The 55079-nt window shown below is 71.9% G+C and carries 51 protein-coding genes and 1 pseudogene (1 of these 52 running past the window's edge); 30 read left to right on the forward strand and 22 right to left on the reverse strand.

Annotated features, from left to right (window positions below):
• Positions 1-1350: hypothetical protein (locus ACHBTE_RS27370; RefSeq protein WP_394726781.1), on the forward strand; the 1350-nt coding region annotated here is incomplete at its 5' end.
• 72 nt (positions 1351-1422) lie between these two features.
• Here ACHBTE_RS27370 and ACHBTE_RS27375 read toward each other — a convergent pair.
• Positions 1423-2733 carry an ABC transporter substrate-binding protein gene (locus tag ACHBTE_RS27375; protein ID WP_394726782.1) on the reverse strand — a complete coding sequence of 437 codons (1311 nt, stop codon included), beginning with the start codon at positions 2731-2733 and terminating at the stop codon, positions 1423-1425.
• Between the two features lie 117 nt (positions 2734-2850).
• Between ACHBTE_RS27375 and ACHBTE_RS27380 the strand changes: the two genes are divergently transcribed.
• Both ACHBTE_RS27380 and purU read left to right on the forward strand, forming a co-directional pair.
• Positions 2851-3351: a hypothetical protein gene (locus ACHBTE_RS27380; protein WP_394726783.1), complete on the forward strand. Its 501-nt coding sequence runs from the start codon at positions 2851-2853 to the stop codon at positions 3349-3351.
• Between the two features lie 47 nt (positions 3352-3398).
• Complete coding sequence (gene purU, locus ACHBTE_RS27385; protein ID WP_394726784.1) at positions 3399-4280, forward strand: formyltetrahydrofolate deformylase; 882 nt, start codon at positions 3399-3401, stop codon at positions 4278-4280.
• Between the two features lie 118 nt (positions 4281-4398).
• On the opposite strand, the gene ACHBTE_RS27390 is transcribed toward purU, so the two are convergent.
• On the reverse strand, positions 4399-5856 hold the full coding sequence (locus tag ACHBTE_RS27390; RefSeq protein ID WP_394726785.1) for a maleylpyruvate isomerase N-terminal domain-containing protein: 1458 nt from the start codon (positions 5854-5856) through the stop codon (positions 4399-4401).
• On the reverse strand, positions 5853-6437 hold the full coding sequence (locus ACHBTE_RS27395; protein WP_394726786.1) for a sigma-70 family RNA polymerase sigma factor: 585 nt from the start codon (positions 6435-6437) through the stop codon (positions 5853-5855). Before ACHBTE_RS27395 ends, ACHBTE_RS27390 begins: the two co-directional genes overlap by 4 nt.
• A gap of 391 nt (positions 6438-6828) precedes the next feature.
• On the opposite strand from ACHBTE_RS27395, the gene ACHBTE_RS27400 reads away from it, so the two are divergent.
• Positions 6829-7209, forward strand: coding sequence for an STAS domain-containing protein (locus ACHBTE_RS27400; protein ID WP_394726787.1), 381 nt, complete (start codon positions 6829-6831; stop codon positions 7207-7209).
• Positions 7210-7360: 151 nt separating this feature from the next.
• Positions 7361-7873, forward strand: coding sequence for an EF-hand domain-containing protein (locus ACHBTE_RS27405; protein ID WP_394726788.1), 513 nt, complete (start codon positions 7361-7363; stop codon positions 7871-7873).
• On the opposite strand, the gene ACHBTE_RS27410 is transcribed toward ACHBTE_RS27405, so the two are convergent.
• The gene (locus ACHBTE_RS27410) at positions 7852-9363 is read right to left on the reverse strand and encodes a class I adenylate-forming enzyme family protein (RefSeq protein WP_394726790.1); all 1512 of its coding nucleotides are present in this window, start codon (positions 9361-9363) and stop codon (positions 7852-7854) included. The genes ACHBTE_RS27405 and ACHBTE_RS27410 overlap by 22 nt on opposite strands.
• Positions 9364-9519: 156 nt before the next feature.
• On the opposite strand from ACHBTE_RS27410, the gene ACHBTE_RS27415 reads away from it, so the two are divergent.
• The 3 genes from ACHBTE_RS27415 (at position 9520) to ACHBTE_RS27425 (ending at position 12529) form a co-directional block, all read left to right on the forward strand.
• A complete protein-coding gene (locus ACHBTE_RS27415) occupies positions 9520-10653 on the forward strand; it encodes an acyl-CoA dehydrogenase (RefSeq protein ID WP_394726792.1) in 1134 nt (377 codons plus the stop codon).
• A 3-nt stretch (positions 10654-10656) separates the two neighbouring features.
• Positions 10657-11559 (forward strand): acyl-CoA dehydrogenase family protein, encoded by a 903-nt coding sequence (locus ACHBTE_RS27420; protein ID WP_394726794.1) that lies wholly within the window; start codon positions 10657-10659, stop codon positions 11557-11559.
• 508 nt (positions 11560-12067) lie between these two features.
• Positions 12068-12529, forward strand: coding sequence for an ATP-binding protein (locus ACHBTE_RS27425; RefSeq protein ID WP_394726954.1), 462 nt, complete (start codon positions 12068-12070; stop codon positions 12527-12529).
• A 475-nt stretch (positions 12530-13004) separates the two neighbouring features.
• On the opposite strand, the gene ACHBTE_RS27430 is transcribed toward ACHBTE_RS27425, so the two are convergent.
• Positions 13005-13931: a cyclase family protein gene (locus ACHBTE_RS27430; RefSeq protein WP_394726796.1), complete on the reverse strand. Its 927-nt coding sequence runs from the start codon at positions 13929-13931 to the stop codon at positions 13005-13007.
• A gap of 95 nt (positions 13932-14026) precedes the next feature.
• Between ACHBTE_RS27430 and ACHBTE_RS27435 the strand changes: the two genes are divergently transcribed.
• The 3 genes from ACHBTE_RS27435 (at position 14027) to ACHBTE_RS27445 (ending at position 17328) form a co-directional block, all read left to right on the forward strand.
• Complete coding sequence (locus tag ACHBTE_RS27435) at positions 14027-14941, forward strand: SDR family NAD(P)-dependent oxidoreductase (RefSeq protein WP_394726798.1); 915 nt, start codon at positions 14027-14029, stop codon at positions 14939-14941.
• 186 nt (positions 14942-15127) lie between these two features.
• Positions 15128-16279: an acyl-CoA dehydrogenase family protein gene (locus ACHBTE_RS27440; protein ID WP_394726800.1), complete on the forward strand. Its 1152-nt coding sequence runs from the start codon at positions 15128-15130 to the stop codon at positions 16277-16279.
• Positions 16279-17328 carry an alcohol dehydrogenase catalytic domain-containing protein gene (locus ACHBTE_RS27445; RefSeq protein ID WP_394726802.1) on the forward strand — a complete coding sequence of 350 codons (1050 nt, stop codon included), beginning with the start codon at positions 16279-16281 and terminating at the stop codon, positions 17326-17328. Before ACHBTE_RS27440 ends, ACHBTE_RS27445 begins: the two co-directional genes overlap by 1 nt.
• Positions 17329-17419: 91 nt before the next feature.
• Here the strand turns inward: ACHBTE_RS27445 and ACHBTE_RS27450 are convergent, their stop codons facing one another.
• Entirely contained in the window at positions 17420-18439 is a 1020-nt protein-coding gene (locus ACHBTE_RS27450; RefSeq protein WP_394726804.1) for a GlxA family transcriptional regulator, read from the reverse strand.
• Positions 18440-18510: 71 nt separating this feature from the next.
• On the opposite strand from ACHBTE_RS27450, the gene ACHBTE_RS27455 reads away from it, so the two are divergent.
• Positions 18511-19851: an MFS transporter gene (locus tag ACHBTE_RS27455; protein WP_394726806.1), complete on the forward strand. Its 1341-nt coding sequence runs from the start codon at positions 18511-18513 to the stop codon at positions 19849-19851.
• A 96-nt stretch (positions 19852-19947) separates the two neighbouring features.
• The gene (locus ACHBTE_RS27460; RefSeq protein WP_394726809.1) at positions 19948-20172 is read left to right on the forward strand and encodes a hypothetical protein; all 225 of its coding nucleotides are present in this window, start codon (positions 19948-19950) and stop codon (positions 20170-20172) included.
• On the opposite strand, the gene ACHBTE_RS27465 is transcribed toward ACHBTE_RS27460, so the two are convergent.
• The 5 genes from ACHBTE_RS27465 to ACHBTE_RS27485 form a co-directional block, all read right to left on the reverse strand.
• The gene (locus ACHBTE_RS27465; protein WP_394726811.1) at positions 20169-20807 is read right to left on the reverse strand and encodes a flavin reductase family protein; all 639 of its coding nucleotides are present in this window, start codon (positions 20805-20807) and stop codon (positions 20169-20171) included. The genes ACHBTE_RS27460 and ACHBTE_RS27465 overlap by 4 nt on opposite strands.
• 134 nt (positions 20808-20941) lie before the next feature.
• Positions 20942-21769 (reverse strand): enoyl-CoA hydratase/isomerase family protein, encoded by an 828-nt coding sequence (locus tag ACHBTE_RS27470; protein ID WP_394726813.1) that lies wholly within the window; start codon positions 21767-21769, stop codon positions 20942-20944.
• An 85-nt stretch (positions 21770-21854) separates the two neighbouring features.
• Entirely contained in the window at positions 21855-24080 is a 2226-nt protein-coding gene (locus ACHBTE_RS27475) for an acetate--CoA ligase family protein (RefSeq protein ID WP_394726815.1), read from the reverse strand.
• Between the two features lie 176 nt (positions 24081-24256).
• Positions 24257-25447, reverse strand: a complete 1191-nt coding sequence (locus tag ACHBTE_RS27480) for a flavin-containing monooxygenase (RefSeq protein ID WP_394726817.1) — start codon at positions 25445-25447, stop codon at positions 24257-24259.
• 466 nt (positions 25448-25913) lie between these two features.
• On the reverse strand, positions 25914-26234 hold the full coding sequence (locus tag ACHBTE_RS27485) for a GYD domain-containing protein (RefSeq protein ID WP_394726819.1): 321 nt from the start codon (positions 26232-26234) through the stop codon (positions 25914-25916).
• 212 nt (positions 26235-26446) lie between these two features.
• Between ACHBTE_RS27485 and ACHBTE_RS27490 the strand changes: the two genes are divergently transcribed.
• From ACHBTE_RS27490 to ACHBTE_RS27500, 3 genes are all read left to right on the forward strand, one after another.
• A complete protein-coding gene (locus ACHBTE_RS27490; RefSeq protein ID WP_394726821.1) occupies positions 26447-26896 on the forward strand; it encodes a DoxX family protein in 450 nt (149 codons plus the stop codon).
• Complete coding sequence (locus tag ACHBTE_RS27495) at positions 26893-27291, forward strand: Zn-ribbon domain-containing OB-fold protein (protein ID WP_394726823.1); 399 nt, start codon at positions 26893-26895, stop codon at positions 27289-27291. The genes ACHBTE_RS27490 and ACHBTE_RS27495 overlap by 4 nt, the downstream gene beginning before the upstream one ends.
• Positions 27292-27536: 245 nt before the next feature.
• On the forward strand, positions 27537-28409 hold the full coding sequence (locus tag ACHBTE_RS27500) for a GNAT family N-acetyltransferase (protein ID WP_394726825.1): 873 nt from the start codon (positions 27537-27539) through the stop codon (positions 28407-28409).
• A gap of 14 nt (positions 28410-28423) precedes the next feature.
• On the opposite strand, the gene ACHBTE_RS27505 is transcribed toward ACHBTE_RS27500, so the two are convergent.
• From ACHBTE_RS27505 to ACHBTE_RS27515, 3 genes are all read right to left on the reverse strand, one after another.
• Complete coding sequence (locus ACHBTE_RS27505; RefSeq protein ID WP_394726827.1) at positions 28424-29080, reverse strand: pyridoxal 5'-phosphate synthase; 657 nt, start codon at positions 29078-29080, stop codon at positions 28424-28426.
• A gap of 102 nt (positions 29081-29182) precedes the next feature.
• The gene (locus ACHBTE_RS27510) at positions 29183-29608 is read right to left on the reverse strand and encodes a pyridoxamine 5'-phosphate oxidase family protein (protein ID WP_394726829.1); all 426 of its coding nucleotides are present in this window, start codon (positions 29606-29608) and stop codon (positions 29183-29185) included.
• Between the two features lie 21 nt (positions 29609-29629).
• Entirely contained in the window at positions 29630-30802 is a 1173-nt protein-coding gene (locus ACHBTE_RS27515) for a thiolase C-terminal domain-containing protein (RefSeq protein ID WP_394726831.1), read from the reverse strand.
• 76 nt (positions 30803-30878) lie between these two features.
• Here ACHBTE_RS27515 and ACHBTE_RS27520 point away from each other — a divergent pair, with 76 nt between their 5' ends.
• Complete coding sequence (locus ACHBTE_RS27520) at positions 30879-32084, forward strand: acyl-CoA dehydrogenase family protein (RefSeq protein ID WP_394726833.1); 1206 nt, start codon at positions 30879-30881, stop codon at positions 32082-32084.
• Positions 32081-32557: a nitroreductase family deazaflavin-dependent oxidoreductase gene (locus ACHBTE_RS27525; RefSeq protein ID WP_394726835.1), complete on the forward strand. Its 477-nt coding sequence runs from the start codon at positions 32081-32083 to the stop codon at positions 32555-32557. The genes ACHBTE_RS27520 and ACHBTE_RS27525 overlap by 4 nt, the downstream gene beginning before the upstream one ends.
• A 70-nt stretch (positions 32558-32627) precedes the next feature.
• Here the strand turns inward: ACHBTE_RS27525 and ACHBTE_RS27530 are convergent, their stop codons facing one another.
• Positions 32628-33251 carry a LysE family translocator gene (locus tag ACHBTE_RS27530; RefSeq protein ID WP_394726838.1) on the reverse strand — a complete coding sequence of 208 codons (624 nt, stop codon included), beginning with the start codon at positions 33249-33251 and terminating at the stop codon, positions 32628-32630.
• Between the two features lie 82 nt (positions 33252-33333).
• On the opposite strand from ACHBTE_RS27530, the gene ACHBTE_RS27535 reads away from it, so the two are divergent.
• Positions 33334-33786, forward strand: coding sequence for an Lrp/AsnC family transcriptional regulator (locus tag ACHBTE_RS27535; protein WP_394726840.1), 453 nt, complete (start codon positions 33334-33336; stop codon positions 33784-33786).
• A 106-nt stretch (positions 33787-33892) separates the two neighbouring features.
• Here the strand turns inward: ACHBTE_RS27535 and ACHBTE_RS27540 are convergent, their stop codons facing one another.
• Positions 33893-34528 carry a TetR family transcriptional regulator gene (locus tag ACHBTE_RS27540; RefSeq protein ID WP_394726956.1) on the reverse strand — a complete coding sequence of 212 codons (636 nt, stop codon included), beginning with the start codon at positions 34526-34528 and terminating at the stop codon, positions 33893-33895.
• A gap of 134 nt (positions 34529-34662) precedes the next feature.
• Here ACHBTE_RS27540 and ACHBTE_RS27545 point away from each other — a divergent pair, with 134 nt between their 5' ends.
• The 3 genes from ACHBTE_RS27545 to ACHBTE_RS27555 all read left to right on the forward strand — a co-directional run bounded on the left by ACHBTE_RS27545 (position 34663) and on the right by ACHBTE_RS27555 (position 38756).
• Entirely contained in the window at positions 34663-35418 is a 756-nt protein-coding gene (locus ACHBTE_RS27545) for a VOC family protein (RefSeq protein ID WP_394726842.1), read from the forward strand.
• A 246-nt stretch (positions 35419-35664) separates the two neighbouring features.
• Positions 35665-38016 carry a PQQ-binding-like beta-propeller repeat protein gene (locus ACHBTE_RS27550; protein WP_394726844.1) on the forward strand — a complete coding sequence of 784 codons (2352 nt, stop codon included), beginning with the start codon at positions 35665-35667 and terminating at the stop codon, positions 38014-38016.
• A gap of 218 nt (positions 38017-38234) precedes the next feature.
• A complete protein-coding gene (locus ACHBTE_RS27555; RefSeq protein WP_394726846.1) occupies positions 38235-38756 on the forward strand; it encodes a hypothetical protein in 522 nt (173 codons plus the stop codon).
• Between the two features lie 102 nt (positions 38757-38858).
• On the opposite strand, the gene ACHBTE_RS27560 is transcribed toward ACHBTE_RS27555, so the two are convergent.
• Genes ACHBTE_RS27560 through ACHBTE_RS27570 form a run of 3 tightly spaced genes read right to left on the reverse strand, consistent with a single transcriptional unit; the run spans position 38859 to position 41198 of the window.
• Positions 38859-39629 (reverse strand): enoyl-CoA hydratase/isomerase family protein, encoded by a 771-nt coding sequence (locus tag ACHBTE_RS27560; RefSeq protein WP_394726848.1) that lies wholly within the window; start codon positions 39627-39629, stop codon positions 38859-38861.
• On the reverse strand, positions 39626-40042 hold the full coding sequence (locus ACHBTE_RS27565) for a Zn-ribbon domain-containing OB-fold protein (RefSeq protein WP_394726850.1): 417 nt from the start codon (positions 40040-40042) through the stop codon (positions 39626-39628). The genes ACHBTE_RS27560 and ACHBTE_RS27565 overlap by 4 nt, the downstream gene beginning before the upstream one ends.
• Positions 40043-40049: 7 nt before the next feature.
• On the reverse strand, positions 40050-41198 hold the full coding sequence (locus tag ACHBTE_RS27570) for a lipid-transfer protein (protein WP_394726852.1): 1149 nt from the start codon (positions 41196-41198) through the stop codon (positions 40050-40052).
• A gap of 95 nt (positions 41199-41293) precedes the next feature.
• Here ACHBTE_RS27570 and ACHBTE_RS27575 point away from each other — a divergent pair, with 95 nt between their 5' ends.
• Positions 41294-42859, forward strand: a complete 1566-nt coding sequence (locus ACHBTE_RS27575) for a FadD3 family acyl-CoA ligase (protein WP_394726854.1) — start codon at positions 41294-41296, stop codon at positions 42857-42859.
• A 65-nt stretch (positions 42860-42924) separates the two neighbouring features.
• On the opposite strand, the gene ACHBTE_RS27580 is transcribed toward ACHBTE_RS27575, so the two are convergent.
• Both ACHBTE_RS27580 and ACHBTE_RS27585 read right to left on the reverse strand, forming a co-directional pair.
• The gene (locus tag ACHBTE_RS27580) at positions 42925-43104 is read right to left on the reverse strand and encodes a hypothetical protein (RefSeq protein WP_394726856.1); all 180 of its coding nucleotides are present in this window, start codon (positions 43102-43104) and stop codon (positions 42925-42927) included.
• A gap of 208 nt (positions 43105-43312) precedes the next feature.
• Entirely contained in the window at positions 43313-46276 is a 2964-nt protein-coding gene (locus ACHBTE_RS27585; RefSeq protein WP_394726858.1) for a BTAD domain-containing putative transcriptional regulator, read from the reverse strand.
• A 186-nt stretch (positions 46277-46462) separates the two neighbouring features.
• Here ACHBTE_RS27585 and ACHBTE_RS27590 point away from each other — a divergent pair, with 186 nt between their 5' ends.
• The 6 genes and pseudogenes from ACHBTE_RS27590 to ACHBTE_RS27615 all read left to right on the forward strand — a co-directional run bounded on the left by ACHBTE_RS27590 (position 46463) and on the right by ACHBTE_RS27615 (position 53942).
• A complete protein-coding gene (locus ACHBTE_RS27590; RefSeq protein ID WP_394726860.1) occupies positions 46463-47695 on the forward strand; it encodes an amidohydrolase family protein in 1233 nt (410 codons plus the stop codon).
• Complete coding sequence (locus tag ACHBTE_RS27595) at positions 47692-48615, forward strand: LLM class F420-dependent oxidoreductase (RefSeq protein ID WP_394726862.1); 924 nt, start codon at positions 47692-47694, stop codon at positions 48613-48615. The genes ACHBTE_RS27590 and ACHBTE_RS27595 overlap by 4 nt, the downstream gene beginning before the upstream one ends.
• A gap of 8 nt (positions 48616-48623) precedes the next feature.
• The gene (locus tag ACHBTE_RS27600) at positions 48624-49394 is read left to right on the forward strand and encodes an SDR family NAD(P)-dependent oxidoreductase (protein ID WP_394726864.1); all 771 of its coding nucleotides are present in this window, start codon (positions 48624-48626) and stop codon (positions 49392-49394) included.
• Positions 49395-49517: 123 nt separating this feature from the next.
• A complete protein-coding gene (locus ACHBTE_RS27605; RefSeq protein ID WP_394726866.1) occupies positions 49518-50636 on the forward strand; it encodes an LLM class flavin-dependent oxidoreductase in 1119 nt (372 codons plus the stop codon).
• Positions 50637-50745: 109 nt separating this feature from the next.
• Positions 50746-52485 (forward strand): annotated as a pseudogene (locus ACHBTE_RS27610) (amidohydrolase family protein); the annotation flags it as partial.
• Positions 52482-53942 carry an aldehyde dehydrogenase family protein gene (locus ACHBTE_RS27615; protein WP_394726868.1) on the forward strand — a complete coding sequence of 487 codons (1461 nt, stop codon included), beginning with the start codon at positions 52482-52484 and terminating at the stop codon, positions 53940-53942. The pseudogene ACHBTE_RS27610 and the gene ACHBTE_RS27615, both read left to right, overlap by 4 nt.
• An 88-nt stretch (positions 53943-54030) precedes the next feature.
• Here the strand turns inward: ACHBTE_RS27615 and ACHBTE_RS27620 are convergent, their stop codons facing one another.
• Positions 54031-54426, reverse strand: a complete 396-nt coding sequence (locus tag ACHBTE_RS27620; RefSeq protein ID WP_394726870.1) for a nitroreductase/quinone reductase family protein — start codon at positions 54424-54426, stop codon at positions 54031-54033.
• A gap of 125 nt (positions 54427-54551) precedes the next feature.
• On the opposite strand from ACHBTE_RS27620, the gene ACHBTE_RS27625 reads away from it, so the two are divergent.
• Positions 54552-55079 carry the 5' portion of an endonuclease/exonuclease/phosphatase family protein gene (locus tag ACHBTE_RS27625; RefSeq protein ID WP_394726958.1) on the forward strand. It continues 300 nt past the right edge of the window, so only the first 528 of its 828 coding nucleotides appear in the window; its start codon is at positions 54552-54554; its stop codon lies off the right edge, out of view.

Below are 55079 nucleotides of genomic sequence, written 5' to 3' on the forward strand. Positions count from 1 at the left end.
CAGGGCGCCGCGCACGCCCCGCAGCCGCAGGCCGGCGCCGGTCAGTACGGCGTCCAGGGTCCCGGCGCTGCGGGCCCCGGCGCGCCCCTGCCGCCCGCCGCCCACGGTGCCGGCGGCCCGTCGCACCCGGGGGCCGGTGCCGGAGGCTTCGGGGCTCCGATGCCCCCGGCCGACGAGGGCGCCACCCAGCTCATACCGCCGGTCGGCGCCGCCCCCGCGGGGGCGGACGATCAGGCCACGCGCTACATACCGCCCGTCGGCGTCGCCTCCCCGGCAGCCCCCGCGCCGACCGCGCCCGCCGTCGACGAGGGCGCCACGCAGCTGCTGCCGCCGGTCGGGCCCGGTGCCCTGCCGCCGGAGTCGTCCGCGGAGAGCACCCAGATCCTGCGGCGGCAGAGCGGCGGGGCGAGGGCTCAGGGCGGTGCCGGGCCGATGCCGCCCGCCTCGGGCCCGGACGCGGAGGCCACGCAGTACATCCCGCCCGTGACCGGGCAGGCGCCGGGCGGGGGGCAGCGCGGCCCGCTGTCCGACTTCGACAGCCTCTTCCGCAGCGAGCCGGGCGGTGAGCCCCCGGCCGCGGCCACCCAGCAGCTGCCGAGCATCCAGCAGCCGCAGCGGCAGCGCCCGCACGACGCGGGGTACTTCCCGCCCGGCCCGCACGGCGGGGGATACGGCCACGGCGACGACGACGGCCGGGGAGGCCACGACGGCGGGCGCCGGCGTTCCAAGGTGCCGCTGCTCGCGGGTGTCGGCGTCGGCATCGTCGCCCTCGGGATCGGTGCGGGCGCGATGCTCGCCGGTGGGGGCGAGGAAGAGAAGAAGAACGACAACGAGCCCGTCTCGGCGACGGCCCCGGCGACCGAGAGCGGTTCGCCCTCGCCGGCCGCCGACCCGGCCGAGCAGCAGGCGATCGCCCTGGACAAGCTGCTGGCCGACAGCGGGAACAGCCGTACCACCGTGATCAACGCGGTGGCCGCGGTGAAGTCCTGCGGGAACCTCCCGCAGGCCGCCAAGGACCTGCGGGGCGCGGCCGGACAGCGCAATCAGCTGGTCACCGACCTGGCCGCGCTCAAGGTCGACCAGCTGCCGAGCCACACCGCGCTGACCACCGCGCTGAACAAGGCGTGGCAGGCGTCCGCGTCCGCCGACAACCACTACGCGGCGTGGGCCGACCAGGTCGCCGCCAACAAGAAGCTGTGCCGGAAGGGCCAGGCCCGCGCGACCAACCAGACCCAGGCCGGCAACCGCGACAGCGGCACCGCCAGCCAGCAGAAGAAGACGGCCGCGCAGCTGTGGAACGCGATCGCCGAGAAGTACGGCCTGACGGAGCGCCAGCCGACCCAGCTGTGAGCCGGGCGCCGGGCCGGGGACGGCCGGACGGCCCGGCGGTCGGTCCGGTCGGCGGTCGGTGCAGGCCGGCGGTCAGTTCAGGTCGGCGTTCTGAAGGGTTCTCGTCACGTCGATGAAGTTCTTGCGGGCGGCCACGAGCCGGCCGTCCCGGACGACCTGGAGGGTCACCTCGCGGTTGACCAGCCGGGGGTAGCCGATGGCGGCCAGGACGTCCTGGAACTTCCACCGCAGGGGCGGGGTCAGCCCGCCCGTGGAGACCTTCAGCCCGTCGTTCAGCGCCCCGCGCACGGCGTCGGCGGTCACCTCGCCGTCGCCCAGTGATTCGACGGCCTTCTTGAAGACCGTGTACGCGATCCACGTGGTCTGCACACCGGCGTCCGCGGGGTCGATGCGGTTGTCGCCGAAGGCCTCCTCGTTGATCACCTTCTTCATGGCGTCCCAGCGCGGATCGCTCGCGACGGGGTACCAGCCGGTGATGTACGACCCCTCGTAGGGGCTCGTCGCACCGCCGCCCGCGTTGATCACGGTCTGGTCGACGCTGCCGAGGACGGTCGCGGTGCGCACCTCGGGGTAGTCCGTGCCGGCCCGCCGGAAGGAGTCCATGAAGGTGGTGGTGCGGTCGCCGAGGGCGGGCACCACACAGCCCGGCTCGGTCTGGTCCCTGGCCGAGAACTCCAGTGCCCGCACCGCCTGGCTGCCGTACTCGGTGGCGTCCTCGTCGGCCAACGTGTCGCTGGACGTGATGTGCCCGCCCGCCCGCAGGCCCGAGTCGAGCAGCGGCGCCAGCTCGTCGCCCGCGATGGTGTCGGGGCGCACCAGCGTGACGGGACCGCAGGAGCGGGCCAGTTCCCTGCCGAGGCCCGCCAGGAGGCTGGGCTGGCCGCCGTTGACGGGGTAGGACAGCGGGCTGGTGAACTCCGCGCTGGTGACGCCGTAGCCGCCGATGTAGGGGATGCCGGCGCCCTCCAGGGAGGGCAGGAAGGTGTCGCCGTACTGGCTGTAGGAGCCGACGACCGCGACGACGTTCTCCTCGACCGCGCGGTCGGCGCATTTCGCCGCGCTGACGCTGTCGTTGTGGTCGTTGCAGGTGAGGACCCTCAGCTGCCGGCCGTCGATGCCGCCGTGCGCGTTGATCCAGCGGGCGTATGCCTGGGCGAATGCGGGCATACCGGGCTTGTTGGTGGCTTTGGTGTTCTGTGGGGCCCAGGTCATGACGGTGATCGGGCCGTCCCCGGAACCCCCCGTGTCACCGGGGACGACCCCGCAACCGACGGCGAGCGACGCACACGCCACCAGCGTCGCCGCGGAGCGGGCCACCGCTTTCGCGGGCCGGTTGGTGAGCACGGGGAGGTAGGTGCTGCGGATGCGTCGCCTGCCGGTCATGGACACGCACGATTCCGCCACACAACAAACCTGCGCGTGACCCTCGGTTAGCGAGTGGTGACGGGAAGGTGAATTACGGGGGCCGGTGACGCCCGGGTGAAGAGGATCGTACGATCGATGACCGTGCAAGGTTCGGAAAGTTCTTCCCGTCGCGGCCGTCGCTCATCCACCATGGGCGGCATGCCACTCAACGACATGCCGTGGTGGCGCTGGCGCAGCAATGTGCGCTCCGCGCTGCACATGCTCTCCGATCCGGTGTTCCAGCGGGACGTCTGGCTGGCCGGCGTCGACGGCTACGGTGACGTCACCGACGCCGTATACCGCCTGGTCGAGGACACCTGGCTGGACAACTGGTCCGCCGAGAAATACGTCGGCACGATCTTCCGGGACTCGCAGGAGGCGGCGCTCGTCGACACCGCCGTGCTGCGGGTGCTGCGGATCATGCACCAGGTCGGCCCGGACGCGCCGGTCTCGGCGTACGTGGAGCACCAGGGGTGGCCGGAGGCGGTGCGGGCGGCGCGGGACGCGCATGTCCGGATGGCGACGGCCGACGGCGAGGACCCCGACTCCCCGCCGCGCACCCTCGAGGTGCTGCGGATCATGACGCGGTCCGCGTAACGGGACGCCGGTCCGCCCCAGGCCCCGGATATGGGACCCTGTGCTGCATGAACGAGCAGTCCACCCGAGCCGCGGTCCCCAGCGACCAGTACGTCCTCACCCTGTCCTGCCCCGACAAGCAGGGCATCGTGCACGCCGTGTCGAGCTACCTCTTCATGACCGGCTGCAACATCGAGGACAGTCAGCAGTTCGGTGACCACGACACGGGACTGTTCTTCATGCGCGTCCACTTCTCGGCGGACGCTCCGGTGACGGTGGACAAGCTGCGAGCGAGCTTCGCGGCGATCGGTGACTCCTTCCAGATGGACTGGCAGATCAACCGGGCCGAGGACCGGATGCGGGTCGTGCTGATGGTCAGCAGGTTCGGGCACTGCCTGAACGACCTGTTGTTCCGAGCCAGGATCGGCGCCCTTCCTGTGGAGATCGCCGCCGTGGTCTCCAACCACACCGACTTCGCCGAGCTCGTGGGGTCGTACGACATCCCCTTCCACCACATTCCGGTGACCAAGGACAACAAGCCCGAGGCCGAGGCGCAGTTGCTGGAGATCGTGCGCGAGGAGCGCGTGGAGCTGGTCGTGCTGGCCCGCTACATGCAGGTCCTCTCGGACGACCTGTGCAAGCAGCTGAGCGGGCGGATCATCAACATCCACCACTCCTTCCTGCCGAGCTTCAAGGGCGCGAAGCCGTATCACCAGGCGCACGCACGGGGTGTGAAGCTCATCGGGGCGACGGCGCACTATGTCACCGCCGACCTCGATGAAGGCCCGATCATCGAGCAGGAGGTCGAGCGGGTCGGGCACGGCGTCACGCCGGACCAGCTGGTCGCGATCGGCCGGGACGTGGAGTGCCAGGCGCTGGCACGGGCCGTGAAGTGGCATGCCGAGCGCCGGATCCTGCTGAACGGGCGCCGGACGGTCGTCTTCGCCTAGGCCCTGTCGTCAAATTCCCGCCTGCCGTGCGGGCGGACGACGGGAATTTGACGACAGGCCCTAGCGGCGCGGCAACCACGAACCACCCGCAGCCGCCCACGAAAACGGCAGTCCGCCCCTACATCCGGCTCAAGCTCGCCGCCGCCAGCAGCACATCCCTGATCGCGGCTCGATCACCCATCTGCCCCGCCGCGGCCTCCGCAGGAGACACATGGCCCGCGGCCAGCCGGCAGAACTCCGCGCCGTCCAGCGCGACATGGGCCACCTCGTGCTCGGCGGAGCCCACCGCCGCCGGGGAGTCCAGCGGGATCAGCCACTCGCCACCACCCGAGCCCTCGATCTCCAGCCGCAGGCTACGGCCGGGCTCGCCCGCCGGGACGAGATGCCGCCCCGGTGACGGCGCGGCAAGCCCCGCGCGACGGCGAGCCGACAGCACTCTGGGGAGCAGGCGTGCCGCCAGGCCGACCAGCTGGTGCAGGTCGCTGCCGGACGGCGGCTCGTACGGATAGTCCACCGCCTCGGCGATGTCCTCCGCGTGCACCCAGCACTCGAAGGCGCGGTCCAGCATCGCGTCGCGCAGCGGCAGGTCGAAATCGCCGTAGGACACGGGCAGTTCGCCCGCTCCGCCGCCCGTGAAGGACGCCGTACGGACCAGGGCGTGGCTCTGCTCGCGCCACGGTGCCCGTACCACCCGGGTCGGCGGGTAGTGGGAGGCCCGCCAGTACGCCTCCGTGCGCGCGGACGGTGTCGCCCGCTCCGCGGCCACGTCACCCATCGGGTCGTCCAGGCCCAGCGCGAGGGCCACCAGCCCGTCGACCGTCAGCAGATGCGCGATGACCCCCGCGACGGTCGTACGGCGGCTCGTCGGCTCGTCGCCCCGGAACCACCGCAGCCGCACCGGCGCGTGCCATTCGGCATCCCCGAAGTCCTGGAGCAGGGCGTCGAGGCGGGCCGTCTCGGCGTCGTACGGCGTCGCCCACTGCGGCACGGGGATGCGCGGCGGACGCCGTTCCAGGCAGCTCTGGAGGACCCGGGTGCGCAAGGACGGGTCCAGGTCGAGGCTCTCGGCGGGATGCAGCAGTCCGACCGCCTCGCGCAGCCGCCGCGCCTCGTCGGCGCAGAACCCGCAGCTGCCGAGGTGTTCCTCGACGGCCGCCGTCTCCTCCGGTGAGCAGGCGGCGAGCGCCCACGCCCCGAGGAGCGACTTCAGGACCCGGTGCTCGAGGACGGGCAGGGCGGACTCCGACACCGGTTCGCCGGGGTCGGGGAGTTCGGCCGGGTCGGTGAGGTCGGTCAAGTCGGGCAGGGGGCGCCCGGTGTCCTCGACCGAGGCCCGGGGCGGCGGTATGCGGGGCGGCCGGTCCGGGTCCGGCCCCGGAGTGGGGCGTACATCGCCGCCGTCGCCGTTGTTCGTGCCGTCGGTGGCGTCGGGCGCGTCGGTGCCGCCGTCGTCCGCGGTGTCCTCGTCCTTCCTCGAGCCGTCGTACGGCTTCCGGTCGCCCTGTTCCCGCGGCCGGTCCCGCCCGTCCCGCCCCTCCTGCTCGTCGTACGCCTCGAAGCGCCGTGCCTCGTTCACACCGCACCCCCGTATCCCGGCGGTGCCCCAGGTGTCGTTCCGGCGTCGTGGGCCGTGGAGAGCAGTTGCAGTCCGAGGCGCAGGCGGCGGCGGGCCTCGTCCTCGGTGACGCCGAGGTCGACCGCGGTCTGGCGGTAGTCCCGGCGCTGGAAGTAGGCCAGCTCCAGGGCGGCGCGCAGCGGGACGGGCATGGACTGGACGATGTAGTCGGCGCGGGCCGCGACCGAGGCATGGCGCACCTTGCGCTCCAGTTCCTCGGTGGAGCCCTGCCCGGCCTGGACCAGGGCGGCGGTCTCGGTGGCGCGCAGCCGCTGCACGGCGAGGCGGTGGGTGAGCGCGGCGACCCAGCTGCGCAGTGGGCCCTGTCTGGGGTCGTAGGTGTCCGGGTGTTCCCAGACATGGGCGAAGACGTCGCGGGTGATGTGGTCGGCGGCGCGTTCGTCGCCCAGCACGGTGTGGGCGAGGCCGTGCACGAGCGAGGCGAACCGGTCGTAGAGCTCGCCGAGCGCGGCGGCCTCACCGCGGGCGAGCCGCTGCTGCATCTTGCGGTCCCAGCGGGGCGGTGCGTCCTTCTTCGCCATACGACCCCCTTCAGAGCCTGTGCCGCACGGGCTCTCACCGGTCCGTCCCCGTCCAGCGTGCGTCCGCCGTCTCCCCGAATGTAGTCGGCACGGCCGACGACGCACGCCCCTTTGTGGCAATGTGCGCCCCTTGAACGCTCATGGCTGGTGACGCACCTCGCACTCGTGATAGAGGGCCTCGCGCATCCGGAGGGAAGCACCCGTAGGCGCTCGGTTACCCGTGCACCCCCCGATCAGACTCGATCGAACAGGATCGAATGCGATGGAATCAAGCCTCTTTTGATCAGAGGCCGTTTTCAGGGGGGTGTTTCAGGGAACAGCCGCTGGGCAGCCGCGCTGCAAGGAAGCGTAGGAGTCGCTTCCGTATCGGCGGATCCGGCGAGCGAGGGGCGTGGTGGTGACGGTGAAAGTGACCGGCGGCGAGCGGGGCGAGTGGGCCGTGCTCCAGGTGTCGGGCGAGCTGGACCTGGTGTCGTCGCCGGTGCTGCGCCAGCACATCCATGACGTGGTGGCCGAAGGACGGCACAGCCTCGTCCTCGACCTCTCCGAGGTCATGTTCTGCGACTCCAGCGGCGTCGGTGTCCTGATCGCCGCCCGCCGCCTCATCCGTTCCTGCCAGGGCAGCCTGCGGCTGATACTCCCGGCCCAGGGCGCGGCCGACGGCTCGCACGTCAACCGGGTGCTGGGGGCGCTGGGTGTGCGCCGGCTGTTCGAGGTGTACCCCGACGTCACGGCGGCGGTCGCGGACGACGCCGGGCCGCTGTCGGCCTGAACAGCAACGATTCACCGCGAAGTGCCACACCGTTGTCGCAAAATTCCACCGGTCCCGGCACAACCGTCGCTTTCCCGTGCCCGGACGGCTCCCGGCGTCGTACGCTCCCTGCCGGAAGCACCCGACGTGACGTAAGGCGGCCCGATAAGACATGGTCAGCAGCGAGTACGAGCGCAGGATCGCCGCCCGGTTCGCCACCTTCGACCAGGACGGCAACGGTTCCATCGACCGGGAGGACTTCAGCGGAGCGGCCAAGGCGCTGCTCGCGGAGTTCGGCATCGCCGCCCGCTCCGACCGGGGGCAGGCGCTGTACGGCGGCGCCGAGGCGTTCTGGCAGGGCATGGCCGGGATCGCCGACCGGGACGGAGATCAGCGCATCAGCCGCGAGGAGTTCGTGAACGGCGCGGTCAAGCGGCTGCGCGACAACCCGGACGGGTTCGCCGAGATCGCCCGCCCCTTCCTGCACGCCGCTCTCGCCCTGGCCGACCCCGACGGCACCGGGACCGCCTCCGTCACCGACACCGCACGCCTGCTGGGATGCCTCGGTGTGCCGCAGGAGGTCGCGGAGGCCGCCGCGGCCACGCTCGACGCGGACGGCGACGGCAAGGTGGCCGAGGGCGACATCGTGACCGCGTTCGCCCGTTACTTCACGGTCCCCGAGTAACGCTCCCTGAGCTTGTACTTGAGCACCTTGCGCAGGGTCTCGCCCCGCGGAAGGGCGTCCACCACCTCCAGTTGCTCCGGCAGCTTGTGCGTGGACAGCCCTTCCGCACGCAGATAGGACGTCAGCGCCGCCAAGGTCAGCGGCCCGGCGCCGGGCGGCTGCTCGACGACCGCGCAGACCCGTTCCCCGCGCTCCGCGTCCGGCAGGCCGATCACCGCGACGTCCCCGACCGCCGGATGCCGGTGCAGCAGATCCTCGATCTCCTTCGCCGAGATGTTCTCCCCCTTGCGGATGATCACGTCCTTGAGGCGGCCGGTCAGCACCAGATGACCGCCGTCGGTGAGGTGTCCGAGGTCGCCGGTCCGCAGGAAGCCCTCCTCGTCGAAGGCCGCCGCTGTCTGCTCCGGGTCCAGGTAGCCCCGGCAGACCGCCTCCCCGCGCAGCCGCACCTCCCCGTCGACGATCCGTATCTCCATCTCCCGCGGCGGCCGGCCCTCCGTCGTCGCCAGATGTTCCGCCGTGTCGTCCGGGTCCCCCATCGTGATCATCGGCACCTCGGTCATGCCGTACCCGTGGGTGAGCTGCACCCTCATCTCGCGGACCACGGCGTGATAGAGCTCCGGCGGTTTCGGCGCCCCACCGCCGGCCAGCAGCCGCAGCGAGGGGACGACCTTGTCGCCCGAGGGGTGCCGGCGCTGCTCGCGCAGGAACATCGCGTAGAAGGCCGTGGACCCGCCCGCGATCGTCACGCCGTGCCGGCGGTAGGCCCCGAGCGCGTCCGGGAGCGCGAACTGCTCGAACATCACCGCGGGGAAGCCGTACAGCAGCAGCATCACCATGTAGTCCGGGCCGCCTATGTGCGCGTACGGGAAGGCGATCGACCCGATGTCCTCGGCCGTCGGCCGCAGGGTGTGCGCCAGGCAGGAGCCGCCCGCGATCAACGAACGGTCGGTGTGCAGCACGCCCTTGGGGTCGGACGTGGTGCCGGAGGTCCAGTAGATCCAGCGCACCGAGGTGCCCTCGGCGGGTGGCGGGGGCAGCACGGTGGGATCGCCGTCGGGCAGCGTGTCGTACGCCTCGAAGACCCCCTTGGCGCCCAGTCGCCGTGCCATCTCCGTGTGGTCGAAACCCCGCCACTCGCCCGGCACCGCGAAGAACTCCGCCTTCGACTCGCGCAGTGCGAAGCCGACTTCGCGGTCCCGGTAGAAGGGGATGACCGGCGACTGCACCGCGCCCAGACGGGCCAGCGCGAAGGAGAGCAGGGCCGTCTCGATGCGGGTGGGCAGCTGCCAGGCGACGACCGTGCCGGGACGTACGCCCATGTCGTACAGGCCGGCTGCCACCCGCTCGGCACGCGCGCGCAGCTCGCCGAAGCTCAGGGCGCGGTCGTCCTGGAGGAGGACGGGCCGGTCGGGGGTGCGGTCGGCGCGGCGGACGAGGAGGTCCCAGAGGGTGCGTGCGGAACTCAGGGCGTGCGCGGTGTCGTTCATGACGTCCCCCTGCCAAGTCAACTGACGGACAGTCAGATCGTGGGCAGAGCGTAGGGCCCTCCGCCTTGTCGGTCCAGGGGTGCGGGTCTAGCCTTCGATCCACCGCTATCTGACGCCGTATCAGATTCGCTGCTTCCGGAGGAGGCGATCCGTCCGGTGGACCTGGCGTACACGCCCGAAGAAGAAGAATTCCGCGTCCGGCTGCGCGAGTGGCTGGCCGAGCAGCTGCCCGCACTCCCGCCGAAGCCCTCCCCGGACGACTGGCCGGCGCGCCGCGCCTACGACCTCGGCTGGCAGCGCAGGCTGTACGACGCCGGGTACGCCGACGTCCACTGGGACGCCTCGCCGACCCTGCGGCTCATCTTCCTGGAGGAGACCGAGAAGGCGGGCGCGCCCTACGTGGGGGCCGGCTTCGTCGGGCTGCTGCACGCGGGGCCGACCATCGCCGCCGAGGGAACGGCCGAGCAGCGGGCCCGCTGGCTGCCGCCGATCCTGCGCGGCGACGAAGCCTGGTGCCAGGGCTTCAGCGAACCGGATGCCGGAAGCGACCTCGCGGCCCTGCGCACCCGCGCGCACAGGGACGGCGACGACTATGTGGTCAGCGGATCCAAGATCTGGACCTCCCACGCCGAAGTGGCCGACTGGTGCGAACTGTTGGTGCGCACCGACCCCGAGGCGCCCAAGCACCGCGGGATCAGCTGGCTGGCCATGCCCATGGACGCGCCGGGCATCACCGTACGGCCTCTGCGGACCCTCGCCGGGTCGGCCGAGTTCGCCGAGATGTTCCTCGACGAGGTGCGGGTGCCGGTCGCCAACCGGGTCGGCGCCGAGAACGACGGCTGGCGCGTGACCATGGTGACCCTCTCCTTCGAGCGCGGCACGGCCTTCGTGGGCGAGGTCGTCGCCTGCCGGCGCGTCCTGCGCGAACTCGCCGCCGAGGCGCGCAAGAACGGCCGCTGGGACGACCCCGTGCTGCGGCGCCGGCTCGGGCGGCTGAACGCCGAGTTCCGGGCGCTGTGGCGGCTGACGCAGTGGAACGTGAGCGAGGCGGAGCTCACGGGCGGGGTGCCGGGGGCCGGGGGTTCGGTTTTCAAACTGCGGTACTCGCACGCCCGCCAGGAGCTCTACGACGCCGCGGCCGACGTCCTGGGGCCCGAGTCCCTGGACCTCGACCGGCCGTGGACGCTCGACCGGCTCTCCTCGCTGTCGTACACCATCGCCGCGGGCACCTCGCAGATCCAGCGCACCATCGTGGCCCAGCGGATCCTCGGGCTGCCGAAGGGGAGGTGACGGATGCGTTTTCAACTCACGCAGGATCAGCGGGCGTTGCGGGACGGCGTACGCGAGCTGCTGGCGCGGCGCTTCGGCGGTCAGGCGCTGCGGGCCGCCCTGGACGAGCCCGGCCGCCTGGACCGGACCCTGTGGCGGGAGCTCGGCGCCGCCGGGTTCTTCGCGCTGCGGCTGCCGGAGGCCGAGGGCGGCGTCGGACAGGGGTTGCCCGAGGCGGTGTTGGCCTTCGAGGAGGCGGGGCGCGCGCTGCTGCCCGGGCCCCTGGTGGCCACGCACCTCGCGGCGGGGGCGGTGCCCGCGGCGGCCACCGGGGAAGCGGTCGTGACGTCCGTCGGCAACGGGCTGGTGGAGTGGCTCGCCGAGGCGGACGTCGTACGCGGCGACGCGTCGGGAGCCACGCCGCTGCGGTCGGTCGATCCGCTGACGCCCCTGCACCGCGTCCCGTCGGCGAACGCCGTGGACCGCGCCGGTGACGCTGCCGCCGCGGACTCCGTCGCCGTCCTCCTGACCGCGGCCGAGCAACTGGGCAGCGCCACGCGCGCGTGCGAGCTGGCCGCGCAACACGCCCGGACGCGTGAGCAGTTCGGGCAGCCGATCGGGGCCTTTCAGGCGGTGCAGCATCTGTGCGCGGAGATGCTGGTGCGGACGGAGACGGCCCGCGCGGCCGTCTACGCGGCGGCCGTCACCGCCGACCCCCGCGACATCGACACCGCCCGCCTGCTCGCCGACGAGGCCGCCGTGCGCGGGGCGCGTGACTGTCTCCAGGTGCACGGCGGCATGGGATTCACCTGGGAGTTCGAGGTCCATCTGCATCTGAAGCGAGCATGGGTGCGAACCCATCGTATGGGTGACGCTACGGAGAGTGAGGAGAATCTGGCCGCCGAACTTCTCGCCGAATCGCCCTGAAGGCCCCTGGTCTGCGGTGTCGCCGAGCGGCCTCTGGCGGGTGTCGCGGATTGTGGCATACCGGAATTACGGAGCGTTGATATCGGGTTGTGTCCTACGCGTGACTCGTCACGGCCTGGAGTCGGCCGTCCGCTCCGGTACCTTGTGTGAGATGCGAGTGGTTCCGAGCATGAGCCATGCCGGTGTTGCCCTGGAGGCGGCTCCGGATCCGGCGGTGCGCGCCGCTGCTCGCGGGGCGAGAGGGCTTTCTGTCCCCGCCTGTTCGACTCCCCGCAGCAAGCGTCGCACAGTATGGCGCACGGGTAATCCTTCGCGCTGGAATATGCCCGAAGCGCTTGTTGGGGTGACTGTACGTCAACCATGCTGTCAGCCAAGGGAATCACGTTCCGTGACCCTGGCTTTGGCCATTGTTCTGGGCATGAAAAGAATGGCTAGGATCGTGGCCCTCGTGAGGCGCGGGGCTTTGTGTCCGCCGGTTCGGATGGTGTGAGCGGTGCAGGTGCTTCAAGTGCAGCTGGAGATCCGGCCCGACCCCGCTGAGGTGGGGCGGGCCCGGCGATGGGCCCGCTCGCGGCTTGCCGGGTCCGGCATAGGGGTCGACGAGCCGCTCGCCGAGACACTGATCCTGCTCGTCTCCGAACTCGTCACCAACGCCGTGGTGCACACCGGTTGCCCAGCCGTGCTGCGTCTGTCCCTGCCCGGCGCGGCCCAGGAGTCCGCCACCGTACGGCTCGAGGTGGCCGACCGCAGCGACCGGGCGCCCGTGCCCCGCTGTGTCGGCGAGGACTCGACCGGTGGCCGGGGGCTCGCCCTCGTCGACGGACTCGCGGACCGGTGGGGCTGGTGCACCGAGGGCGCCGGCAAGCGGATCTGGTGCGAACTGGACCGGGCCGCGGGTGTGAACGGATCGGCCTCCGCCTGTGGCGGCGGGACGTCGGCCTATGAGGGATTCGCTTACGAGGCGGTCTGACGGGCGCACGGCGTGGGAATCGCGCCCGGTTCGGGTGCATGGGTGCAGCAAGCGCTGTCCCATCGGCCCGGGTGAGCATCGATGCGCCCGGGTGTGCTTCTGTGCGCGGCTCGGGAAAATGGGACGTAAGTAATAAATCCCCGACTGGGTGTTGACGTCGAGTGTCCGGTTGATCACGCTTGTGGTCAGCGATTCGCCGCGAGGGGACGACGAGGGCTTCGGTGACGGAAGCCCTTGCCGAGTGTGGGTCGTGATTCGGCGTCGGTCTTCTCGGGGCCAGGAGGACCGGGGCGGGTACGCCGGAGTCGGATGGCGGCGCGCGGTGCCGCGCTCGGGGCGGATGGGGCACCTCCCGGCTCGGGTGGAGCCGAGAGCGGGAAGCCGCGCCGCCAGCCGACCTCAGCGTCACGAGAGCAAGGTGTGTCCGCGCGGAGTGTGTCGGTGACGGCATGACGCGGCCGTGCGGGGCGTGTCGTCAGAGCACGGCCACGGGTGCCACGGGGGTCCCCGTGCCGCCGACGAAGGGCTCGGGCATCGCGGACAGCAGGAAGCTGTAGCGCCCCTCTTCTCCACAGGCTGTGGACAACTCTTCGAGATTCCAGTTCTGACCCTGGAGCATCCCCATCTCCACCAGGTCCAGCGCGTGCACGGGCAGCCACAAATCCTCTGTCTCGGGCGGAAATATCTCAAAGGTGAGGGTGTCGTTGGCCACCGCCGCCACATCGCGGGCGTGGAACCACTCCGGCGTACGGATCGACAGACCGGGCGAGGGATAGCCGTACGCGTGCTTGTCCCCGGCGAGATAGACCTGGATCTGCCCCGTCCGCACCAGCACCACGTCCCCCGCGCGCACGCGCGTGCCCGCGAGTTCCTCGGCCGCGGCCAGGTCCTCCGAGGTGACCGCATGGCCGCCGTCCAGCCGTGTGACGCCACGCGCGCGTGCCACGTCCAGCAGCACCCCGCGCGAGACGATGTGCCGCGCCTTGTCGATGCCGCTGAACTCGGCGCCGCCGTGCGGGGTGATGGTGGCGGCGGGGCGGCCGTTGTAGAGCCGGCCCGAGTGCGAGACATGGGTGAGGGCGTCCCAGTGGGTGGCCGCCTGGAGCCCCATGGTCACGGCGTCGTCGCTGCACGCGACGGTTCCCGGGCCGAAGATCTCCTGGTTGATCTGCACCATGGCGTGCAGCGGATTGACGCGCCCCGGGATCATCCCGGTCTGGACGCCGTCCTGTTGCAGGGGGAGCGCGAGGGGGATACGGCGGCCGGTGCGGACGCAGGCCGCCGCCTCGCGGACGACGTCGTCCGTGATCAGGTTGAGGGTGCCGATCTCGTCGTCCGCGCCCCAACGGCCCCAGTTGTTCACGCGCTTGGCGATGTCGTGGAACGCGTCCGGCAGTGACATGAGTCCTCCCCGGGGCTTGTCTCCGTGTATCTGACGGGTCGTAGAATCAACTCGAATCTAACGGGTCGTCAGAAACTGCGGGAAGGGGCCGGGGCATGGGGAACTTCTTGGCAGGCAAGGTCGTCGCCGTGACGGGTGCCGGGCGGGGGATCGGCCGGGCCGTGGCGCTCGCGGCGGCGGCCGAGGGGGCCCGGGTCGTCGTCAACGACTACGGGGTGTCCGTGGCCGGGGCCTCGCCCACGAGCGAGATCGCCCAGGGCGTGGTCAAGGAGATCGAGGCGGCGGGCGGGGAAGCGGTCGCCGTGGCCGACGACGTGTCCACCATGGCGGGCGGGCAGCGGATCGTGGACACGGCGGTGTCGGCCTACGGGCGGATCGACGGGGTCGTCTGCGTCGCCGGGATCCTGCGTGAGCGGATGCTGTTCAACATGACCGAGGACGAGTGGGACCCGGTCGTCGCCACCCATCTGAAGGGCACCTTCACCGTGTTCCGGGCCGCGTCCGCCGTGATGCGCGGGCAGCGGTCGGGGACCCTGATCGGGTTCACCAGCGGCAATCACCAGGGGTCGGTGTCCCAGGCCAACTACAGCGCGGCGAAGGGCGGCATCATCTCGCTGGTGCGGAGCGCCGCCCTGGGCCTGCACAAGTACGGGGTCACCGCCAACGCCGTCGCCCCGGTGGCGCGGACGCGCATGTCGGCGAACGTACCCATGGAGCTGGCCGACATGGGGGAGCCGGAGGACGTGGCGGCTCTGGTGGTGTACCTGCTGTCGGACGCGGCCCGGGAGCATGCGGTGACGGGCCAGGTGTACACCGTGGCCGGGTCGAAGATCGCGGTGTGGGCGCAGCCGCGCGAACTGCGCTCCGCCCACGCCGAGGGTTCCTGGACGCCCGAGCGGATCGCGGAGGTGCTGCCGGGGACCGTCGGGGTGGATCCGATGCCGATGCTGGCCCGGGTCGAGGCGATGGAGAAGGCCGCGCGGGAGGGTTCCCGGCCGAACGCCCGATAGGTCGGTGCGATGTGTCGTGGGGCGGCCGAACGCCCGACAGGTCGGTGCGATGTGTCGTGGGGCGGCCGAACGCCCGACAGGTCGGTGCGATGTGTCGTGGGGCGGCAGCGGGTCCGTCGTGGCTTCTCGCGCCGGCGCCACGCCCTTGGGGGCGGTGCCCCTGACCGGAGAGCGGAGGAGACGTCAGTGGACTTTGGGTTCAGCGCCGAGGACGACGTGTTTCGTACGGAGGTCAGGGCCTGGCTCGCGGAGCACGCCGAAGCCGGGCAGCAGCGGCGGGCATGGGAGCGCACCCTCGGCAAGGCCGGCTGGATCGGGCTCGGGTGGGGTCAGGGCGGCTACGGCAATCGGACGGCCACGTTGACCCAGCAGGTCGTCTGGGCCGAGGAGTACGCGCGGTCGGGGGCGCCGGCGCGGTCCGGGCACATCGGGGAGAAGCTGCTGGCCCCCACGCTGCTCGCGCACGGCAGCAAGGAGCAGAAGGACCGGTTCCTGCCCCCGGTCGCCGTCGGTGAGGAGCTGTGGTGCCAGGGATACAGCGAGCCGGGGGCGGGGTCGGACCTGGCGGGGATCCGTACGAAGGCCGAGCGCGCCTCGGACGGGACGTACCGGGTCAGCGGGCAGAAGATCTGGACCTCGCTCGCCCATGAGGCCGACTGGTGCTTCGTACTGGCCCGCACCGACCCCGATTCCCGGCGCCATCACGGCCTGAGCTTTCTACTCGTCCCCATGGACCAGCCGGGCCGCATCGAGGTGCGGCCCATCCGGCAGATGACCGGCACGAGCGAATTCAACGAGGTCTTCTTCGACGGCGCGCACGCGCGCGCGGAGCACGTCGTCGGGGGCGAGGGCGCCGGGTGGAAGGTCGCGATGAGCCTGCTCGGATTCGAGCGGGGGGTGTCGACGCTGGCCCAGCAGGTGGGGTTCGCACAGGAGTTGGACGCCGTCGTGCGGGCCGCCGTCGCGTCGGGGACGGCAGCGGATCCCGTGGTGCGGGAACGGCTCGTGCGGCAGTGGGCCGAGCTGCGGACGATGCGCTGGAACGCCCTGCGGACCCTGGGGGGCTCCGGTGACCCCGGGGCGCCCAGCGCGGCCAAGCTGCTGTGGGGCGGCTGGCATCAGCGGCTCGGGGAACTGGCCATGCAGGTGCGGGGCGCGGCGGCCGGGGTCGGGCCCGGTGAGTGGTCGCCCTCGACGCCGTACGCACTCGACGAGGCACAGCACCTGTTCCTGTTCTCCCGGGCCGACACCATCTACGGCGGCTCGGACCAGGTGCAGCGAACGATCATCGCCGAGCGGGTGCTCGGGCTGCCGAGGGAACCCAAGGGGGTTGTGTGATGCGCGGTGTGCTGTTCGACGGCAAGCAGGTCCGGGTCGTGGACGATCTGGAGGTGCGGGAACCCGGCCCCGGCGAGGTGCTGGTCGCGATCTCGGCGGCGGGGTTGTGCCACAGCGATCTTTCCGTGGTGGACGGGACCATACCCTTCCCGGTTCCTGTGGTGCTGGGCCATGAGGGCGCGGGAGTCGTGGAAGCGGTGGGTGTGGGAGTCACCCATGTCGAGCCCGGCGATCATGTGGCGCTCTCCACGCTCGCCAACTGCGGTACGTGCGCGGAGTGCGACCGGGGGCGGCCCACCATGTGCCGGCAGGCGATCGGGCGGCCCGGGCGGCCGTTCCGACGGGGTGAGCAGGCGGTGTTCCAGTTCGCGTCCAACTCCGCCTTCGCGGAACGGACCGTGGTGAAGGCCGTACAGGTGGTGCGCATCCCGAAGGACATTCCGATGGCCTCGGCCGCGCTCATCGGGTGCGGGGTGCTGACGGGCGTGGGCGCCGTGCTCAACCGGGCGAAGGTGGACCGCGGGGACAGCGTGCTGGTGATCGGTACCGGCGGTATCGGCCTCAACGTCCTTCAGGGCGCGCGGATCGCGGGCGCGCTCCGGATCGTCGCCGTCGACGCGAACCCGGCGAAGGAGGCGGTGGCCCGGCAGTTCGGGGCGACGGACTTCCTGACCTCGACGGAGGACGTACGGGACCTGCTGCCCACGGGGGCGGACCATGCCTTCGAGTGCGTGGGGCGGGTGGAGCTCGTCCGGCAGGCCGTCGACCTGCTCGACCGGCACGGGCAGGCGATCCTGCTGGGAGTACCACCGGCCGGCGCCGAGGCCACCTTCGTCGTGTCCTCGATGTACCTCGACAAGTCCATCCTGGGCTGCCGGTACGGGTCGTCCAGGCCACAGCGGGACATCGCGCTGTACGCCGAGCTGTACCGCGACGGGCGGCTGCTGCTGGACGAGCTGGTGACGCAGACGTATCCGGTCGCGGAGTTCGAGAGGGCGGCGGCGGATGCCGAGGCGGGGAAGGTGGCGCGGGGGGTGCTCACCTTCTGAAGTCCGGTCCGCGCGGGGCGGCTCGCTTGCGCGACGCCACGGCTGAGCGACGTTCTCCGGCTCGGGTTTCCCGGCTCAGGTTTCCCCTGGCTCAAGTGCCGCTGGTGACCCGGACGTCGGCCTGGCCTGCGGTGCGGAAGGTGCGGCGATAGGTGGTGGGGGTGACGCCGAGCGCCGTTTGTAGGTGCTGGCGCATCGACTGAGCCGTGCCGAAGCCGGCGTCGGCGGCCACCTGGTCGACCGAGAGGTCGGTGGACTCCAGGAGGTGCCGGGCGCGTTCGACACGTTGCTGGGTGAGCCACTGGCCGGGGCTGACGCCGACCTCCTCGCGGAAGCGGCGCGTGAACGTCCGTACGGACATGGACTCCTGCTCGGCCATGTCCCTCAGCTGGATCGGCTCATGGAGGCGGCCCAGCGCCCAGGCACGGGCGCTGGTCGTGGACGCCTGCTGCGGGTCGGGGACCGGGCGGTGGATGTACTGGGCCTGGCCGCCGTCCCGATGGGGCGGTACGACCGTGCGGCGGGCCACGTCATTGGCGATCGCCGTGCCGTGGTCGCGGCGGACCATGTGCAGGCACAGGTCGATCCCGGCCGCGACGCCGGCCGAGGTCAGCACATCGCCCTCGTCGATGAACAGGACGTCCGCGTCGACCTTGATCTTCGGGAACAGCCGCTGGAACCGCTCGGCGTCGGCCCAGTGCGTGGTGGCCGGCCGGCCGTCGAGCAGGCCGGCGGCGGCGAGGACGTAGACGCCGGTGCAGATGGAGGCGAGCCGGGTGCCGGGGCGGATGTGCGCGAGCGCGGCGGCCAACTCGTCGGTGAGGACGCCCTCCTCGAAGACCGGGCCGAGCTCGTACGAGGCCGGGACGATCACGGTGTCGGCGGTGGCCAGTGCCTGAGGGCCGCAGCCCACCTGGATGTCGAAGTCGGCGTCCGTGCGGACCGGACCGGGCGGACGGATCGAGCAGGTGACGACCTCGTACAGATGCCGTCCCTCGGCGTCCTTGGGGCGGCCGAAGATCCGGTGCGGGATGCCCAGCTCGAAGGGCAGCAGGCCGTCCAGGGCGAGGACGACCACGCGATGCGGGCGGAACTCCGGCTCACTGCTCATGGCCCGATCCTAACGAATGCTGCCTTTCGGGCCAATGGCTCCGCGGCGGCGCAGGCCCGAAGCTCGTTGTCGTGACGCAGACAACCGAAGCCGCCGAAGCCGCCGAAGCAGCCGAAGCCGCCGACGCCCCCCGCACCGCCGACGACCAGTCCCCGCTTCCGCCGCGCCGTGGCCGTATCCACCGTGCCTGGCTCGTCGCCGCCGTCGCCTTCGTGACGATCCTCGGCGCCGCCGCCTTCCGCTCCCTGCCGGGGCTGCTCATCGACCCGTTGCACGAGGAGTTCGGCTGGTCGCGCGGCACGATCGCCGCCGCGGTCTCCGTCAACCTCGCCCTGTACGGCCTCACCGCCCCCTTCGCCGCCGCGCTGATGGACCGTTTCGGCATCCGCCGGGTGGTCGCGGTCGCGCTCATGGTGATCGCGCTCGGCTCGGGCCTGACGGTGTGGATGACGGCGCCCTGGCAACTGCTGCTGTGCTGGGGCCTGCTGGTGGGCCTCGGCACCGGATCGATGGCGCTGGCCTTCGCGGCCACGGTCACCAACCGCTGGTTCACCGAGCGGCGCGGCCTGGTCACCGGCATCCTCACCGCCGCGTCGGCCTCCGGCCAGCTGATCTTCCTGCCCGTGCTCGCCCTGATGGTCGAGGCGGGCGACTGGCGGCCGGCCGCGGTCACCGTCGCCCTCGCGGCCCTCGCCGTCGTGCCCTTCGTCTGGCTGCTGCTGCGCGACCACCCCGCCGACGTGGGTCAAAAGCCGTACGGCGCGAAGGAGTTCGTGCCCAAGCCGCCCCCCACGCCGGGTGCCGCGCGCAGGGCGGTGAAGGTCCTCTTCTCGGCTGCCCGCACCGGCCCCTTCTGGCTGCTCGCCGGCACCTTCGCGATCTGCGGCGCTTCCACCAACGGCCTCATCCAGACCCACTTCGTGCCCGCCGCCCACGACCACGGCATGCCGGTCCCGGCCGCCGCCTCGCTGCTCGCCGTCATCGGCTTGTTCGACGTCGTCGGCACCATCGCCTCCGGCTGGCTCACCGACCGTTTCGAGTCGCGCCGGCTCCTCGCGGTCTACTACGCCCTGCGCGGGATCTCGCTGCTGTTCCTGCCGATGCTGCTCGCGCCCAGCGTCCACCCGCCGATGCTGTTCTTCATCGTCTTCTACGGCCTCGACTGGGTCGCCACCGTCCCGCCCACCGTCGCCCTGTGCCGGGAGCACTACGGCGAGGACAGCGCGATCGTCTTCGGCTGGGTCCTCGCCTCCCACCAGGTCGGCGCCGCACTGGTGGCCTTCCTCGGCGGTGTCGCGCGAGACGTCTTCGGCTCGTACGACGTGGTGTGGCTGGCGTCGGGGGCGCTGTGCGCGGCGGCGGCGCTGATGGCCCTGGTGATCCGTCGGCCGACGGTGGCGGTGACGGCCTAGGGGCGGCTCGCGTCGGCCGCCCGGGGGCTTCTCAGGCTGAGGGAGTCGATCAAGTGGACGTCCGAGTGGGCGTCTCGTACGGGCGGGAGTGTCGCAGTGCTGGACCTGGTCAAGGAGGCCCTCGATCACGTGCTCTGGGGGATCCTCGTCATCCTGCTGATCGTCTGGTGGGTCGGCGGTCCGGCGGTGACCGCCATCGTGTGGAGCGGCGGTGACAAGCGCCTCGCGCTTCAGTTCCTGGGGGTCTGGGCCGCCGTCACCGCGCTGTATCTCGCCGCGTCCCGGCTGATCCGCCGCACCCGTCGGAGATCGGGTGCCTAGAGGAAGCGCCCCTTGTGGAACAGCAGCGGTGGCTCCTCCCCGGCGGTGGCTCCCAGCGCGTCCACCCGTCCTACGACGATGAGATGGTCACCGCCCGTGTGCACCGCGTGGATCGTGCAGTCGATCCACGCGAGCGTGCCTGCGAGGCGCGGGGAGCCGGTTGCCGGTGCCGCGTCGTAGGCGACCCCCGCGAACTTGTCCGCGCCGCTCACCGCGAAGGCACGGCACAGCTCGCCCTGGCCGGCGCTCAGGACGTTCACGCAGAAGACGCCCGCGCGCGCGATCCGGGGCCAGGTCGTCGACGTACGGCCGACCATGAAGGCGACCAGAGGCGGGTCGAGGGAGAGGGAGGAGAAGGACTGGCAGGCGAATCCGGCCGGGGCGGCGGATCGGGGATCGTCGGCGGAGGCTGGGTCTTCGGGCCCGGCGGCTGCCGGTGCGGTGACAACGACCACTCCCGTCGCGAAGTTCCCCAGCACCCGCCGGAAATCGGCCCGTCCGACCGGCGCCCGCTCGTCCTCGCCGACACACCGCAGCTCGGGCCGGGGCAGCACTTCGACGCGCTCCCGGGCGGGGGCTGTCTCGACCGACCTGAGGTATCGGACGGCGGCTGCCGCCATCCCTGCGTGTCCCATCACACCAACCATTGAAGCTGACAGAGCGTCAGATCGGAAGGGTCGCGCGGAAGTCGCGCGGAGGGCCGGAACACGCCCCTGTCCCGGACACGGCGCGTCACCATGCCAGGTGGCGTCACCGTGCCCGGTGAGCGTCACCGCCCCCGGAACTCGGGACCGCGTCGCTGCACGAAGCTCGCCACGCCCTCGCGGGCGTCCGCCGTGGTCATGTTGATCTCCTGCGCCGCCGCCTCCGCCGCGAAAGCGGCACCGCGGTCGGTGTCGAGGGAGGCGTTGACGAGGTGCTTGGTGAGGGCGAGGGCGCGGGTCGGCCCGGTGGCGAGGCGGTCGGCCCACTCATGGGCCGTCTTGTCCAACTCCCCGTCCGGCACCACGCGATTGACCAGCCCGAGCCGCTCCGCGTCCGCGGCGGTGAGCGCGTCGCCGAAGAACATCAGCTCCTTCGCCCGCTGCGGCCCGACGAGGCGGGGCAGGAGGTAGGCGCCGCCGCCGTCCGGGACCAGTCCGCGGCGTACGAACGCCTCGATGAACTTCGCCGATTCGGCGGCCAGTACGAGATCGCAGGCGAACGCGAGATGCGCGCCGAGGCCGGCCGCGGTTCCGTTCACCGCCGCGATCACCGGCTTCTCGCAGTCGAGGACGGCGGCGACCAGGCGCTGGGCGCCGAGACGGATAGTGCGCGCGACATCGCCGGGCACCCGCTCACCGGCGCCCGACCCGCCCCGCAGATCCGCCCCCGCGCAGAAACCGCGGCCCGTCCCGGTCAGTACGACGGCCCGTACTCCGGGGTCGGCGGAGGCGTCGTCGAGCAGCCGGATCAGGCGTTCGCGCTGGTCAGGGGTGATGGCATTGAGCGCTTCCGGGCGGTTGAGGGTGATGCGGCAGACCTGATTGTCAGTGGCGTGCAGTACCAATGACTCAACGGAGTTTTTGGGCACGGGCACACGGGGGGAACCGGTCATGTCCATTTTGCTGTCGGCATTCATCTCGGCGCCATTCGTCTCAGCGGCACTCATCTCAGCGGTATTCGTCTCAGTGGCCCTCATCTCAGCGGCACACCACCAGCGCGTCCAGCGCCACCGCGCCCTGTCCCCTGGGCAGCACCATGAGCGGATTGATGTCGAGTTCCGCGAGGTCCTCCTCGAGCTCCAGAGCCATCCGCTGCACCCGCAGGACGACTTCGACGAGCGCGTCGACATCCGCCGGGGGACGCCCCCGGACCCCGTCCAGCAGGGCCCGCCCGCGCAGCTCGGCGAGCATGCCCCGCGCCTGCTCCTCACCGAAGGGCGGCACGCGTACGGCGGTGTCGTGCAGCACCTCCACCAGGACCCCGCCCAGCCCGACCGTCACGGTCGGTCCGAAGAGCGGGTCGTGGGTGGCGCCGACGACCATCTCGACGCCCCGCTCGACCATCTGGCAGACCAGGATGCCGTCCAGGGCGACACCCTCGTAGCGCGCGATGTCGGTCAACTCCCGGTAGGCGTCCCGGACCTGGCTCGCGGAGGTCAGACCGATCTTGACCAGGCCCAGCTCGGTCTTGTGGGCGATCCGCGCCCCGGACGCCTTCATCACCACGGGGTAGCCGACCTGGGCCGCCGCCCGCACGGCCGCCGCCGCGCTGGCCACCAACTGCTCGCGCGGGACCCGGATGCCGTACGCCCGCAGCAGCTGCTTGGCCGCGTGTTCGCTCAGCTGCTGTCCCGGCCGCATCAGCTCCCGCGTCTTGCGGAAGGAGGGGGACGGGGTGCGGGGCGCCCGGTCGAAGGGGGAGCGGTAGCTGCTGACGAAGCGATGGTGGTCGAGGTAGGCGCGGACGGCCGTGATGCAGTTCGCCACGGTGCGGAAGGTGGCCACGCGCGAGGAGCCGAGCAGGACCTCGCGATAGGCCGCCTCGGTGCCGACCGGCGACCCCCACACCACGCACACCAGCTTGTCCGTCCGCTCGGCCGCGTCCACCAGGTCCCGCACGAGCCGGTCGCTGAGCGGTGGGAAAGGGCCGGTGACCGGGCAGATCAGCACCCCGACCGCGGGGTCGTCGAGGATCGCGTCGATGATCTTCCGCCCGCGTCGGTCGCCCACCGGATGCCCGCCGTTGTCCACGGGGTTGGCCACGCTCAGATACTCCGGTATCCACTGGTGCAGCTCGGCCTGCTTGGCCTCCGACAGCGCCGGCAGCCGCAGCCCCGCCTCGGTCGCCAGGTCGGCGAAGTGCGCGCCCGTGCCGCCCGAGATCGAATAGACGACGACGCCGTCGGCGCGCGGCGGCCGGGCGCGGGCCAGCAGGGTGGCGGTGTCCTGGAGCTCGTCCAGGCCGTCCACCCGGATCACCCCGTACTGCCGCATCGCCGCGTCCACCACCGTGTCGGTGCCGGTCAGCTTGCCGGTGTGTGAGGCGGCCGTGCGGGCGCCGGTCTCGGTGCGGCCCACCTTGACGGCGACGACGGGCACTTTGCGGCGGGCGGCGCGGTCGGCGGCGAGCAGGAAGGAGCGACCGTCCTTGAGGCCCTCGACGTAAGCGGCGATGGCGCCGACCTCGGGCCGCTCGGCGAAGTAGGAGATGAAGTCGGCCGTCTCCAGATCGGCCTCGTTGCCGGTGGGCGCCCAGTGCGTCAGCCGGACGCCGAGCTCCTGGAGGGCGAAGACGGGGCGGCCCTGGTGGCCGGACTGGGTGATCAGGGCGATCCCGGGGCCGTCCAGATCGGCGCGGAACCGCTCGAAGGCGTTCAGGTTGGTGTTGGGCCCCAGCAGCCGCATCCCTGACCGCTCGACGGCGGCGGTGAGGCGCTCCTGGGCTGCCGCGCCCTCCTCGCCGGTCTCCGCGAACCCGGACGCGAAGACGACGGCGAACTTCACCTTGGTGGCGGCCAGTTCCTCGATGACCGGGAGGGGGTCGGCGACCAGCAGTACGGCGAGATCGACCTGTTCGGGCAGGTCGGCGACGGAGGGAGCGCAGGGTATGCCGAAGACGGACGGGCGGCTGGGGTGCACCGGGTGGAGCCGGGCGCCGACGCGTTCGGACCAGGTGATCAGTTGCCGGGTGATCCCGGTGTTGGGCCGGCCCTCGGTGTCCGAGGCGCCGATCACCGCGACCGACTCCGGCCGGAAGAAGCGGTCCAGATCGGGTACGTCGCAGTACAGCGGACGGCCGCTGACGTCGAGATCGTCGACCTCGGCGGGCCGGCCGTGGACGGCGGGCCCGGGCTGCTCGCCACAGGCGATGACCCGGGTCCGGCGGGAGTCGGTGGTGAGGGTGCCGTGGGTTGATCCAAGCATCGGTCCGCCCGCTCCTGTGTGACAGCGATTAACTGACGCAGTGTCAGATTAAAGGAACTGACGTCAAGTCAGGAACGGCTGTGCACGCAAAGTTGGGAGCGGACGGGTTCGGAGAGGTACGGAGAGGCGAGGTGGGGGGCGCGGAGAGGGGGCGGAAGGCGTGGAGCCGAGCGTGATCACGACACCGGCAGTCGCGAGATCCGGAGGGCACGTTCGCGGGCGATGGCCTTGGCGATCTTTCCGGCGTCGATCGCCATCTCCCTGAGGTTGCCGCTGATGGGGTTGGTGAAGCCGGTGAAGTAGAGGCCGGGCGCGTGCGCGGGGGTGCGGGCGCCCCGGACGAGCGGTCGGCCGCGCGGGTCCAGCACGTCGAGGTGTCCGACGAGGTCCTCCAGCGCGCGGCTGTACCCCGTGGCGGCGATGACGGCGTCCGGTGAGACCCGGCTGCCGTCGGCGAGGACCACCTTGTCGTCCTCGAAGGCGTCGACGGCGGCCACGACCTCGACCTTGCCCTTGCGCACGGCGTCGACGAGGCCGACGTCGAGGACGGGGATGGCGCCCTGCTGGACCCGGCTGTACAGGCCCGTGTCGGGACGGGGCAGCCCTTGGGCGGACAGATCCGGCACGCTGAACTTCGCCATGGGCCGGGCGAGCCGGTCGACGAGCCCGACCGGCAGCCGCCGTACGAGGATGCTGGTGAACTGGGCGGGCCAGCCGGCGGTCGAGCGGCGCACGATGTGCGGCACCGTCCGCACCGCGAGCCGCACCCGCGAGGCCCCGCCCTCCACCAGGTCCACGGCGATCTCGGCCCCCGTGTTGCCGGCGCCGACGACCAGGACGTCGCGGCCGGCGTAGGGAGCGGGGTCGCGGTACTCGCCGGCGTGGCGGAAGTCGCCGCCATAGGTGTCCCTTCCGGGCCAGGCCGGGATGCGGGGGGTGTGGTTGTGGCCGGTGGCCACGACGACCGCGGCGCCGGTCAGTTCGCGACCGCCGGTGGCGCGCAGCAGCCAGCCGGAGCCGTCCGGGGAGGGTTCCACGCGGGAGACCTCCACACCGGTGACGATCTCCAGATCGTGGTGCTCGGCGTACTTTTCCAGGTAGCGCACGACATCGTCCCGGGACACCCAGCGCCCGAAGCGACGAGGCATCGGCAGCCCGGGCAGGCCCGACAGCCGTCGGACGGTGTGCAGATGGAGCCGGTCGTAGTGGCGCCGCCAGGAGGCGCCGACCCGGTCCGACTTCTCCAGCACGACGGCGCGCAGTCCCTGGGCGCGCAGCGCGTGTGCGACGGAGAGTCCGCCGGGGCCGCCGCCGATGACATAGACGGGGCGGTCCGTGGGGGTCGGGGACGCTGTGGAGTCGGCCATGCTCCGGAGCGTAATCAGGCTGCTGCTTGATGGGTCTCGGTCAAGACCGGAATTGGTTGCGGATCGATCACGGCTGTAGGAGGAATGGGTGGGGCCTGTGGCGTAGGTCTCCTGGTTGTGGGGTCGGCGTGGACTTGGGGTGAGTCCGGACATGGGTGACGGGGAGGAGGCGGACGACCCTCCCGTTGGCCTGTCGCCTGTCGCCTGTCGCCTGTCGCCTGTCGCCTGTCGCCTGTCGCCTGTCGCCTGTCGCCTGTCGCCTGCCGCCGGTCACGGGGGAGCGGGTCGCGGTGATCGGTGACGGAGAGGAGGCCGGGGGCCCTCCCGCCGGCATGTCGCCGACGACCGGGGGCGCAGGCCACGGGGATCGATGACGGGGAGGAGGCGGAGTCCTCCCCACAAGCCCTGAGCCGCCCAGTGCCCCGGTGGGCAGGGGCCGGTCCTACGCGACAGGCCGGTGTGTGCCTCAGGCGCCCGGGGCGCGGAAGTCGACCTGGCGGTTGGTGGCGTCGTCGATCTCGGTGAGGGTGAGGAGAGGGGTGGCGCGGGTGTGCAAGGCGCCGCTGGCCTTCACGGTGAGGCTGGCGGCAGCCATGGAGACCGGGTCGGGGAAGTCGACGATGAGCACCAGGTCGTCCTCGCCGAAGGCGAAGTACATGGCCTCGACCGTGCCGCCGAGGCCGGTGACGACCCGCTCGACGGCGGCCCGGCGACCGCTCGCCCCTTCCCTGAGCAGCCCTTGGGTGCCTTCGGCCGTGTAGGTCGCCTGGATGAGGAACTTCGGCATGAGGACGCTCCCTGCCCGTCTGCCCAGCGCTGGTCGGGTACGCGAGATGGCCTTCCCGCTGCCACGTCGGCCGCAGCGCGCCGAGCTTCAGGATTCACTCGTTCGGCGACGTTGCCACCATCCCGGCGAGCTGTTCCCGACTTTCTTCGGACTTCTCCGAGGGCGCCCCGGGCGATTGTCAGGTCTCACTCATCTGACGTACCGTCAGATCCATGGACGCGATCTGGCTCACAGGTGCGGAATGGCTGGCCGTGCTCCGCATAGGTCTCGGGCTGTGGTGGCTGGAGAGCTGGCGGCACAAGGACAAGAAAAGCTGGTTCGAGGGCGGCGGGATCAAATGGGCGGCGGACGTGGCGGCCAAGCACCGCTGGAACGCCGTACGGTCCGGATTCGACGTCGTCGTGGCACCCCGGCCGCGGACCATGGCGTACGTCGTCCTGTACGCGGAACTCGCCCTGGGGCTCGGACTCGTCCTCGGGTTCCTGACGCCGATCGCCCTCGTCGGCGCGCTGCTGCTCAACGGCATCTACTTCGCCCTGATGATCCACGACTGGGCCGAGCAGGGGCAGAACTCGATGATGGCGCTGATCTCGCTCGTCGCCCTGTTCGGGATGTCCTGGCAGTCGTGGTCGGTGGACAGCGCGCTGGGGTTGTTCTCATGAGCGGGCAGCGCCACGACCTCCCGGAGGCAGACGCCTTCACCCGCACCTACTGGGACGCGGCGGCGGACGGTCGGCTGCTCGTCCGGACGTGCCGGACCTGCGGACGCTGCCATCACTATCCTCGCGAGTTCTGCCCGCACTGCTGGAGCGAGGACGTCGACTGGACGGCCGCGAGCGGGCGGGCCACCCTCTACACCTGGTCCGTCGTCCACCGCAACGACCTGCCGCCCTTCGGGGAGCGGACGCCCTACGTCGCCGCGGTCATCGATCTCGCCGAGGGGCCGCGGATGATGACCGAGGTCGTGGACTGCGCGGACGCCGGCCTGTTGAGGGCCGGGATGGAGCTGGCGGTCGCCTTCCGGGACGGGGCGCCGGTGTTCCGGCCCACGGGCTGACGGAGGCGAGGAGCCGGTGTTCCGGCCTGCCCGCTGACCCGCAGGGGAGGCCGGGCGGTGCGACGCCTACCGGGACATGCATCTGCACGCGCGGCCGGCGGCGGACCCGGACGTCAACCTGTAGCCCCGCGCGACCGTGAACACGGGGCCCCTCGACCCCCGCCTGGGAGTGGGGTCTTGTGTCGGCTTGGTGTCCGCCGCGGAAAAGCGTGCACAACGGCCGCCCGAGCGCGGGATCATGAGGTATGCGCCCGGACGACTGGTACTGCACCCAGGACCTCACCGGCTTTCTCGCCCACGCCGGTGGCTTCCTGCGCTCACGCCCCGATCTGCACACCGTCGCCCTGACGGTGACCGAAGCGCTGCGCACCAACGGGCTGCGCGCGTACGGCGACGAGGCGCCCGTGTTCGGGGTGCTGGAACTGGACGACCAGGTGCGCGCCGCCTACTTCTGCACCCCGCCCTACCGGCTGAACGTCACCCCCCTCACCCCCGAGGAGGCCGACGCCCTCGCCGCCCATCTGGTGGGCCTCGGCCTGACGGTCCCCGGTGTCATAGCCGCCCGCGAGACCGCCGAAGCCTTCGTCGCCGCGTGGCGCCGGCACGCAGGCGCCCGGGCCGCGGTCACCCAGCGCCAACGCCTGTACCGGCTCGGCAACCTGACCGCCCCGCAGCCGCTCCCGGCGGGCCGGGCCAGGATCGCCGGCGAGGAGGACCGGCAGCAACTGGCGTGCTGGTACGCCGAGTTCGTCGAGGACGCGGGCCATGTCACCACCCGGGACGCCGAGGCATGGGCCGACTCGCGCATCGCCTACGGCGGCATCACCCTCTGGGAGGACGAGGACGGCACGCCGCTCTCCATGGCCGGCGTGACGCCGGTGGTCGCCGGACAGGTCCGGGTCGCCCCCGTCTACACGCCGGCCCCGCTGCGCGGGCGCGGCTACGCGGGCGCGGTCACCGCGCAGGTCAGCCGCGCCGTGCTCACCTCCGGCGTGCGCGAGATCCTGCTCTTCACCGACCTGACCAACCAGACGAGCAACGGCCTCTACCAGCGCATCGGCTACCGCGCGGTGGCCGACTTCACGGCGTACGACTTCCGGGGCAACCGCGCCTACTGAGCGGCCGGGCGCCCTCAGGGCCAGAGCAGCTCCCTGGCCCAGCCCCCCTCGGTGCGGCGGTAGCGGAGCCGTACGTGACGCCGCTGGGCGTCGCCCTGGAAGAACTCCACCTCTTCGGCGTGCAGGTGGTACAGCGTCCAGGTCGGCACCGGGGTGCCGGGCTCGTGCCGGGCGCGTTCCCAGGCGGCCTCCGAGGTGCGCGCCAACTCCTCCAGGGAGCCCAGGACCTGGCTCTGACGGCCGGTGAGGGCCGCCGCCAGCGCGCCGGTCGAGCGGGCGTGCAGATCGGCCTGCGACTCGGTGGACGGGGCCGCCGTCACCGGCCCCCGCAGGCGCACCTGACGCCCCTGGGCCGGCCAGTAGAAGCCGAGCGCCGCATGCGGACGGGCGGTGAGCTGGCGGCCCTTGCGGCTGTCGACGTGTGTCGCGAAGGACCAGCCGGACGCGTCGGCGCCGTGCAGCATCACCGTCCGTACGTCCGGCAGGCCCTCCTCGTCGGCCGTGGCGAGGGACATCGTGTGGGGCTCCACCTGTCCCGCCGCCACGGCCTGCGCGAACCAGTCCGTGAACAGGGCGAGCGGTTCGGCGGGCGCGGTGGCCGGGTCGAAGGCGGGCAGGTCGACGTCCCACACCCGCAGCGACCTCAGCAGCTCATGCAGATCCTTTCCCATGGGCCGATTGTCCCGCGCGGGCCCCTGCCGTGCGGCCAGGGGGTGTCTGACAATTCCCGTCGTCCGCCCGCAGGCGGGAATTGCCAGACACCCCCCAGGGGCTCACACCTCACCGAGGTCGGACGACACCCAGCGCTCGGGCCGCATGTGCAGCACGACCTGCTCGCCGTGGTTCTTCCAGGCGAAGTCGACATAGCCGTCGACCTTCCCGGCGGCCAGGTAGCGGGCCGAGATCTCCCGGAGCTGGTCGAGGGTGGCGGGGATCGTCGCGACGACCGGTCCCTCGACCGACACGTACCGGATGGTGGGCTCGAGGCGGTCGACCATCAGGGAGAAGCGGCCCGCCTCCTGGATCAGCCGGTTCTTGCGGGAGTCGAGGCCGGTCATGATCCAGATGTCACCGCCGGGCTCGTACTGGTACCAGATGGGCACGGTCAGCGGGGCGCGTCCGGTGCCCGCGTCGACCGCCAGCGCGGCGATATGGGGCTCGGCGAGGAACTTCTCACGCTCTTCACGGGTCAGGGCCATGCCTGTGTCCTCTCGATCGGTTCATTCCCTGCCCAGTACCAACGTCCCCGACGAGCAGAACCATCCCCCGGTCGCCGAGGCGACCCCCAGCCGCGGAAGCTGGCCGTCGCGCGCCCGCACCTGCCGCTCCCCGCCCTCGCCCCGCAGCTGACGCACCGCCTCCACCAGGAGGAACAGCCCGCGCATCCCGGGGTGCTGGGCCGACAGCCCGCCCCCGTCCGTGTTCACCGGCAGTTCCCCGCCCCGCACCAGCAGCCGCCCCTTCTCCACGAACGCCCCGCCCTCGCCCTTCCCGCAGAAGCCGAGGTCCTCCAGCGTCACCAGGGTCATGTACGTGAAGGCGTCGTAGATCTCCGCGAAGTCGACCTCCTGCGGGCGGATTCCGGCCCGCTCGAAGGCGAGCCGCCCGCTCACCGCCGCCGGGCCCGTCGTGAAGTCGGGCCACTCGGACATCGCGGCGTGCGAGATGTGCTCCCCGGTGCCGAGGATCCACACCGGTGCCGTACGGCAGTCCCGTACGAACTCCTCGGCGGCCAGCAGCACCGCCGCCCCGCCGTCGGAGCGGATGCAGCAGTGCAGCTTGGTGAAGGGGTCCGCGATCATCGGGCCCGCGAGGACATCGTCCACGGTGACGGGGTCGCGGTACATGGCCTCGGGGTTCAGTGCCGCGTTCGCCCTCGTCTGGACGGCGACCTGCGCCAACTGCTCGATCGTGGTGCCGTGTTCGATCATGTGGCGCCGGGCCGCCATGGCGTACTTGGCGATGAGGGTGTGGCCGTAGGGGACCTCGAACTGCAAGGGCCCCCGGGAGCCGAAGGAGAGGTTTGCGGTGCGCCGGCCGTCCCGGACGTCCGCGCGGGCCGTCGAACCGTAGACGAGGAGCACGGCGTTCGCATGCCCGCTCGCTATCGCGTCCGCCGCGTGGGCCGCCATGACCTCCCAGGTGGAACCGCCTACGGAGGTGGAGTCGACCCAGGTGGGGCGCAGGCCCAGATACTCGGCCACCTCGACGGGGGCGAGGGTGCCGAGACCGGCCGAGGCGAAGCCGTCCACCACCTCCCGGCCCAGCCCGGCGTCGGCCAGGGCACGCCGGGCCGCCTGGGCGTGCAGGGCGTACGGCGTCATGTCGTCGACGCGACCGCAGTCGGCCAGGGACACCCCGACGACGGCGACTTTCCGGCTCCGGGCAGTCATGAGCGGCCTCCAACCCCTGGGCATATCGCTGCGGCCCTCCTAATATGACGGGCCGTCAGATACGGAGGGAAGAGCCATGGACGCCCGCTTCACCCCCGAACAGGACGAGATCCGCCGCACCCTCCGCGAGCTGCTCGACAGCCGCTGCGGCCCCCGTGAGCTGCGCGCGGCCCTCGACACCCCCGCCGGACACGACCCCACCCTGTGGCGGGCCCTCGCCGGCCGGCTCGGTCTGCCCGGGCTCGCCCTTCCCGAGGCGTACGGCGGTGTCGGCTGCTCGGCCACCGAACTCGCCCTCGCCTGCGAGGAGACCGGACGGGTGCTCCTCCCCTCCCCGCTGCTGGCCACCGCCGTACTGGCCGCCCCGCTGATCACCACCCTGGGCACCGAGGCCCAGCGGGCCGACCTGCTGCCCCGGCTCGCCGACGGCACCCTCACCGCCGCCCTCGCCGTCCCCGGCACCGCGCTCGCCACCGCCCTCGCCCTCACCGGCACGAGCGGCGGGGAGTGGGCCGGTGGCGGACGCGCCGGGGGCGTGCAGGCGCGGCGGGCGGACGGCGGCTGGCGGCTGTACGGGCAGGTGGACCAGGTGCTGGACGGACACAGCGCGGGGCTGCTGCTGGTCGCCGCCCACACCGGGGGCTTCGCCCGCTCGCGGACACGGCTGTTCCTGGTGCCGGGGGACGCGGCGGGGGTCGTACGGACCCGGCAGACCGCGCTGGACGCCACCCGGCCGCGAGGGAGGCTGCAACTGCGGGATGTGACAGCCGAGTTGCTGGGGGAGGAGAGCGCGGACGCGCTGAGCGCCCTCGCCGATGCCGGGGACCGGGTCGCCGCCGTCCTCGCCTGCGAGGCCGTGGGAGCCGCGGACCGGGCCCTGGAGCGGACCGTGGAGTACGTCGGACAGCGGGAGCAGTTCGGGCGGGCGATCGGCTCCTTCCAGGCGGTGAAGCACCGGCTGGCGGATGTGTATGTGGCGGTGCAGGCGGCGCGCTCGGCCGCCTACTACGGGGCATGGGCGACGGCCCACGGGGAGCGGGTCGGCGGGCTCGCCCTCGCGCAGGCCCTGGAGGCGCTGCGGATCGCGTCCGCGGAGGGCATCCAGCTGCACGGCGGCATCGGTTTCACCTGGGAGCACGAGGCGCACCTGTACTTCAAGCGGGCCGCCGGGGACGAGCTGCTCTTCGGCCCGGTGCACCGGCTGCGGGCGCACGCCGCCGACGCGGCCCGGCTCTTCACGGCGGCCGAGGGCGGCGTCGGCGCGCGGGAGGTGGCGGTGTGATCGGCGTGCGCGTGGTGCAGAAGGTGTCCTCCACACGGGGCTTCGCCAAGGTCGCCCCGTACGTCATCCCCGCGCTCGACCGTGCCGTGCACCGGCTCACCCGGGGAAAGGTACTGCTCAGCGCCCAGATGCTGCCCGGGGTGATCCTGACCTCGACCGGCGCCCGCAGCGGACTGCCCCGGCGGACGCCGCTCGCCTGCATGCCCGAGGACGAGGGCCGCACCTGGATCCTCGTCGGCTCCAACTTCGGCCGCACCGGCCACCCCGCCTGGACCCACAACCTCCTCGCCCACCCCGACGCCGAGGTCAGCTGGAAGGGCCGGGACATCCCGGTCACGGCCCGGCTGCTGGCGGGGGAGGAGCGGGCGGCGGCGTGGCAGGCGGTGCTGCGGTTCTGGCCGCCGTACGCCTCCTATCAGGCGCGGGTGGAGCGGGAGATACGCCTCTTCAGGATCGTCCGCAGGCCGCGGTGACAGCGGGTGACCGGGTCGCCGGGGTGGTGATTCGCCGGGGTGGTGGGGCGCGGGTTGCCCGTTCAGCGGGTCACAGTGTCGCCAGGCGCTGGATGAGCAGGAACGCGCCGATTCCCAGCATGGCCGCCCCCGAGGTGCGGGTGACCGCCCGTGCCGCGGCCGGGCGGGCGCCGAGGACCGCGCGGGCCGCGAGGCCCACGGCCAGGTAGACGGCGGCGCAGCACGCCATGTGGAGCAGGCCGAGTGCGGCCGTCTGGGCGGGGACCGGCAGGTGGGCGCCCTTCGTCACCAGGAACTGCGGCAGCACCGACAGGTAGAGCAGCAGCCCCTTGGGGTTGAGGCCGCTGATCGTGGCACCCCGCAGAAAGGCACGGGCCGGGCTCGCGGCGACCGTCTCCTCGGTCGCGCCCGGCGTGCCGGGCCGGCGCAGCACACTCCAGCCCAGCCACACCAGGTAGCCCGCCCCGGCCACCGTCAGCGCGGTAAGCAGCCCCGGCTCGCTCGCCACCAGCACCGCCAGACCGGCCACCGCGAGGACCGTGTGCAGCGCGTACCCGGTGACCAGCCCCGCCACCGCCGTCACCGGCGAGCGGTCGCGCAGCCCGGCGGAGATCGCATAGGCCCAGTCGGCGCCCGGCACGCAGATGAGCAGCAGGTCGATGGCGAGAAAGGAAATGAGCAGTCCGGAGTCCATGCTAGGGACATTAGGCGGGAATGGCCCGAAAGTGTTGTCGAAGTTTGCCGAGTCAGGGGTCTGATGAGGGAAGATCTTCCACATGGATGACGTGGACCGAAAGATTCTTGCCGAGCTCCAGCAGGACGGGCGGCTGACCGTGACCGAGCTGGCCGCGCGGGTACGGCTCAGCGTCTCGCCCTGCCATCGGCGGCTGCGGGAGCTGGAGCGGGCCGGCGCCATCAGCGGATACCGGGCGATGGTGGACCCGGCCGCCGTCGGCCTGAACTTCGAGGCGCTGGTCTTCGTCTCCATGCGGCAGGAGGACCGGGACACGGTCGCCGAGTTCGAGCGGGCGCTCGGCGATGTGGTGGAGGTGCTGGAGGCGCAGCGGCTGTTCGGCGAGCCGGACTACCTGCTGCGGGTGGTCGCCGCCGACCTCGCCGCCTATCAACGGCTGTACGACGAGCGGCTGGCGACGCTGCCGGGGGTGCAGCGGCTGACGTCGACGCTGGTGATGAAGCACGTGGTCAAGGACCGGCCGCTGCCCGGCTGAACCGACGGAGCCGGAACGCGTGGCGGGCGGTGGCCCCCATGGGGGAACCACCGCCCGCGAGACAGGACTTCTGAGTCTTGAGGGTCGTCTGCCGGCCTCCCGGGCGCTACTTGGTCGGCTTCTTGCCGGTCACTCCCAGATGCACCAACAGCGCCAGATTGGGCTTGAGTTCGGCCTGCTTGACGCCCCACGTCTGGAAGCCCTTCTGGTGCGAGGCCACCGCCGCGAGCATCGCGACGATCGACCCCGCGACCGCGGCCGGGTTGACGTCCTTGTCGACCCTGCCCTTGGACTGCAACTGCGCGACGGCGTCCGCCAGGGAGTTGTTGACGGAGTTCAGGATCTTCATGCGGATCTTGTAGAACCGCTTGTCGCCCTCGGACGCGCCGAGATCGACGACCCTGAGGATCGCGTCGTTCTTGCGCCAGAACTCCAGGAAGCCGTCCACGAGTTCCTGCGCCGTCTGCCAGCCCGCCTTGCCGACCCAGCTACGGCCCTCGACGAGCTCGGTCAACCCGGCTCCCTCGGCGGCCATTTGCTCGGCGATCTCCAGGACGGCGCCCTCGACGTCCGGGAAGTACTGGTAGAAGGTCGCGGGCGAAGTGCCCGCCTTCCGGGCGACATCGATGACTTTGACGTCCCGGTAGGGGGAGGAGCTGAGCATCTCGCTGAGGCAGTCGAGCAGCTTCTGCCGGGTCGCCTGCCCACGTCGGCCGGCCACGCGGCCGTCGACGGTACGCACTTGTCCTGTCATGCCGTCAGCTTACCGAGGCGTGATCGGGGCGCGATTCGGCCGACTGCAAATGGGGTGCACGGGGACCTGGAGGCTGGTGTGCCTGGTCTGCGGGTTGCGCGGGTGGCCGTTACTTTGGCCGCATGGCCGAAAACAGCACATCCGTGAACGGAACGGGATACGCGCAGGGCGTCCCGTGCTGGGTGGACGCGCAGCTCGCCGACGTGGAGGCGGGCAAGCGGTTCTACGGTGAGCTCTTCGGGTGGACCTTCGAGGAGGCGTACGGCTCCACCGTATGGGCGCTGCTCGACGGTGACCGGGTCGCCACCCTCTCCCGCAAGACGGACGGGCGGATGCCCACGGTGTGGACCGTGTTCTTCGCCACCCCGGACGTGGCCGCGCTGGGCCGGCGGATCCGGGAGGCCGGGGGGCAGGTGGTGACCGCGCCCGTGGAGATCGGGCCGGACCTCGGGACGGCAGCGCTGGTCACCGACCCGGAGGGGGCCGTTTTCGGGCTCTGGCAGGCGGGTGAGCACCCGGGCTTCGGCCGCAGACACGAGACCGGCACCTTCGGCTGGGCCGAGCTGTACGCCCGTGACGTCGAGGTGGCCAACGGTTTCTACGGCGAACTCTTCCACGACGCCCTGTTCGGACCGGACGCCGAGCCGGACTTCGGGCGCGCGGCCGTCGGGGACGTCTTCTCCGCGATGATGCCGCCGCATTTCGTCGTCCACTTCCAGGTGGCGGACTGCCGGGAGGTCCTCGAGACGGTGAACCGGCTCGGCGGGCGGGTCCAGGTTGCGCCCTTCGAAACGTCGTACGGGACGGTCGCCGTGGTCACCGACGACCAGGGCGCGTCCTTCGCGCTTCTGGAGCGCGCGACGGCGCCCGAAGCCTGACCGCACTCCCGTCCAGGGCGTGTCGGACACCCCTGGGGGCGTCCCAGCATGCGAACCGGTGCTTTCCGTCCGGGGTCGGGTGTGGTTTTGTCCCAAGACACCCCGTTCCGCCCTTGGGTTCGCAACCACGCCCTCGGACAGGAAGAATCGGGGTGCGTGCCGCCAAGGCGGTGCGGTGGTGAGACGCTGCACGGGGTCGCGTACATATGTGGGTGACGCGGCTTGTACGGGGAGGTGGCAGGCAGAGTGGTGGATCAGCTGACGCAGCACGATCCGCGCAGGATCGGGCCGTTCGAGGTGCTCGGGCGGCTGGGTGCCGGCGGCATGGGGCTGGTCTATCTCGCGCGCTCGGCTTCGGGCCGGCGGGTGGCGATCAAGACGGTCCGTACGGAACTCGCCGAGGACCAGCTGTTCCGGGTCCGCTTCACGCGCGAGGTGGAGGCGGCCCGCGCGGTCTCCGGCTTCTACACGGCGGCCGTCGTCGACGCCGACCCGCGCGCCGCCGTGCCGTGGCTGGCCACCGCCTACGTCCCCGCGCCCTCCCTCGAAGAGATAGTGAACGAGTGCGGGCCGCTCCCGGCCCAGGCGGTGCGCTGGCTGGCGGCGGGTGTGGCCGAGGCGTTGCAGTCCATCCACGGCGCCGGACTCGTCCACCGCGATCTCAAGCCGTCCAACGTGCTCGTCGTCGAGGACGGGCCCCGCGTCATCGACTTCGGTATCGCGTCCGGCGTATCGAACACGCGTTTGACGATGACGAATGTCGCCGTCGGCACGCCCGCCTACATGTCGCCGGAGCAGGCGAAGGACTCGCGGAGCGTGACCGGCGCGAGCGATGTGTTCTCGCTCGGCTCGATGCTGGTCTTCGCCGCCACCGGGCACCCGCCCTTCCATGGCGCCAACCCGGTCGAGACGGTCTTCATGCTGCTGCGCGAGGGCCCCGACCTCGAGGGCCTCCCGGACGAGCTGCGCCCGCTGATCGAGTCCTGTATGCAGATGGACCCGACCGCCCGCCCCAACCCGGCCGACCTCCAGTCCCAGCTGGCACCGCACCTCTTCGGCTCCGGCTCCGACGACAGCGGCACCGCCTCGGCCTGGCTGCCCGAGCGGGCGACGAGCCTGATCGAGGCCCGCAGAGGCGGGCGCCCGGCGGTGAAGCCCCCGGCCGGCGGGCGCAGCGGCGGCAGGATTCCCGCCCCGGTGCCGCCCCCGCCCCCGCACGACCCGGTGGTCCCCGGCCCGCAGCCCGCCCCCGTCCCGGTCGGCGCCCCCGACACCGGCCCCGTACGGCTGGCCGGCGCCGCCGTGCCGATCGGTCCCGGCCCCCGCGTCGCCGATGTGCGCGCCGCAGCCATGCAGGCGCCCCCGCCGGAGGCCGGCCTGGTCGCCTCCTGGTCCAAGCCCCGCCCCGGCGTCAACGGCGCCGACCCCGCCGTGCCCGCCCCGCCGCCCCCGCCCCCGGAGGCGGCGGCCGGCTGGCGCCCCTGGCGATTCCGCATGTCGAACGATGTGTGGGGCACCCCCTCCGTCGCCGACGACCTGGTCTACGTCACCTCCTTCGAGGTGCACGCCCTGGACGTGGCCACCGGCCGGCGCCGCTTCAAGACACGGGACGTGGCCTGGTCCATGGCGGTCGCGGACGGCCGTATCCACGCCTCCGACGGCCCGACCCTGTTCGCCCTGGACTGCCGCGAGGGCGCCGACCTGTGGCGGCTCCAGACGGACGCCTGGGTGTACACCCTCAAGGCCGAGCGGGGCACGGTCGTCACCGGCACCCGCGGCGGCGGCGTCCAGGCGTGGGAGGCCTCCAGCGGGCAGAAACTCTGGGAGATCACCGGAGCGCAGACCGACTTCGAGTCGCCCGAGGCCGGGCCGGCGCTGCACGACGGCACGGTCTACGTCTGGCAGGACGCCCGGCTGCGCGCCCTGGACGCCCGCACCGGCGACGAGCGCTGGTCGTACCCGATCGGCGACGCCGCCTCCTGCGGCGGGGTCCCGGTGCGGGTGGCGCAGGCGCCGGACGGGTTCGTGTACGTCTCCGCCGGGACGCGGGTGCTCGCGCTGGACGTGGCGAGCGGCCATGTCCGCTGGCACTTCGAGGCCCCGGCGGTCTTCCTGAGCCCGCCCGCCTTCGTGCCCGGCCCCGCGGTGACCGGCGGCGGCGTGTACCTCGCCGACTACCTCGGCACCGTCTACGCCCTGGACGCCACCGACGGCCGCGACCGCTGGCGGATCGCGACCGAGTCCCGTTCCTCGACCGACCCGGTGCTGGTGGCCGCGGGCCATGTGCACGTCGGCAGCGGCAAGGGCCTGTACACGCTGGACGCGGTCACCGGGACGCCGAAGTGGCGGTTCCAGGCGGGCGGCGACATCGTGGGCGCCCCGGCGGTCGCGGAGGGCCGGATCCACTTCGGCTCCAGCGACCATCTGCTCTACACCCTGAAGGCCGACGACGGCCGGCTGCGCTGGAAGCTGGCGACCGGCGGCGAGATCACCGGCTCCCCGGTGGTGCAGGACGGGGTCGTGTACGCGTGCAGCAAGGACCGCTGTGTGTACGCGCTGGACGCGGAGAAGGGCACCGGCACGGCCCGAAGCGCCTGAGGGGGTGCCCGAAGGGTTCGGCCGGGCGCCCGTGACGCCGTCGTACCGGCGCACGGAAGGGATCCGGACGGCGGCGTCCCGCAAGGAGCGTCATCTTCACCGCTCCTGCACGAGACGTTACGCCCAGTAAGCGCTCCCTGCCGTGCGAGCACTGCTAGCGTGACGTGCTCACGATCAGTACAACGGGGTCTGCACCACAAATTCGGGGGTTGAACCAGATGAAGCTTCGCCATGTCCGCGCTGTGGCCGTCGCCGTCGGTGTGGTGGTCGCCCTGACCGGTGCCCGGCACTCCGGCGGCGGAGGCTGCGACAGCAACTCGAACTCCAGCAGCTCGTCGAGCAGTTCGGGTGGCTACTCGGGTGGCGGCAGCACCCACTACGACGACGACGATGACGACTACGGCACCTCGGGCGGCACGGGCGGCAGCGGCCCGACCGAGTCCGCCCAGCCCACGGCCGACGTCACGCTGGAGAGCTGCACCTACGACGAGAGCCGCGGCATCGTCGCCCGGGTGAAGGCCACCAACAGCAGCGTGAGCACCACCTACACCTACGAGTTCGGCGTGACCTTCAAGGACCCCGCCGGCACGCCCGTGCGCACCAGCGACTCCACCATCCCGTATGTGTCGCCGAGCTCCACCGACACCCTCGACGTGACCGCCGTCTACGTCCCGCAGCCCGGCGCGAGCGGCGGAACCGTCACCTGCGTGCTGGACGACGTGACGCGGACGGCGCAGTAGGGCCTGTCGTTCGGATCAGGTCGGCTGGGAGGTACTGCGCCTTCCAGCCGACTGGAGCCCCGCGACGCCGGCATGATCCAAGCGACAGGCCCTGGCCCTGGCTCACCGCAGCCGGTGGCCGGGGCGCCGCGCCCGGAACAGCTCGGCCTGCCGCTCGGCCGGCAGACTTCCCAGCGAGATCAGGTGCGGCGCCTGCGCGAACGCCTGGGCCAGGGCGGCCTCCTTGGCCGCCCACAGCGCCCGTACGGTGCCCTGGACCGCCGCTGCCGGATACCCGGCGATGACGGTCGCGCAATCGACCGCGGCAGCCAGGGCCCGGCCCGCTTCCGTGAGTTCGGACACCAGCCCGATCTCATGGGCCCGCCGCGCCGAGAGCCGTTCCGCGCTCCCCATCAGCGCCATGCGTGCGGCCTCCCCGTACGGCATGCGCAGCGTCATGAGCATCGACTCGTAGGCGCTGACCATGCCGTAGGTGGTGTGCGGGTCGAAGAAGGCGGCGCTCGGGTCCGCGACGAGGAAGTCCGCCTCGCCCAGCAGATAGAAGGCGCCGCCGCAGGCCATGCCCCGCACGGCGGCGACGACCGGCTTCCACAGGTCGTTGGCTTTGGGCCCGGCCCGCAGCAGCGGATCGTCCATCATGTACGGCGAGTTCGGCTGCGGCACCACGGCGTCCCGGTCCAGCCCGGTGCAGAACGCCCGCTCCCCGGCCCCGGTGAGCACGACGGCCCGCACGGTGTCGTCGAACCGCAACGCCTGCCAGGCGGCCACGAGTTCGTCGCGCATCGCCAGGTCGATGGCGTTGAGGCGCTCGGGCCGGTCGAGCGTGACCACGGCGACGCCCGCGTCCTCGTCGGTCGTGACATCGACGCTCACGACCGCTCCAGGACCCACTGGGGTAGCCCGCAGTCGCCGAAGACGGCCCGGACCCGGGCGCCGATGCGGACCTGTTCCGGGGCGAAGGAGCCGAGCGGCGCGTCCGGGCCGGTGACGAGGTTGCCGACCAGCCGGATCCGGGGCGCGTCGGTGAGCTCGACCACGATCACGTTGTACGGGGCCTGCTCGGCGTAGTCGGGCAGCAGGGGCGGGTGCGGGACGACGTAGGACCAGATGCGGCCCTGTCCCGACACCGGCCGCCATTCGCTCGCGAAGGACTGGCAGTGCGGGCAGCACGGGCGGGGCGGGAAGCGGGGTTCGGCGCAGTCGGCGCAGGTCTGGACACGCAGCTCGCCCTGGGCGGCGTACTGCCAGAAGGGGGCGCCGTCGGGGTCGGTGACGGGGGAGAGCATCCTTCGATCAACTCCTCAGGAGCAGCGCGGAGGTGGGGACGCCTTCGCCGGCGGTGACGAGACAGGAGACGGCGCCGGGGACCTGTGCGGTGCTGGTGCCGCGCAGCTGTTTGACGCCCTCGTTGATGAGGTTGAAGCCGTGGACGTACGCCTCGCTCAGTCCGCCGCCCGCGGTGTTGATCGGCAGCAGCCCGCCGATCTCCAGCGCGCCCCCTTCCGTGAACGCCCCACCCTCCCCGCGCCCGCAGAAGCCGTAGCCCTCCAGGGACAGCGGTATGAGCGCGGTGAACGCGTCGTAGATCTGGGCGACGTCCACGTCCTGGGGCGTGAGGTCGGCGTGCTTCCACAGATGCCGGGCGGCGGTCCAGGCGGGGCCGGTGAGCGGGTCGTCGTTCCAGTAGTTGACCATCCCGTGGTGCTGGGCGGGCAGGCCCTGGGCGGCGGAGTGGACGTAGACGGGGGTGTGCCGGCAGTCGCGGGCGCGGTCCCGGCTGACGATCACGCAGGCAAGCGCGCCGTCGGTCTCCAGGCAGTTGTCGAAGAGGCACAGGGGCTCGCTGATCCAGCGGGAGGTCATGTACATCTCGCGGGTCAGGGGGCGTTCGTACATGATCGCGTCCGGGTTCTGATTGGCCCGGTTGCGGCAGGCGAGGGCGACGTTGAAGAGGTGATCCCGACTCGCCCCGTACTCGTGCATATAGCGGCGGGCGAGCATCGCGATCTCGTCGACGGGGCGCAGCAGGCCGTAGGGCCGGGTCCACTGGGCGGGGGTGGGCAGTTGGACGCTGGTGTTGCGCCAGGGCCGGGGCCCGCTGCCCCGCTTCCGGGACCGCCACGCCACCCCGACGGTCGCCTGCCCGGTGGCGATGGCGGCGGCCAGATGCGCGACGGTGGCGCACGAACCGCCGCCGCCGTAGCCGACCTTGCTGAAGAAGGTCAGGTCCCCGAACCCGACGGCCTTCGCCAGCTCCACCTCGTCGGTCTCCTCCATGGTGTACGAGGCGAGCGCGTCGACCTCGCCGGGCGCGATCCCGGCGTCGTCGAGGGCGGCGAGGACGGCCCGGCAGGCGAGGGTCCTCTCGTCCTCCGGGAGGTGCCTGGCGAACGGCGTCTGACCTATGCCGACGATGGCGGTCGCGTCCTTGAGTCCGGCCATGTGCACACCTCCGCGCCGCGGACGAGCTGCTGACAGGGCGTCAGGTTACCGCTAATCTGACGGACAGTCAGCTACGGAGTTCGGGGAGGCCGATCGTGCAGTGGCAGAGCATCCCGGAGCTGGTCCGCGAAGCGGCCGAGCGGTACGCGGACACCGAGGCGGTCGTCGAGGGCCGGACCCGGATCTCGTACGGTGAACTCGGCGCCCGCGTCGAACGGTCGGCGGCGGCCTGCCTCGCGGAGGGCATCGAGCCGGGCGACCGGGTCGCCATCTGGGCGCCGAACACCCTCGACTGGATCGTGGCGGCGCTCGGCGCGGTGTCGGCGGGCGCGGTGCTGGTGCCGGTGAACACGCGCTTCAAGGGCACGGAGGCCGCGGACGTGCTGCGCCGCAGCGGTGCCCGGCTGCTCTTCGTGACCGGCACCTTCCTCGGCACCTCGTACGTGGCCTCGCTGCGCAGGGCGGTCGCGGAGGGGCCGGGCCTGCCGGAACTGCGGCAGGTGGTGGTGCTGTCGGACGACGCGCCCGCGGACTTCCGTACCTGGAAGGACTTCCTGGCGGGCGGGGACGGGGTCGGGGAGGCGGCGGTACGGGCTCGCGCGCGGGCCGTTGTGGGCCACTGCCCCTCGGACATCGTCTTCACGTCCGGCACCACGGGCCGCCCGAAGGGCGCGGTGATCACACACGCCCAGACCCTGCGGGCGTACGAGGCGTGGAGCGACCTGGCCGGGCTGCGCCACGGCGACCGCTACCTCATCGTGAACCCCTTCTTCCACACCTTCGGCTACAAGGCCGGCGTCATCGCCTGTCTGATGCGGGGCGCGACGATGATCCCCCAGCCGGTCTTCAACATCGACACCGCCCTCGCCAACATCGCGGCGGAACGGGTGTCGGTGCTGCCGGGCCCGCCGACCCTGCACCAGTCGCTGCTGGACCATCCGGCGCGTGACGCCCATGACCTCTCTGCGCTGCGGCTGGTGGTGACCGGCGCGGCCGTCGTGCCGCTACGGCTGGTGGAACGCCTGCGGGGGGAGCTGGGCGTGGAGACGGTCCTGACGGCGTACGGCCTGTCGGAGGCCAGCGGCATCGTGACGATGTGCCGCCGCGGAGACGACCCGTCGGTCATCGCCTCGACCTCGGGCCGCGCGATACCGGGCACCGAGGTCCGGGTCGAGGCCCCGGCCGGCGAGCCCGGAGAGGTCCTGGTGCGGGGCTTCAACGTGATGCGGGGTTACTGGCAGGACGCGGCGGCGACGGCGGAGGTGCTGACGGCCGACGGCTGGCTGCGCACCGGTGACGTGGGCGTCCTGGACGAGGCGGGCAACCTGCGGATCACCGACCGCATCAAGGACATGTTCATCGTCGGCGGCTTCAACGCCTACCCCGCGGAGATCGAACAGCTCCTCGGCCTGCATCCCGATGTGGCGGACGTCGCGGTGATCGGCGTCCCGGACACCCGCCTGGGCGAGGTCGGCAAGGCCTACGTGGTACGCCGCCCCGGAGCGACCCTCACCGCCGACGACCTGACGGCCTGGTCCCGCCGCGAGATGGCCAACTACAAGGTGCCGCGCTCGGTGGAGTTCCTGGCCGAGCTGCCACGGAACGCGAGCGGCAAGGTGGTGAAAGGCGAGCTGCGGGGCAGGGGCCCCGCTCCCGCCTGACACACCCGACCGCGGCGGCTCCCCTCCGTGCCGCCGCGGTCGATCCCCGTGAGGGGAGAGAGGTGTCAGTCGATCGGCTCGCCGGTGGCGTGCGTGTTCTCCGTGCTGGCGCCGCCGGTGCCCTCGTCGGCCTTCAGCGCGCCCTTCTTGAGCGGTTCGCTGGTGGCGTGGGTGTTGAGCGTGGTCACCTCGGTGGCCTCCGTCGCCGGCGCCGCTGCCTCGGTGGTCTTCTTGTCGTCGCTCATGGTTGGCGTTGCTCCCCTGAGAGTTCGATGTAGTGGTCGAAAGGCCGCCCGGCAACTCCCCCGCGGGCTGCCGGGCGGCGCTTCCTGGGCCGGTACACCTTAGAGGTGCGGCCACTGGCCGCCCCGCCTGCCCCCCGACGCGACGGAACGACACGACGAGAGTGCCTCAGGGCGATAAACGAACGATGAACGTGCCAGGCGTACCAGTTCAGGCGACGGCGAGCGGATTGAGGAGGGACCGGACCTGACCGGCCTCGGGGACGCCGAGCGAGTCGAAGATCTCGAGGGCTTCGCGCCAGCAGACCTGGGCGCGCCCGGTCTGCCCGATGCCGCTCAAGGCCCGGCCCAGCACCGTGAGTACGTTTCCGCGCCGCCACTCGCCACCGATGCCACGCAGAACCGTCAGGGCCAACTCCGCGGACGCGGCGGCCTGTGCCGGGCGGCGGGCGGCCAAGTCAACCTCGGCGAGGCGGAAGAGCGTCATGCCCTCCCACAGCCGCTGCCGGCTGTCGCGGAAGACTTCGAGCGCCCCTTCGAGGCATTCGGTCGCCTGCGACAACTGCCCGCTCTGGGTGAGCGCCAGACCCAGCGCGTACCGGCCGTTGGCCCCCTTGAGCGTGTTGCCCATGTCGTCGTACATGCCGGTGCCCTGCTCGGCCAGGGTCACGGCGCTGGCGGTCCGGCCCATCGCGAGGTGGATCCGTGACAGGTTGCACAACGCGCTCGCCTCGCCGGGACGGTCGGCACAGGAGCGGAAACTCTCGATGGCACGGCTCAGGTGTGTCTCCCCGTCGTCGTGCCGGCTCTGGTAGAGCGCGAGGACGCCGAGCATGTTTGACGCCCAGCAGGTCGGAAGGGGGTCCCCTGCCGTCTCCGCCAGGCGCAGAGCGTCGGCGGCCTCCTGCTCCGCGAGCGCGAAACGGCCGGAAATATGGTGGCCGTTGGCCAGCGTCAGCAGCGCGCGTGCCTCCGCCCGCCGGTCTCCCGCCTCGAAGGCCGCCTTGCGCATGGCGGTCGCGGTGGCCTCGTACTCCTTGGAGTTGGCCCCCGACTCCGTCAGATCGATCGCAGTCCACAGCAGATCCACGGCACGCCTGAGGTGGTGCGGTGCGGTCGACTGCCGTACGCACGCGAGCAGGCAGATCGCCTCCGCGTACAGCCAGTCGCGCGCCTGATGCCGGTCCTCGAAGGCCGATCCCGGGTACTCGGTGGGGGCACGATGATCCACCAGCCGGTCCCCCGGCCGCTCGATCGCGTAGACCGTCGCGGCCGTGGCCAGATAGAAGTCCAGCAACCGTGACAACGCCGCGTCCCGCTCGCTCGGCGGCCGCTCGTCCCGTGCCGCGCACGCACGCGCGTAGAGCCGGACCAGGTCATGGAACCGATATCGTCCCGGCGCCGCCGACTCCAGCAGGGACGTGTCGACGAGGGACTCCAGCAGGTCCTCGGTGTCCTCCACCGGCAGGTTCAGCACCGCAGCCGCCGCTGCCAGGGAGATGTCCGGGCCGTCGGGCAGGCCCAGCAGCCGGAAGGCGCGGGCCTGGGCGGGCTCCAGGGCGCCGTACCCGAGCTCGAAGGTCGCCTTCACCGCGAGGTCCCCGGCCTGGAGTTCGTCCAGGCGACGCCGCTCGTCCGCGAGCTTGGCGGCCAGCACCGAGACCGTCCAGGTACGCCGCGCCGCCAGGCGCGAGGCCGCGATGCGGATGGCCAACGGGAGGAAGCCGCACGCCGCGACCACGTCCAGCGCGGCCTCCCGCTCGGACGCCACCCGCTCCTCGCCCACGATCTTCGTGAACAGGGACAGCGCCTCCTCCGGGGACATCACGTCCAGGTCGACGAGATGGGCACCCGCCAGGTCCACCATGCGCACCCGGGACGTCACCAGCGCCGCACAGCCCTCCATTCCCGGCAGCAGCGGACGTACCTGGGCCGCGTCCTTGGCGTTGTCGAGGAGGACGAGCACCCGTCGGCCGTCCAGGACCGACCGGTACAGCGCCGCCCGCTCCTCCAGCGAGTCCGGGATCGCCGAGTCCGCCGTCCCCAGCGCCCGCAGGAAGGAACCCAGTACCGTCTCCGGATCAGCCGCCCGCGGCCCCGCCCCCTGCAGGTCGACATACAGCTGGCCGTCGGGAAACGCGGAGCGTGCCTGGTGGGCCACGTGGACCGCGAGGGTCGTCTTGCCGACCCCGCCGATGCCCGCCAGGGCGGATACGGCCATCACCCGGCCCTCCGCGGAGGCGAGGACGTCGCTCAGCTCCGAGACGAAGGCGGCGCGGCCCGTGAAGTCAGGGACGGTGGCGGGGAGTTGGGCGGGGCGGACGGGGACGAGGGTCGGTTCGGCGACCGGGGCCGAGGGCTCCGCGAGGGCGGGGTCCGCCTGGAGGATCCGCTGCTGGAGTTCCTTGAGGTCCGGACGCGGGTCCACGCCGAGTTCGTCCGCCAGCAGGCGCCGCGTGTCCGCGTACACCGCCAGCGCCTCCGCCTGCCGCCCGCTGCGGTACAGGGCGAGCATCAGCAGTTCCCGCAGCCGCTCCCGCAGCGGATGCGCCGCCGTCAGGGCCGTAAGCTCCGAGACCGCCTCCGCGTGGCAGCCCTGCTCCAGGTCCATGTCCAGCCGGGATTCCAGGAGTTGCAGGCGCCACTCCTCCAGCCGGACCCGCTGGGCCTCCGCGTACGCCCCGGGGACCCCGGCCAGCACCTCGCCGTCCCACAGGGCCAGGGCCTGGTCCAGGACGCCGCGCGCATGGCACAGGTCCCCGGAGCCGCGCGCCTTCTCCGCCTCCGCCGCCAGGTCCTGGGCCACGGCGAGATCCAGCGCGCCCTCCGCCAGGCCCCGCACCGCGTATCCGCCCGACTCGCTCACCAGGACCCCGGGGTCCAGCACCTTGCGCAGCCGGGAGGCGTACGTGCGCACCGCCGCCAGCGCCTGCGAGGGCGGCTCCTCGCCCCACAGGGCGTCGATCAGCTCCGCCGCGGTCGCCGTACGGCCCTCGCGCAGCAACAGGGCCGCGAGCAGGGCGCGCTGCTGGGGGGAGCCGGTGGGGAGTTGTTCCTGGCCGCGCCAAGCGCGTACCGGGCCGAGCACGGCGAAGCGCAACGGCACCCCCGGTTCCGCCGCAGCTGCCGAGGAGCCGGGACGCCTTTGCTCCGGCACTCGCGGTACCCCGTCCATCGCAGTCCCCCTAGGACCCGTCTACATCCCCGCCAGTTTGCCTTGTTCCGGCAGATGCGTCAGCTGTGGAGAGGTCGATCACGGACAGGCGCGCTGGATATCACAAGGCCCTCACGTGCCCTTCGCACGGCAGGCCCCCCACCCGCCTAGCTGACGGTCCGTCAGATCAGCGCTACCGTGAACGGCATGGACACCGAGACGACGTTTCCGCTGATCATCTCCGTCGACGACCACACCGTCGAACCCCCCACCGTCTGGCAGGACCGGCTGCCGAAGAAGTACCTGGACACCGGCCCGCGCATCGTGCGTGCCCCGCTGCGGGAAATGACCTTCCTGGGCGGCCGGTTCAAGCCGGTCATGGGCCACCCGGGCGAGGACGGCCCGGTCGGCGACTGGTGGGTGTACGAGGATCTGCAACGGCCCCTGACCCGCCTGGACACGGCCGTCGGCTACAGCAGGGACGAGATCAGGCTCGAGGTCATCACCTACGAGCAGATGCGCCCCGGCTCCTACGACGTGCCCGCCCGCCTCGCCGACATGGACGTCAACCACGTCCAGTCCGCCCTCTGCTTCCCGACCTTCCCCCGCTTCTGCGGCCAGACCTTCACCGAAGCCGCGGACCACGAGCTGGGCATGCTGTGCATCCGGGCCTACAACGACTGGATGGTGGAGGAGTGGTGCGGCCCGGACGCGCGGGGGCGGCTCATCCCGCTCACCCTGATCCCGCTCTGGGACGCCGAACTGGCCGCCGCCGAGGTCCGCCGCAACGCCGCCCGGGGCGTACGGGCCGTCGCCTTCTCCGAGATACCCCCGCACCTGGGCCTGCCCTCCGTGCACACCGACGACTGGGACCCCTTCCTCGCCGCCTGCGACGAGACCGGCACGGTCGTCGCCATGCACATCGGCTCCAGCAGCCGGATGCCCTCCACCTCCGCCGACGCGCCGCCCGCCGTCGGTTCCACCATCACCTTCGCCAACTGCTGCTTCTCGATGGTCGACTGGCTGATGAGCGGCAAGTTCGAGCGCTTCCCGAACCTCAAGGTCATGTACGCCGAGGGCCAGATCGGCTGGATTCCGTACATCCTGGAGCGCGCCGACGTGGTGTGGGAGGAGAACCGGGGCTGGGGCGGGGTCGCCGACAAGGTGCACCGGCCGCCGTCCGAGCTGTTCGCCGGCCATGTCTACGGCTGCTTCTTCGACGACGCCTTCGGGCTGCGCAACCTGGACGCGATCGGCCTGGACAACGTCCTGTACGAGACCGACTACCCCCACTCCGACTCCACCTGGCCGAAGTCCCGCGAGGTCGGCGAGGCCCAGATGGGGCACCTGGACGCCGAGACCGTCGAGCGGATCGTGCGGCGCAACGCGATCGAGCTGCTGGGGCTGACCGACGACGGGCTGTGGGAGGGCTCGCGATGAGCCTGTCGTACGGCATCCAGCTCCCGGTCCAGTCGCAGAGCACCCTTTACGCCGAGCCGTGGGAGGCCGCCGCCGGACCCGAGGACCTCGTCGCGCTCGCCCGTGCCGCCGACCGCGCCGGTTTCGCCTACCTGGCCTGCTGCGACCATGTCGGCGTCCCCCGTCGCCTCGCGCCCGCGATGAGCACGGTCTGGTACGACCCCGTCGCCACCCTCGCCCATCTCGCGGCGGTCACCGAGCGCATCCGGCTGCTCAGCCACGTCGCCGTCGTGGGCCTTCGGCATCCGCTGCTCAGCGCCAAGCAGTACGCCACCGTCGACCATCTGTCGGGCGGCCGGCTGATCCTCGGGGTCGGGGCCGGTCATGTGCGCGAGGAGTTCGAGGCGCTGGGGGTCGACTTCGAGCGGCGCGGGCAGGTCCTCGACGAGTCGATCGACGCTCTGCGGGCAGCGCTCGGACCCGAGGAGTTCCCCGAACACCACGGCAAGCTCTACGACTTCGAGGGCCTCGGCCAGCAGCCGCGCCCCGCCCAGCAGCGGGTCCCGGTCTGGGTCGGCGGATCGTCCCCGGCCGCCGTGCGCCGGGCCGCGCTCAAGGGCGACGGCTGGCTGCCGCAGGGGGACCCGCGCGACCGGCTGCCCGCACAGATCGCCCGGATCCGGGAGCTGCGCGAACAGGCGGGACGCCAAGAGCCGTTCGTCGTCGGTGCCATCCCCGAGCCCCTCTACGTCGGCACACCCGCCTGGCACGTCGGGCGCCGGACGATCAGCGGACCGCCGGAGGCGCTCGCCGAATCCTTGCGGGCCTATCGCGCGATGGGCGTGCACCAGATCCAGGTACGGTTCCGTAGCCGTAGCCGTACCGAACTCGTGGACCAGATGACCGCCTTCGGGGCCGAGGTCGCCCCGTGTCTCGACTGAGGAGTGCCATGGGCAAGCTGGACGGCCGGGTCGTGATCGTTACGGGCGCGGCACGCGGGCAGGGGGAGCAGGAAGCGCGACTGCTGCGGGCGGAGGGCGCCGAAGTGGTCGTGGCGGACGTGCTGGACGACCAGGGGGAGGAGCTGGCGAAGGAGCTGGGCGCGCGCTACGTCCATCTGGACGTCGGCCAGGAGCAGGACTGGCGGGACGCGGTGACGGCCACCAGGGCGGCGTACGGCCGGGTCGACGGGCTCGTCAACAACGCCGGCATCCTGCGCTTCCACTCCCTCGTCGACACGCCCCTCGATGAGTTCATGCAGGTCGTGCGGGTCAACCAGGTCGGCTGCTTCCTGGGTATCAAGACCGTGGCGCCCGAGATGGCGGACGGCGGCACGATCGTGAACACCGCCTCCTACACCGCCATGACCGGTATGGCGGCCGTGGGTACGTACGCGGCCACCAAGCACGCCGTCCTCGGCCTCACCCGCGTCGCCGCGCTGGAGCTGGCGCCCAGGAACATACGCGTCAACGCGATCTGCCCGGGAGCCATCGACACCGCGATGTCCAATCCGGCGCTGCTGGACCCGGACGCGGACCCCGAGGAGACCTCGAAGGCGCTCGACGGCCTGTACCGCAAGCTGGTGCCGCTCGGCCGGATCGGGCGTCCGGAGGAGGTGGCGCGGCTGGCGCTGTTCCTGACGTCGGACGACTCCTCGTACATCACCGGGCAGCCGTTCGTGATCGACGGGGGCTGGCTGGCCGGCGTCTCGGTCATCTGACGGTCGGACCACCGCCATCTGACCAACGGCCGGCTATTGACCATCCGCGCACCCGGTGCGACAGTCGGCGGCAGATCGCCTATCTGACGTACCGTCAGAAACTACTGGGGACGGTGAACCTCCTTGGAATTCGGGCTCTTTGTACAGGGATACGTGGGCAAGCGCGCCGAGACCGACCCGCTCGCCGAGCACAAGGCGCTGATGGAGGAGACCGAGTACGTCATCCAGGCGGACCGGTCCGGCTTCAAGTACGCGTGGGCGTCCGAGCACCACTTCCTGGAGGAGTACTCGCACCTCTCGGCGAACGACGTCTACCTCGGCTATCTGGCCCACGCCACCGAGCGGATCCATCTCGGATCCGGGATCTTCAATCCGCTCGCGCAGGTCAACCACCCCGTCAAGGTCGCCGAGAAGGTCGCCATGCTCGACCATCTCAGCGAGAACCGCTTCGAGTTCGGCAGCGGGCGCGGCGCCGGGTCGCACGAGATCCTGGGGTTCATCCCCGGCGTGACCGATATGAACTACACCAAGGAGATCTGGGAAGAGACCATCGCCGAGTTCCCCAAGATGTGGCTCCAGGACGAGTACGCCGGCTTCCAGGGCAAGCACTGGCAGCTGCCGCCGCGCAAGGTGCTGCCCAAGCCGTACGGCAAGTCCCACCCCGCGATGTGGTACGCGGCCGGGTCGCCGCCGTCGTACGCCATGGCGGCGAGGAAGGGCCTGGGCGTACTCGGGTTCAGTGTGCAGAAGGTCTCCGACATGGAGTGGGTCCTCGAGCAGTACAAGACGGCCATCGTGAACGCCGAGCCGATCGGGGACTTCGTCAACGACAACGTGATGGTGACGACGACGGCGATCTGCGCGCCGACGCACGCCGAGGCGATCGAGACCGCCGTGAACGGCGGGCTGCACTATCTGCCGTCGCTGGTCTTCCGCTACCACGACACGTTCCCCCGCCCCGAGGGGTTCCCGGTGTGGCCGGAGACGCTGCCGGAGTACACACCGGAGTTCGTGGAGCTGCTGATCGAGGAGGAGCTGCTGATCTGCGGGGATCCGGACGAGGTGCTCACGCAGTGCAAGCGGTGGGAACAGGCCGGGGCCGATCAGTTGAGCTTCGGGTTGCCGGTGGGGGTACCGAAGGAGGAGACGTTGCGGACGATTCGGTTGATCGGGGAGCACGTGATTCCGAAGATCGACACGGATCCTGTTCATCGGACTTCGCGGTTCCGGAGGGGTGTCTGATCGCCGTTGGCGGGGTGCGGGTCTGTGGCTGGTCGCGCACACGCGGCGGAGCCGCATATCGATACAGCCCCGCGCCCCCAGGTAGGCCGGCCCACCGCAAACCCAGGAGGCGAGCCACATGCTCGATCACGTCATCAAGGGTGCGTCCGTCGTGGACGGGACGGGCAAACCCGCGTACACCGCCGACGTCGGCATACGCGACGGTCGTATCGCCGTCATCGGTACGATCACTGACGAATCCCGCACCAGCGAGGACGCCGCCGGGCTGATCCTCGCCCCCGGTTTCGTCGATCCCCACACCCACTACGACGCCCAGCTCTTCTGGGACCCGTACGCCACCCCGTCCCTGAACCACGGGGTGACCACGGTCGCCGGCGGGAACTGCGGGTTCACGCTGGCGCCCCTCAACCCCGCGCGGCCCGAGGACGCCGACTACACGCGGCGGATGATGTCCAAGGTCGAGGGCATGTCGCTGGTGGCGCTGGAGGAAGGGGCGCCCTGGAGCTGGCACAGTTTCGGGGAGTATCTGGACGCTCTGGAAGGGCGGATCGCGGTCAACGCGGGGTTCATGGTCGGGCACTGCGCGCTGCGCCGGTACGTCATGGGGGCGGACGCGGTGGGCGGGCAGCCCACCTCGGAGCAGCTCGCCGCCATGGTGAGGTTGCTGCGGGAGGCCATGGAGGCGGGAGCCTGGGGGCTGTCCACCACCCAGTCGAGCTCGCACTCCGACGGCGACGGGAAGCCGGTCGCCTCCCGGCACGCCGGACCGGCCGAGCTGCTGGCCCTGTCACAAGCCGTCGGGGAGCACGAGGGCACGCAGATCGAGGCCATCGTGGCGGGCTGCCTGGACCAGTTCAGCGACGACGAGATCGACCTCTTCGTGGAGATGACCGCCGCCGCGGGCCGCCCCCTGAACTGGAACGTGCTCACGATCGACGCGGCGGTCCCCGAGCGGGTGCCCAGGCAGCTGGAGGCAAGTGAACGCGCCCGCAAGGCCGGTGGCCGGATCGTGGCGCTGACCATGCCGATCCTCACGCCGATGAACATGTCGCTGGGCACCTTCTGCGCCCTGAACCTGATCCCCGGATGGGGGCCGGTCCTGGGACTGCCCGTCAAGGAGAGAATCGCCAGGCTCCGTGACCCGGACGTGCGGGCCGAGATGCTGGCGCGGGCCCGGTCCAAGGAGGCGGGGGTCTTCCGGCGGCTCACCCACTTCGGTCGGTACGTCATCGGGGACACCTACAGCGAGGCGAACCGCGGGCTGTCCGGGCGGGTCGTGCAGGACATCGCGGCCGAACGCGGGCAGGAACCCTTCGAGTGTCTGGTCGAGATCTGCGCGGCGGACGATCTGCGCACGGTCCTGTGGCCGATGCCCACCGACAACGACCCCGACTCCTGGGCACTGCGCGCCGAGACCTGGCGGCACGAGGACGTCATGCTGGGCGGCTCGGACGCCGGGGCGCATCTGGACCGGATGTGCGGGGCGCCGTACACGACCCGGTTCCTCGGGGACTGTCTGCGCGGGCGGAGGCTGACGAGCCTGGAGCAGGCCGTGAAGATGCTGACGGACGATCCCGCGCGGCTGTTCGGGCTCAGGGAACGCGGCCGGATCCAGGAGGGCTTCCATGCCGATCTGGTGCTCTTCGACCCGGAGCGGATCGACGCGGGCCCGGCCACCCTGGTGCACGACCTGCCGGGTGACAGCCCGCGGCTGGACTCCAAGGCCATCGGGGTGCGGGCCGTGTGGGTCAACGGGGTCGAGGCGATCCGGGACGACGTCGTGACCGGGGCCGTGCCGGGGCGGGTGCTGCGCTCGGGCCGCGACACCACGACGGTGGCCACGCGGTGAGCCATCAGGGCCAGGAACGGCAGCGGTTGTTTCTCGGCGGGAGCTGGGTGGAGCCGGACGGCGGGCACTACGCCGTGATCGATCCGGCCACCGAGGAGACCGTCGGGTGGGCTCCGGAGGCCGCGCGGGATCAGGTGCACGCGGCCTGCGCCGCGGCCCGCGCGGCCTTCGGGCCGTGGTCGCGTACGGCGCCCGAGGAGCGGGCGGCCGTACTGGGGCGGGCGGCGGACATCATCCGCGCGCACCTCGTGCCGTACGCCGATCTCGCCCAGGCCGAGACCGGCGCGACCACGGGGACCGCCCGGGGCATGCAGGTGGGTGTCGGGGCGGCCCGATTCCGGCGCTACGCGCGCGTGGAGAGCGCCGAGTGGGCGATCCCGCCGCAGATCAACGAGGCCGGCCCCTTCGGCAAGGCCGGTGTGATGGGGGCGCTGGCCGTGCGGCAGCCGGTCGGGGTCGTCACCTGCATCACCTCGTACAACAACCCCTGGGCCAACCCCGCGGGCAAGATCGCGCCCGCGCTGGCCATGGGCAACACGGTCGTGGTGAAGCCCGCCCCGCAGGATCCGCTGTCGGTCTACCGGATGGCCGAGGCGCTGGAGGCGGCCGGGGCACCGGCGGGTGTGGTGAACGTCGTCTCCGGGCGCTCGGTGGAGGTCGGCGAGGCGGCCGTCGCCGGCGATGTGGACATGGTGAGCTTCACCGGCTCCACGGCGGTCGGGCAGCGCATCGCCGAGGTGTGCGGGCGGGACATGAAACGCCAGTTGATGGAGCTCGGCGGAAAGGGCGCGGCCCTCGTGTTCGACGACGCGGACCTGGGCTCGGCGGTCGCCGGGATCGGCACCACGTTCTCCTTCTACAGCGGACAGATCTGCACGGCACCGACCCGGGTGCTGGCCCAGCGCGGCGTGTACGAGCGGCTGGTGGAGCAACTGGCGGCGTACGCGGGTCGGTTGCCGGTCGGGGACCCGCGTGCGGCGTCCACGGTCGTGGGCCCGGTGATCTCGGCCGAGCACCGGGACCGGGTGGAGTCGTACGTGGAGACGGGCCGCAAGGAGGGTGCCGTGGTGGTGGCGGGCGGTGAACGGCCGCCGCACGAGCGGGGTTTCTACGTCGCACCCACCTTGCTCGCGGACTGCACGAACGACATGCGGGTGGTCCGGGAGGAGATCTTCGGGCCGGTCGTGTGCGTGATCCCCTTCGACGAGGAGGAAGAGGGCATCGCCCTCGCCGACGACACGGACTACGGCCTGATCGACTACGTCTTCTCCGGTGACGTCGCCCGCGCGTTCCGCGTCGCGCGGCGGCTGCGGGCCGGCGGTGTCGGGATCAACACCGTCGGCCGCAACATGGAGGCACCGTTCGGCGGGTTCAAGAAGAGCGGAGTCGGCCGGGACGTCGGCTCGTACGCCCTGCACGCCTACAGCGAGGTGCAGGCGCTCGTGTGGCCGGGGTGAGCGGGCAGCCGTGAGCAAGCGGCCGGGGCGAGCGGGCGGCTGCGGAGGGCGAGCGGGATCAGGGAAGCCTCGGCCCTCCGAGCCGGCCTCAGTCCGTCAGATCCACCCGCACCGTCAGCAAATTCGTCCCCAGGGCCCTGACACCCGCGCTGTTGACGCGGGGCAGGCCGCGCAGCCGGGCGACCGGATCGTCGTCCGGCAGCAGTCGGGCCGTGCCCGTGTACCACCGCCCCCTGATCCGCACCCGCACCCGTGGGTCCGCCTTGATGTTGCGGATGTACTGCGACTTCTCGCCGAACTCCGAGACCAGCCAGAAGGAGTCGGCGACCCGCCGTCCGCCCACCGGCGTCTGCCGGGGCAGCCCGGAGACCCGGCCCGTGGTCTCCAGGACCGTCTGGAAGGGCAGCCGGCGCAGCACCGGGTTGCCGACGCGCCGCTGGAAGGTGGTGGCGGCGCGGAATCTGAGGTCGGCCAGGCGGGACATGTGTGAGGTTCTCCTTATTTCCTGCCGGGTTTCCTGCCGGGTTTCCTGCCGGGTGTCGCCGTGCGAAGGTCGAACTGTTGCTTCAATGGTCCCCCACGCGGCAGGACGAGAGCGGGTGGCTGCGGATGCGGGTCGTGACCTGGAACCTCTGGTGGCGCTTCGGGCCCTGGGAGGGCCGGCAGAAGGCGATCCTCGCCGGGCTGCGCGAACTGCGCCCCGACGTCGTCGGCCTTCAGGAGGTGTGGGCCACCGGCGCGGAGAACCAGGCCGAATGGCTGGCCGGTGAACTCGGCATGCACTGGGCCTGGGCCCCCTCGCCCGCCCCCGACCGCTGGCGCCGGCGGATAGGCGACCACACGGTGGACATCGGGAACGCCGTGCTGAGCCGCTGGCCAGTTGTCGACCAGCGCACCCTGCGGCTGCCGGCCCCCGCCGAGGTCGACGACGGCCGCCTCGCCCTGTACACCCGGCTGGCCACGCCCGCGTACGACATCTCCTTCGTCACCACCCACCTCACCTCCGCGCTGCACGGCTCGGCCGTACGCTGCCGCCAGGTCGCCGCGCTCGCCGAGTTCATCGCCGAAAACCGCGTCGACACGCCCTTTCCGACGGTCGTCACCGGGGACTTCAACGCCTGGCCGGACTCCGACGAG

The organism is Streptomyces sp. M41 (assembly GCF_043673425.1).
Taxonomy (GTDB): Bacteria; Actinomycetota; Actinomycetes; order Streptomycetales; family Streptomycetaceae; genus Streptomyces.

Excerpts from the sequence above, each read along its gene's own strand:
- ACHBTE_RS27375 (WP_394726782.1), bottom strand. The coding sequence starts at position 2,733 with ATGACCGGCAGGCGACGCATCCGCAGCACCTACCTCCCCGTGCTCACC.
- ACHBTE_RS27380 (WP_394726783.1), top strand. The coding sequence starts at position 2,851 with ATGACCGTGCAAGGTTCGGAAAGTTCTTCCCGTCGCGGCCGTCGCTCA.
- purU (WP_394726784.1), top strand. The coding sequence starts at position 3,399 with ATGAACGAGCAGTCCACCCGAGCCGCGGTCCCCAGCGACCAGTACGTC.
- ACHBTE_RS27395 (WP_394726786.1), bottom strand. The coding sequence starts at position 6,437 with ATGGCGAAGAAGGACGCACCGCCCCGCTGGGACCGCAAGATGCAGCAG.
- ACHBTE_RS27405 (WP_394726788.1), top strand. The coding sequence starts at position 7,361 with ATGGTCAGCAGCGAGTACGAGCGCAGGATCGCCGCCCGGTTCGCCACC.
- ACHBTE_RS27410 (WP_394726790.1), bottom strand. The coding sequence starts at position 9,363 with ATGAACGACACCGCGCACGCCCTGAGTTCCGCACGCACCCTCTGGGAC.
- ACHBTE_RS27420 (WP_394726794.1), top strand. The coding sequence starts at position 10,657 with ATGCGTTTTCAACTCACGCAGGATCAGCGGGCGTTGCGGGACGGCGTA.
- ACHBTE_RS27430 (WP_394726796.1), bottom strand. The coding sequence starts at position 13,931 with ATGTCACTGCCGGACGCGTTCCACGACATCGCCAAGCGCGTGAACAAC.
- ACHBTE_RS27435 (WP_394726798.1), top strand. The coding sequence starts at position 14,027 with ATGGGGAACTTCTTGGCAGGCAAGGTCGTCGCCGTGACGGGTGCCGGG.
- ACHBTE_RS27445 (WP_394726802.1), top strand. The coding sequence starts at position 16,279 with ATGCGCGGTGTGCTGTTCGACGGCAAGCAGGTCCGGGTCGTGGACGAT.
- ACHBTE_RS27450 (WP_394726804.1), bottom strand. The coding sequence starts at position 18,439 with ATGAGCAGTGAGCCGGAGTTCCGCCCGCATCGCGTGGTCGTCCTCGCC.
- ACHBTE_RS27465 (WP_394726811.1), bottom strand. The coding sequence starts at position 20,807 with ATGGGACACGCAGGGATGGCGGCAGCCGCCGTCCGATACCTCAGGTCG.
- ACHBTE_RS27470 (WP_394726813.1), bottom strand. The coding sequence starts at position 21,769 with ATGACCGGTTCCCCCCGTGTGCCCGTGCCCAAAAACTCCGTTGAGTCA.
- ACHBTE_RS27475 (WP_394726815.1), bottom strand. The coding sequence starts at position 24,080 with ATGCTTGGATCAACCCACGGCACCCTCACCACCGACTCCCGCCGGACC.
- ACHBTE_RS27480 (WP_394726817.1), bottom strand. The coding sequence starts at position 25,447 with ATGGCCGACTCCACAGCGTCCCCGACCCCCACGGACCGCCCCGTCTAT.
- ACHBTE_RS27485 (WP_394726819.1), bottom strand. The coding sequence starts at position 26,234 with ATGCCGAAGTTCCTCATCCAGGCGACCTACACGGCCGAAGGCACCCAA.
- ACHBTE_RS27490 (WP_394726821.1), top strand. The coding sequence starts at position 26,447 with ATGGACGCGATCTGGCTCACAGGTGCGGAATGGCTGGCCGTGCTCCGC.
- ACHBTE_RS27495 (WP_394726823.1), top strand. The coding sequence starts at position 26,893 with ATGAGCGGGCAGCGCCACGACCTCCCGGAGGCAGACGCCTTCACCCGC.
- ACHBTE_RS27500 (WP_394726825.1), top strand. The coding sequence starts at position 27,537 with ATGCGCCCGGACGACTGGTACTGCACCCAGGACCTCACCGGCTTTCTC.
- ACHBTE_RS27505 (WP_394726827.1), bottom strand. The coding sequence starts at position 29,080 with ATGGGAAAGGATCTGCATGAGCTGCTGAGGTCGCTGCGGGTGTGGGAC.
- ACHBTE_RS27510 (WP_394726829.1), bottom strand. The coding sequence starts at position 29,608 with ATGGCCCTGACCCGTGAAGAGCGTGAGAAGTTCCTCGCCGAGCCCCAT.
- ACHBTE_RS27515 (WP_394726831.1), bottom strand. The coding sequence starts at position 30,802 with ATGACTGCCCGGAGCCGGAAAGTCGCCGTCGTCGGGGTGTCCCTGGCC.
- ACHBTE_RS27520 (WP_394726833.1), top strand. The coding sequence starts at position 30,879 with ATGGACGCCCGCTTCACCCCCGAACAGGACGAGATCCGCCGCACCCTC.
- ACHBTE_RS27530 (WP_394726838.1), bottom strand. The coding sequence starts at position 33,251 with ATGGACTCCGGACTGCTCATTTCCTTTCTCGCCATCGACCTGCTGCTC.
- ACHBTE_RS27535 (WP_394726840.1), top strand. The coding sequence starts at position 33,334 with ATGGATGACGTGGACCGAAAGATTCTTGCCGAGCTCCAGCAGGACGGG.
- ACHBTE_RS27545 (WP_394726842.1), top strand. The coding sequence starts at position 34,663 with ATGGCCGAAAACAGCACATCCGTGAACGGAACGGGATACGCGCAGGGC.
- ACHBTE_RS27555 (WP_394726846.1), top strand. The coding sequence starts at position 38,235 with ATGAAGCTTCGCCATGTCCGCGCTGTGGCCGTCGCCGTCGGTGTGGTG.
- ACHBTE_RS27565 (WP_394726850.1), bottom strand. The coding sequence starts at position 40,042 with ATGCTCTCCCCCGTCACCGACCCCGACGGCGCCCCCTTCTGGCAGTAC.
- ACHBTE_RS27570 (WP_394726852.1), bottom strand. The coding sequence starts at position 41,198 with ATGGCCGGACTCAAGGACGCGACCGCCATCGTCGGCATAGGTCAGACG.
- ACHBTE_RS27580 (WP_394726856.1), bottom strand. The coding sequence starts at position 43,104 with ATGAGCGACGACAAGAAGACCACCGAGGCAGCGGCGCCGGCGACGGAG.
- ACHBTE_RS27585 (WP_394726858.1), bottom strand. The coding sequence starts at position 46,276 with ATGGACGGGGTACCGCGAGTGCCGGAGCAAAGGCGTCCCGGCTCCTCG.
- ACHBTE_RS27590 (WP_394726860.1), top strand. The coding sequence starts at position 46,463 with ATGGACACCGAGACGACGTTTCCGCTGATCATCTCCGTCGACGACCAC.
- ACHBTE_RS27595 (WP_394726862.1), top strand. The coding sequence starts at position 47,692 with ATGAGCCTGTCGTACGGCATCCAGCTCCCGGTCCAGTCGCAGAGCACC.
- ACHBTE_RS27600 (WP_394726864.1), top strand. The coding sequence starts at position 48,624 with ATGGGCAAGCTGGACGGCCGGGTCGTGATCGTTACGGGCGCGGCACGC.
- ACHBTE_RS27620 (WP_394726870.1), bottom strand. The coding sequence starts at position 54,426 with ATGTCCCGCCTGGCCGACCTCAGATTCCGCGCCGCCACCACCTTCCAG.